The sequence below is a fragment of the Polyangium sorediatum genome (genome assembly GCF_029946465.1).
Taxonomy (GTDB): domain Bacteria; phylum Myxococcota_A; class Polyangia; order Polyangiales; family Polyangiaceae; genus Polyangium; species Polyangium fumosum.
Map to the genome: position 1 here is coordinate 230,686 of NZ_JARZHI010000006.1, position 57,498 is coordinate 288,183.

Annotated in this window: 48 protein-coding genes, 1 other RNA gene and 1 riboswitch (1 of these 50 only partly in view); of the genes, 27 read left to right on the forward strand and 22 right to left on the reverse strand. The window is 68.9% G+C overall.

Going from position 1 to position 57,498, the window contains the following annotated elements:
• Positions 1–690 precede the first annotated feature (690 nt).
• Entirely contained in the window at positions 691–3,408 is a 2,718-nt protein-coding gene (locus QHF89_RS10285) for an HD domain-containing protein (protein ID WP_136965590.1), read from the reverse strand.
• A gap of 164 nt (positions 3,409–3,572) precedes the next feature.
• Positions 3,573–3,824, reverse strand: coding sequence for a hypothetical protein (locus QHF89_RS10290; RefSeq protein ID WP_136965589.1), 252 nt, complete (start codon positions 3,822–3,824; stop codon positions 3,573–3,575).
• Positions 3,825–3,977: 153 nt separating this feature from the next.
• On the opposite strand from QHF89_RS10290, the gene erpA reads away from it, so the two are divergent.
• The 7 genes from erpA to QHF89_RS10325 all read left to right on the forward strand — a co-directional run bounded on the left by erpA (position 3,978) and on the right by QHF89_RS10325 (position 13,321).
• Positions 3,978–4,304: an iron-sulfur cluster insertion protein ErpA gene (gene erpA / locus QHF89_RS10295; protein ID WP_136965588.1), complete on the forward strand. Its 327-nt coding sequence runs from the start codon at positions 3,978–3,980 to the stop codon at positions 4,302–4,304.
• A gap of 398 nt (positions 4,305–4,702) precedes the next feature.
• On the forward strand, positions 4,703–5,554 hold the full coding sequence (locus QHF89_RS10300) for a sigma-70 family RNA polymerase sigma factor (protein ID WP_136931464.1): 852 nt from the start codon (positions 4,703–4,705) through the stop codon (positions 5,552–5,554).
• Positions 5,555–5,901: 347 nt separating this feature from the next.
• Entirely contained in the window at positions 5,902–6,840 is a 939-nt protein-coding gene (locus QHF89_RS10305) for an ArsR/SmtB family transcription factor (RefSeq protein ID WP_284720329.1), read from the forward strand.
• A 1-nt stretch (position 6,841) separates the two neighbouring features.
• Entirely contained in the window at positions 6,842–10,666 is a 3,825-nt protein-coding gene (gene metH / locus QHF89_RS10310) for a methionine synthase (RefSeq protein ID WP_136965587.1), read from the forward strand.
• Positions 10,667–10,811: 145 nt separating this feature from the next.
• Positions 10,812–10,949, forward strand: a complete 138-nt coding sequence (locus tag QHF89_RS10315; protein WP_284720330.1) for a hypothetical protein — start codon at positions 10,812–10,814, stop codon at positions 10,947–10,949.
• A 114-nt stretch (positions 10,950–11,063) separates the two neighbouring features.
• Positions 11,064–11,472: RNase P RNA component class A (gene rnpB, locus QHF89_RS10320), an RNA gene on the forward strand.
• 202 nt (positions 11,473–11,674) lie between these two features.
• A complete protein-coding gene (locus QHF89_RS10325; RefSeq protein WP_284720331.1) occupies positions 11,675–13,321 on the forward strand; it encodes a hybrid sensor histidine kinase/response regulator in 1,647 nt (548 codons plus the stop codon).
• A gap of 69 nt (positions 13,322–13,390) precedes the next feature.
• Here QHF89_RS10325 and QHF89_RS10330 read toward each other — a convergent pair whose 3' ends face one another.
• A complete protein-coding gene (locus tag QHF89_RS10330; RefSeq protein ID WP_136931459.1) occupies positions 13,391–13,885 on the reverse strand; it encodes a hypothetical protein in 495 nt (164 codons plus the stop codon).
• A 128-nt stretch (positions 13,886–14,013) separates the two neighbouring features.
• Complete coding sequence (locus tag QHF89_RS10335) at positions 14,014–14,685, reverse strand: hypothetical protein (RefSeq protein WP_211365435.1); 672 nt, start codon at positions 14,683–14,685, stop codon at positions 14,014–14,016.
• Positions 14,686–15,260: 575 nt separating this feature from the next.
• Here QHF89_RS10335 and QHF89_RS10340 point away from each other — a divergent pair.
• The 3 genes from QHF89_RS10340 to QHF89_RS10350 all read left to right on the forward strand — a co-directional run bounded on the left by QHF89_RS10340 (position 15,261) and on the right by QHF89_RS10350 (position 18,165).
• The gene (locus QHF89_RS10340; protein WP_136965585.1) at positions 15,261–15,923 is read left to right on the forward strand and encodes a hypothetical protein; all 663 of its coding nucleotides are present in this window, start codon (positions 15,261–15,263) and stop codon (positions 15,921–15,923) included.
• Between the two features lie 86 nt (positions 15,924–16,009).
• Positions 16,010–17,047, forward strand: a complete 1,038-nt coding sequence (gene ltaE / locus QHF89_RS10345) for a low-specificity L-threonine aldolase (RefSeq protein ID WP_136965584.1) — start codon at positions 16,010–16,012, stop codon at positions 17,045–17,047.
• Positions 17,044–18,165, forward strand: coding sequence for a tetratricopeptide repeat protein (locus QHF89_RS10350; protein WP_136965583.1), 1,122 nt, complete (start codon positions 17,044–17,046; stop codon positions 18,163–18,165). The genes ltaE and QHF89_RS10350 overlap by 4 nt, the downstream gene beginning before the upstream one ends.
• Positions 18,166–18,174: 9 nt before the next feature.
• On the opposite strand, the gene QHF89_RS10355 is transcribed toward QHF89_RS10350, so the two are convergent.
• Positions 18,175–18,567, reverse strand: coding sequence for a hypothetical protein (locus tag QHF89_RS10355; protein WP_284720332.1), 393 nt, complete (start codon positions 18,565–18,567; stop codon positions 18,175–18,177).
• Positions 18,568–18,848: 281 nt separating this feature from the next.
• Between QHF89_RS10355 and QHF89_RS10360 the strand changes: the two genes are divergently transcribed.
• From QHF89_RS10360 to QHF89_RS10390, 7 genes are all read left to right on the forward strand, one after another.
• Positions 18,849–19,532 carry a hypothetical protein gene (locus tag QHF89_RS10360; RefSeq protein WP_136931455.1) on the forward strand — a complete coding sequence of 228 codons (684 nt, stop codon included), beginning with the start codon at positions 18,849–18,851 and terminating at the stop codon, positions 19,530–19,532.
• A gap of 621 nt (positions 19,533–20,153) precedes the next feature.
• Positions 20,154–21,284 (forward strand): FHA domain-containing protein, encoded by a 1,131-nt coding sequence (locus QHF89_RS10365; protein WP_136965582.1) that lies wholly within the window; start codon positions 20,154–20,156, stop codon positions 21,282–21,284.
• Between the two features lie 7 nt (positions 21,285–21,291).
• Positions 21,292–22,569, forward strand: coding sequence for a Stp1/IreP family PP2C-type Ser/Thr phosphatase (locus QHF89_RS10370; protein WP_136931453.1), 1,278 nt, complete (start codon positions 21,292–21,294; stop codon positions 22,567–22,569).
• A gap of 54 nt (positions 22,570–22,623) precedes the next feature.
• Positions 22,624–23,652: a trypsin-like serine peptidase gene (locus QHF89_RS10375; RefSeq protein WP_136965581.1), complete on the forward strand. Its 1,029-nt coding sequence runs from the start codon at positions 22,624–22,626 to the stop codon at positions 23,650–23,652.
• Positions 23,649–25,094 (forward strand): FHA domain-containing protein, encoded by a 1,446-nt coding sequence (locus QHF89_RS10380; protein WP_136965580.1) that lies wholly within the window; start codon positions 23,649–23,651, stop codon positions 25,092–25,094. The genes QHF89_RS10375 and QHF89_RS10380 overlap by 4 nt, the downstream gene beginning before the upstream one ends.
• A 5-nt stretch (positions 25,095–25,099) precedes the next feature.
• Complete coding sequence (locus QHF89_RS10385) at positions 25,100–26,623, forward strand: ABC transporter permease (protein ID WP_136965579.1); 1,524 nt, start codon at positions 25,100–25,102, stop codon at positions 26,621–26,623.
• Positions 26,620–27,663 (forward strand): ABC transporter permease, encoded by a 1,044-nt coding sequence (locus tag QHF89_RS10390; RefSeq protein WP_136965578.1) that lies wholly within the window; start codon positions 26,620–26,622, stop codon positions 27,661–27,663. Before QHF89_RS10385 ends, QHF89_RS10390 begins: the two co-directional genes overlap by 4 nt.
• 180 nt (positions 27,664–27,843) lie before the next feature.
• Here QHF89_RS10390 and QHF89_RS10395 read toward each other — a convergent pair whose 3' ends face one another.
• Genes QHF89_RS10395 through QHF89_RS10420 form a run of 6 tightly spaced genes read right to left on the reverse strand, consistent with a single transcriptional unit; the run spans position 27,844 to position 33,935 of the window.
• Positions 27,844–28,224, reverse strand: a complete 381-nt coding sequence (locus QHF89_RS10395; protein WP_136931448.1) for a hypothetical protein — start codon at positions 28,222–28,224, stop codon at positions 27,844–27,846.
• Entirely contained in the window at positions 28,221–28,715 is a 495-nt protein-coding gene (locus tag QHF89_RS10400; protein ID WP_136965577.1) for a hypothetical protein, read from the reverse strand. The genes QHF89_RS10395 and QHF89_RS10400 overlap by 4 nt, the downstream gene beginning before the upstream one ends.
• Positions 28,716–28,771: 56 nt before the next feature.
• Positions 28,772–30,565 (reverse strand): PP2C family protein-serine/threonine phosphatase, encoded by a 1,794-nt coding sequence (locus tag QHF89_RS10405; protein WP_136965576.1) that lies wholly within the window; start codon positions 30,563–30,565, stop codon positions 28,772–28,774.
• Positions 30,562–31,848, reverse strand: a complete 1,287-nt coding sequence (locus tag QHF89_RS10410; protein WP_284720348.1) for a multiheme c-type cytochrome — start codon at positions 31,846–31,848, stop codon at positions 30,562–30,564. Before QHF89_RS10410 ends, QHF89_RS10405 begins: the two co-directional genes overlap by 4 nt.
• The gene (locus QHF89_RS10415; RefSeq protein ID WP_136965574.1) at positions 31,758–32,456 is read right to left on the reverse strand and encodes a plastocyanin/azurin family copper-binding protein; all 699 of its coding nucleotides are present in this window, start codon (positions 32,454–32,456) and stop codon (positions 31,758–31,760) included. The genes QHF89_RS10410 and QHF89_RS10415 overlap by 91 nt, the downstream gene beginning before the upstream one ends.
• 21 nt (positions 32,457–32,477) lie before the next feature.
• Positions 32,478–33,935: a cell division protein ZapB gene (locus tag QHF89_RS10420; RefSeq protein ID WP_136965573.1), complete on the reverse strand. Its 1,458-nt coding sequence runs from the start codon at positions 33,933–33,935 to the stop codon at positions 32,478–32,480.
• Positions 33,936–34,096: 161 nt separating this feature from the next.
• On the opposite strand from QHF89_RS10420, the gene QHF89_RS10425 reads away from it, so the two are divergent.
• A complete protein-coding gene (locus QHF89_RS10425; RefSeq protein ID WP_284720333.1) occupies positions 34,097–35,593 on the forward strand; it encodes an ATP-binding protein in 1,497 nt (498 codons plus the stop codon).
• 148 nt (positions 35,594–35,741) lie between these two features.
• Complete coding sequence (locus tag QHF89_RS10430; protein ID WP_284720334.1) at positions 35,742–36,425, forward strand: response regulator; 684 nt, start codon at positions 35,742–35,744, stop codon at positions 36,423–36,425.
• A 135-nt stretch (positions 36,426–36,560) separates the two neighbouring features.
• Here the strand turns inward: QHF89_RS10430 and QHF89_RS10435 are convergent, their stop codons facing one another.
• The 4 genes from QHF89_RS10435 to QHF89_RS10450 all read right to left on the reverse strand — a co-directional run bounded on the left by QHF89_RS10435 (position 36,561) and on the right by QHF89_RS10450 (position 40,849).
• On the reverse strand, positions 36,561–36,959 hold the full coding sequence (locus QHF89_RS10435; RefSeq protein WP_136965571.1) for a hypothetical protein: 399 nt from the start codon (positions 36,957–36,959) through the stop codon (positions 36,561–36,563).
• 474 nt (positions 36,960–37,433) lie between these two features.
• Entirely contained in the window at positions 37,434–38,213 is a 780-nt protein-coding gene (locus QHF89_RS10440; RefSeq protein WP_136965570.1) for a glycerophosphodiester phosphodiesterase family protein, read from the reverse strand.
• A gap of 5 nt (positions 38,214–38,218) precedes the next feature.
• On the reverse strand, positions 38,219–40,228 hold the full coding sequence (locus QHF89_RS10445) for a lysyl oxidase family protein (RefSeq protein ID WP_136965569.1): 2,010 nt from the start codon (positions 40,226–40,228) through the stop codon (positions 38,219–38,221).
• Positions 40,229–40,363: 135 nt separating this feature from the next.
• On the reverse strand, positions 40,364–40,849 hold the full coding sequence (locus QHF89_RS10450; protein ID WP_136965568.1) for a nuclear transport factor 2 family protein: 486 nt from the start codon (positions 40,847–40,849) through the stop codon (positions 40,364–40,366).
• Positions 40,850–40,962: 113 nt separating this feature from the next.
• A riboswitch (TPP riboswitch) is annotated at positions 40,963–41,076 on the forward strand.
• On the opposite strand from QHF89_RS10450, the gene thiC reads away from it, so the two are divergent.
• Positions 41,065–42,945 carry a phosphomethylpyrimidine synthase ThiC gene (thiC, locus tag QHF89_RS10455; RefSeq protein ID WP_136965567.1) on the forward strand — a complete coding sequence of 627 codons (1,881 nt, stop codon included), beginning with the start codon at positions 41,065–41,067 and terminating at the stop codon, positions 42,943–42,945. It overlaps the preceding riboswitch by 12 nt.
• Positions 42,946–42,972: 27 nt before the next feature.
• Here thiC and QHF89_RS10460 read toward each other — a convergent pair whose 3' ends face one another.
• Positions 42,973–43,203 carry a hypothetical protein gene (locus QHF89_RS10460; RefSeq protein WP_136965566.1) on the reverse strand — a complete coding sequence of 77 codons (231 nt, stop codon included), beginning with the start codon at positions 43,201–43,203 and terminating at the stop codon, positions 42,973–42,975.
• Positions 43,204–43,497: 294 nt separating this feature from the next.
• Between QHF89_RS10460 and QHF89_RS10465 the strand changes: the two genes are divergently transcribed.
• From QHF89_RS10465 to QHF89_RS10475, 3 genes are all read left to right on the forward strand, one after another.
• Positions 43,498–44,793: a hypothetical protein gene (locus QHF89_RS10465; protein ID WP_136965565.1), complete on the forward strand. Its 1,296-nt coding sequence runs from the start codon at positions 43,498–43,500 to the stop codon at positions 44,791–44,793.
• Positions 44,790–45,074 carry a hypothetical protein gene (locus tag QHF89_RS10470; protein ID WP_136965564.1) on the forward strand — a complete coding sequence of 95 codons (285 nt, stop codon included), beginning with the start codon at positions 44,790–44,792 and terminating at the stop codon, positions 45,072–45,074. Before QHF89_RS10465 ends, QHF89_RS10470 begins: the two co-directional genes overlap by 4 nt.
• 64 nt (positions 45,075–45,138) lie before the next feature.
• The gene (locus QHF89_RS10475) at positions 45,139–45,372 is read left to right on the forward strand and encodes a DUF2251 domain-containing protein (RefSeq protein ID WP_284720335.1); all 234 of its coding nucleotides are present in this window, start codon (positions 45,139–45,141) and stop codon (positions 45,370–45,372) included.
• 372 nt (positions 45,373–45,744) lie between these two features.
• Here QHF89_RS10475 and QHF89_RS10480 read toward each other — a convergent pair whose 3' ends face one another.
• Positions 45,745–46,338 carry a TetR/AcrR family transcriptional regulator gene (locus tag QHF89_RS10480; RefSeq protein ID WP_136965562.1) on the reverse strand — a complete coding sequence of 198 codons (594 nt, stop codon included), beginning with the start codon at positions 46,336–46,338 and terminating at the stop codon, positions 45,745–45,747.
• Between the two features lie 152 nt (positions 46,339–46,490).
• Here QHF89_RS10480 and QHF89_RS10485 point away from each other — a divergent pair, with 152 nt between their 5' ends.
• The 3 genes from QHF89_RS10485 (at position 46,491) to QHF89_RS10495 (ending at position 51,471) form a co-directional block, all read left to right on the forward strand.
• Entirely contained in the window at positions 46,491–47,690 is a 1,200-nt protein-coding gene (locus QHF89_RS10485) for a cytochrome P450 (RefSeq protein ID WP_136965561.1), read from the forward strand.
• A 74-nt stretch (positions 47,691–47,764) separates the two neighbouring features.
• Positions 47,765–49,309: a flavin-containing monooxygenase gene (locus tag QHF89_RS10490; protein WP_284720336.1), complete on the forward strand. Its 1,545-nt coding sequence runs from the start codon at positions 47,765–47,767 to the stop codon at positions 49,307–49,309.
• Positions 49,261–51,471 (forward strand): cyclic nucleotide-binding domain-containing protein, encoded by a 2,211-nt coding sequence (locus tag QHF89_RS10495; protein WP_136965559.1) that lies wholly within the window; start codon positions 49,261–49,263, stop codon positions 51,469–51,471. The genes QHF89_RS10490 and QHF89_RS10495 overlap by 49 nt, the downstream gene beginning before the upstream one ends.
• Before the next feature lie 48 nt (positions 51,472–51,519).
• Here QHF89_RS10495 and QHF89_RS10500 read toward each other — a convergent pair whose 3' ends face one another.
• From QHF89_RS10500 to QHF89_RS10510, 3 genes are all read right to left on the reverse strand, one after another.
• On the reverse strand, positions 51,520–51,882 hold the full coding sequence (locus tag QHF89_RS10500; RefSeq protein ID WP_136965558.1) for a hypothetical protein: 363 nt from the start codon (positions 51,880–51,882) through the stop codon (positions 51,520–51,522).
• Between the two features lie 185 nt (positions 51,883–52,067).
• The gene (locus QHF89_RS10505) at positions 52,068–53,573 is read right to left on the reverse strand and encodes a serine/threonine-protein kinase (protein ID WP_136965557.1); all 1,506 of its coding nucleotides are present in this window, start codon (positions 53,571–53,573) and stop codon (positions 52,068–52,070) included.
• A 31-nt stretch (positions 53,574–53,604) separates the two neighbouring features.
• On the reverse strand, positions 53,605–54,498 hold the full coding sequence (locus tag QHF89_RS10510; protein WP_136965556.1) for a serine/threonine-protein kinase: 894 nt from the start codon (positions 54,496–54,498) through the stop codon (positions 53,605–53,607).
• A 105-nt stretch (positions 54,499–54,603) separates the two neighbouring features.
• Between QHF89_RS10510 and QHF89_RS10515 the strand changes: the two genes are divergently transcribed.
• Entirely contained in the window at positions 54,604–56,841 is a 2,238-nt protein-coding gene (locus QHF89_RS10515) for a S9 family peptidase (protein WP_136965555.1), read from the forward strand.
• Positions 56,842–56,859: 18 nt separating this feature from the next.
• Here QHF89_RS10515 and QHF89_RS10520 read toward each other — a convergent pair whose 3' ends face one another.
• Together QHF89_RS10520 and QHF89_RS10525 are read right to left on the reverse strand one after the other, a co-directional pair.
• The gene (locus tag QHF89_RS10520; RefSeq protein ID WP_136965554.1) at positions 56,860–57,420 is read right to left on the reverse strand and encodes a DNA/RNA non-specific endonuclease; all 561 of its coding nucleotides are present in this window, start codon (positions 57,418–57,420) and stop codon (positions 56,860–56,862) included.
• 16 nt (positions 57,421–57,436) lie between these two features.
• Positions 57,437–57,498: the 3' end of a PAS domain S-box protein gene (locus QHF89_RS10525; protein ID WP_136965553.1), read on the reverse strand. 847 nt of this gene lie beyond the right edge of the window; only the last 62 of its 909 coding nucleotides appear in the window; its start codon lies beyond the right edge, outside the window; the stop codon is at positions 57,437–57,439.

Consider the following 57,498-nt stretch of genomic DNA (forward strand, 5'->3'; position numbering starts at 1 on the left):
CCGCTCCGCGGCGCGCTCGCGTCGGCGCAGATCGTGGCAACCACCGGCCCGCCCGGCCCGTGCGCGCGGGCAAAAGGACGCGTGCCACCTGCGAGGCGTGCCTTGCATGCACGCAAAACGACGCGTGCCCTTTGCGAGGCGTGCCTTGCGTGCGCGCAAAACGACGCGTGCCCCTTGCGAGGCGTGCCATGCACGCGTGCAACGGCGGCCAACGACGTTCGAGCCCCGTGGTTGCACGGGGGCAACGCTCCGCCATCCCACGCCACATCGCTGCTTGCGCACGTGCAAACACCGCCGTCACGGGGGCGGGAGGCTCCTTGCACCGGTGCAACCGCTCCTGTGCAGCGGCGAAGGACCGTCTTGCATGGAGCAACCACCGTCGCTGACGCTCGACGGGGCGATTTTCCGTGCGTGCAAGGCACGCCATGCAACGGCAAGCCGACCCGTTGCACCGGGGATCTCCTCACCCCCACCTCGGCACGCCCGGCTTTGCGCGAACGCTCCCGCCCGTCCCCCCTCCCCACCCCTCTTTTCCCAGACGTCGCGGGAGTCCAGCGCGGAACGAGGTGGGGGTTGGGACGACGAACAAGGGGCGTGGGTGGGGGGTCCTGTTGTTTGAGGGCCCGCAGGGCCCGAGTTCGGGGGGACCACCCACGCCCCTTGTTCGTCGACCCGGCCCCCGCCGCTCCCTCAACCCGGCCGCTTCACCACATCCACAAAGCTCTCCACGCTCCGCCCATCCGCCACCCCGATCACCCGTGACTCCCGCGACGGCCCCGTCGATCGCACCACCTCGTCGAGCGGCACGCCCCACGCGCGCGCCAGCGCCTCCAGCACTGCGCCCGCCAGCGTCCGCAACACCGCGAGCCACGGCTCACCGCTCGGCGCTTCTTCGCTCGGCCACAGCGTCGGATCCCGCGCATCCAGGATCGCCGGCAGGTGCATCCGCACCACCAGCACGTTCGGCGCGAGCGTGATCTTCGCGCGCCACCACGGACCACGCCCGCGCTGGTGATCCCGCACGAGCAGCACCTCGTCCGGCACCACGTCCCACGCCGCGATCGCCTGCTCCGACAGCCATCCCTTGGCGCTCTCCGCGATCGGCAGCGCGCCGAGACGACCGCCGCACGCCCGCACGATCTGCGCGCACGCCATCTGCTCCGCCGGCTCCTTCACGAGCGCCGACAAGAGCGCCGCTTGCTCCGACGCCCACCGCGCGAGCTCCTGCCGCTCCACCACGGGCACCGCCGTCGCCTCTCGCGTCGCCCCGGGACGACCCACGAGCACGCCCGAGATCCCTCGCATCGAACACGCGCGCAGCCCGCCCACGGCCACCACGCCGGCGTACGTCGGGTGGATGCACGCGCGGCCCACCGTATCGCCCGACGACGTCACGAGCGGCCGCAGGTTCTGCGCCATCTCCGGGATCTCGCGCGGCCAGAGCCTCTCGAACGGCTCGGGCTCCGGGCTCCACGTCCGGCCGAGCAGCTCGTAGCCGTCGATCGTCATCCAGTCCGACGCCGGCACCACGCGCGTGCGCTTGCCGTGTGCGTCCTCCACGTCGAGGTGCACGTCGAGCGCCGGGCAGAGCCACGCGCAGAGCTCCTCCAGCGTCCAGCAGCGATCGTGCCCGCGCCGGTAGAAGATCCCGTCCGGCGCGTCCGGCGGCGCGCGCAGCCACACCCGCACGCGTGTCCCCGCGTCGCTCATCACCTCCGCGTCCGCGGCCGCGCGCAGGATCGGGCGCGTCGTCCCGCCTGCGTAGAGCTCGAGCACGCTCGTCTCCTTCCGCCCCCGATCGGACGTGCGTGTCGTGACCCGGGCCCTTTGACCCCAAAGGAACACCGCGAACGGCCCGAGCCCGCCGCCTCCGCGGCGGAAGCCCTTCGCCAGGAGCCCCGGCGGATCCCGGCGCAGGAGCAGCGACGACCAGTACTCGCTCGCCGTGTCGCGCAGCGGCGCCGACAGCGCCTCCGCGGGCATCCCCGTGCCCGTGTCCTCGATCTCCAGCCAGTGCCCTTCCTCGTCCTCACCGAGCCGCACCGTGATCGTGCCCCAGTCGCTCGGCCACTCCTCCAGCATGCGCCGCGCGCGCACCGCGCTCGCCGCGTTCTGCACGAGCTCCCGCAGCGGCATCGACGCGTCGCTCTCGTCGAGCCGCGTCGCGCCGAGCCGCTCCACGAGCGACGGGATGTCCGTCACGTGCACCCGCGTGTCCACCGGCGTCCATCCTTCGACGGGGAGGAAATCCGCGAGCCGGCTCGGGTCCTCCACGCCTGCCACGCCGCGCGCCACGAGCCTCGGCCGACCTGCCTCCGCGAGCAGCGTGTCCACGATCCGCAGCTCGCGATCCACCGCGACCAGCGTGTCCATCCCGAGCCAGAACGCGGGCGCCTCTTCCACCGTGAAGGGGCTGTCGGCGAGGAAGATCAGCCGGCTGTTCGCGACGTACGGCTCGCGCAGCTTCTCCTGGAAGATCCAGTGCTCCCGCCGCGCCCCCGCGGGCCTGCGCGCCGCGCGCCAGAAGTGCGGCGCGCGCGAAAAATCGATCCGCGCCACGTCCGCGACACGCAAGAGGCAGGCGAGCTTGAACGCGTCCACCGTCCAGCCCGAGGGCATCCCGGCGAGCGGCGCGATCGTCTCGTGAAAGTGCTCCGGCAGCTCCGTCGCGAGCCACAGGTGGCTCCGCGCGACGCGGCCGATCGTCGACCCGTAGGCCTGCCGGAGCTCCACCGGCTCGACCAGGTGGTGCTCTTGCCCGTGCGCGTCCCCGTACGGCGCGAGCGCGAGCCGCTCGGCGTGCCTGGCGTAGAGCATGCGCAGCGCCTCTGCGATCGCCTCTTCTTCGATGTCGGCCGGCGGCTGCTGCAGCTCGGCCGTCGTCGGCGCGCGCCCGAGCTTGCGCACCAGCATGCCCACGACCGCGTCGAGCCACGTGCGCTCGCCCTTCAGCGCGTCCGTCCCGCCGTGCATCGTCGCCAGCGCGAGCGCGAGATCGTGCACGACGAGCGACGACGCGAGCACGAACGCCTCGGGCGGCGTCAGCGAGAAGCTCGGCCCCGCCACCGTGTCTGCGCTGATCCACAGATCGTCGGTGTGCAAAAGGTCTGCGAGGCTCGGCTCGTCGGTGCGCGCTGCGACCATCTCGTTCGCGATGGCCGTGGCGCGCCCGCGGATGCGCGAAAGCGCGTCGCGCAAGGTCGCGCGAGGCCCCGCTGCGTCGTCGGCCCCGCGGGGCGCGAGCGTGCTTTCCCAGAGCGTGGTCGTCTCGAGCTGCGCCATCTTCCGAGGGTAGTCCGACTCGGCCCGCGAGGGGGAGAGGGAAGGGGACGGGGTGACCGTGCCCTTCTTCTCGATGTTGCCCGACGCTTCGAGCAGCGGCATCAGCACGGCGACGCCGGCCCTCATCGCGTCTGCGACTGTGCTTCGAGCGCGCTGTCGAGCCCTGCCGCGATGGCCTGCGCGAGGAACGTGTTGTGCACGGTCTTCCGCAGAGAACGTCCGAGCGCGTCGAGGAACCACGCCTCGGCTGGCTCGCCGCGCCGCGCGGGCTCATCGAGCGCCTCGTCCCATCACTCGCCGAGCGTGACCACAAGGAACGCCACCTCGCGCGCGCCTCGGAACCGCTCCGCGAGCACGGCCGAACGCAAGAGCCTGGGCGGCGTCCCCTGCGTGACCACCTCGTCCTCGTGGATCTCCACGCCCTCCGCCGTTCGAAACACGCCCTCGAACGAGGCCATCCTGAGCGCACGAGCGAGCGCGAGCGTGATCGCCTCGCGCACCCCGCGCTCGTTGATGTCCGCGCTCCGTGTCGCGAGCCGCATGCCCTTTTGTTCCGTAGCGTCATCTACCACTGGCAAGTGGCTAGGAGGTTGCCTATCTTAGGGAGCGTCTGGGAGCCGCCGACCTCAGCGCGGCCTCTGCGACGCACACCATCCGCGTCCATGGCTTCTCCGGACGAGGCGACGAGGAGAACTATGTCTATCAGCATCACGCCTAAGGCAGCCGAGAAGGTCGTCGAGATTGCGACGGCCGAGGATCTCACGGGGCAGGGCCTGCGTCTGCGTGTCATCGGCGGCGGTTGTGCCGGCTTCTCCTACGATCTCTACTTCGAGGACAAGCCGACCGACCTCGACGAGACCTTCGAGGACAAGGGCATCAAGCTCTACGTCGACCCGTTGAGCTATCAGTACCTCGACGGGACGGAGATCGATTACGTGGAAGGCCTCCACGGCTCGGGGTTCAAGTTCTCGAACCCGAACACGAAGAGCACCTGCGGCTGCGGCTCTTCGTTCTCCGCCTAGCACGCTCTCTCACGCCCGCCCGCGGCGCTCGTCCGCGCCGCGCCGCCCGCTCCCCCGCGGACGGCAAACACCTCGAAAATCCCCACGCACTTCCGGCTTTCTGCGTTCTTCGGGCCTTCCCGAAGTGTGCGTTTTCCGGCCGTTCCGGTCGCACAGCGTGCAGCCACGCCGCACCCCGGGGCCTTTCTCTCTGGGGCCATGTCACCCCGTGAGCCAGGGGCGTGCCACACGCGGGCCAGGTCCGAACCATTCGCGGGCGGCGTGAGTCATGCAGGGAGTCGGTCCGTCGGGGCCGACGTCCTCGAAGGCCCCTCGAAACGGCGTCCACGGCGGGTATGCCGAGCGACCACGCGGTGCATCCCACGGGGATCGCACCTTTCATGAGAATGAGGGAAGACGTGCAGACCTCTCGAGACCAAAGCAGCGCGGTTTCTCGATATATCGCGCATGTTCGGCAAATTCCGGAGCTCTCGCGCGAGGAGGAGGTCGAGCTCGCCCGTGCTTTCCGGGATCGGGGAGACGAGCGCGCGGCCGCCCGGCTGGCGCTCGCCAACCTGCGGCATGTCGTGTCCATCGCGATCAGCTACCGGCGTTATGGCATTCCTCTCGCCGATCTCATCGCCGAGGGGAACTTCGGGATCGTGCACGCGATCCGCAAGTACGACCCGGATCGCGGCAATCGGTTCGTCACGTATGCGGCATACTGGATCCGTGCGTACATCCTGAACCACGTGATTCATTCATGGAGCCTCGTCGGCGTCGGATCCGGCCCGCTCCGGTCGAAGATGTTCTTCCGTCTCCGCCGAGAGCGCGCGCGTATCGCGGGGCTCGTGGGCGAAGGCGAAGCGGGGGACAAGCTCCTCGCCGAGAAGTTTGGCGCGCCCGCGGAGAAGGTCGTCGAGATGGCCCGGCGGCTCGAAGCCCGGGACGTCTCGCTCGATACGAAGGTGTTCGAGGACGGCGCGCGTTCGCTCGTCGATACCCTCGTCGCCGAGGACCAGGATCAAGAGGAGCGATTCTCGCGCGCCGAGGAGGGAGCGCTCCTGCGCGAGCGCCTCGAGCAGGCCGTGCAGAACCTCGACCCGCGCGAGCGATACATCGTCGAGACGCGCATGATGGCCGATCCGGAGGAGGAGCTCTCGCTCGCCGAGATTGGCAGGCGCCTCGGCGTCTCACGCGAGCGCGCGCGCCAGCTCGAGGCCCGCGCCAAGCGCAAGCTGCGCGACCGGCTGCACCCGCTCGCGGCTTGATTCGCTGCGCGCGACTCCGCGCGGTGCGGGGCTTCGCCTCGCAGCCTTTCACCTTCCTCCGCGCACGGTCCGAGGGACGGGGTCCCCGGTCGGGGATTCGGAGGAAACAATGCTCCGGCCCAATCATGCAGTTTTCTCGCGAACAGCCCTCGCTGATTCGGAGGGTCTGGATCTGTCGACGAACCAGGCTCCCTTGCCCAGCGCCGCCCTGTGCAACCTCATGAACGCCGTACCGGTCTCGTGAGGGCCGCTCGCGGGTCTCCGTGTTGTGAAGACGGCGCGCGCCGGAGCTTTGCGGTGAGGTGAGCGACGCGCCTTGCGACGCCCGAACGCATCTGCTTATGTAGATGAGCACATACATGGACCTCGCTGGGACCGTCGGCACGCTCAACATCCTCGGTGACGAGAGCCGTCTCCGCTTGTGTGCCTTGCTCCTCGAGCGGGAGCTCAGCGTCACGGATCTCGTGAAGATCACCGGCATCTCGCAGTCGCGGGTGTCCACGCATCTGGCGCGCCTTCGCGAGGGCGGCATCGTCCGCGACCGGCGGGACGGGCAGCGCTCCTTCTACGTGCTCGCGAAGGAGTCCTTGTCCAGCACCGCGAAGACCGTCCTCGACGCGGCTACGAGATCAGGCGATCCGACGCTCGAGCGCGACAAGCGCCGGCTGTCGTTTCTCGATGACGAGCGCTGCGGAGCGCTCCCGGATTCGTTCGTCGGCGAGATGGAGCGTCACTACTCGCCAGGCCGCACGTGGCAGTCGCTGTCCGTGGGGATCGCCGCGCTGCTCGACCTCGGGGAGGTGCTCGATGTCGGGTCGGGGGACGGCGCTGCGGCCGGCTATCTCGCTCCGTACTGCGCGTCGCTCACGTGCATCGACACGAACGCCCGGATGATCGAGGCCGCGACGAAGCGCCTCGCTCGTCACAAGAACGTGCGCGCAGAGGTCGCCGACATGCACGAGCTCCCGTTCCGCGCGGCGTCCTTCGACGCGATCGTCCTCTTTCACACGCTGACCTATGCGGAGAGGCCGCAGCGAGCGCTCGAGGAGTGCGCGCGCGTGCTGCGCCCGAACGGCCGTCTGGTGGCGCTCACGCTCGACGCGCACGAGCATCGGACGATCACCGCGGCCTACGGCGAGCGCCACCCCGGCTTCGCTCCTCGAACCCTGAAGCGGATGCTCTCCCGAGCCGGCCTCACCGTCACGTTCGCCGACGTCACGTGCCGCGAACCCAAGAAGCCCCATTTCGAAGTCGTCCTCGCCATCGCCACCAAGCCGAACGCCTGACATGAGCACCAACGACATCCATCCCCTCGTCTCCTTGCTCCAGAAGCGCATCGCCATCATCGACGGCGCGATGGGGACGACCATCCGCTCCTACGCGATGACGGAGGCGGACATCCGCGGCGACAGGTTCCGGGATTCGAAGAAGGATCTCCTCAACAACGGAGATCTCTTCACGCTGACGCAGCCCAAGATGATCGGCGACATCCATCGCCGCTTCCTCGAGGCCGGCGCCGACATCATCGAGACGAACACGTTCAGCGCCACCAGCATCGGGCAGAGCGAGTTCTTCGTCGACGATCCGCGCGAGCACGGCGGCAAGAAGGACCCCGCGTTCTACCAGAAGATCCTCGAGGACAAGTTCCTCGACGAGCTCGCGTGGGAGATCAACGAGCAGTCCGCGCGCCAGTGCCGCGAATGGGCCGACCGCATCGGCTCGGCAGACGGCAAACCGCGCTTCGTCGCCGGAGCCATCGGACCGCTCACCGTCTCGCTCTCCAACTCGCCCGACGCCGACAACGCCGGCTTCCGCGTGGTCACGTTCGATCAGGTCAAGGCGGCCTACGTTCGCCAGATCCGGGCGCTCATCGCGGGCGGCTCGGACGTGCTCCTCGTCGAGACCATCTTCGACTCCCTCAACGCCAAGGCCGCGATCGTCGCGATCCAGGAGGTCTTCGCCGAGGACGGCAAGGTCCTCCCGGTGATGATCTCCGCTGCCGTCGGCCGCGGCGGCGAGACGATGATCTCCGCGCAGACCGTGGAGGCGCTCTGGACGGCGGTGAAGCACGTAAAGCCGCTCTCCATCGGGCTCAATTGCTCGCTCGGCCCCGACCTCATGTACCCGTTCCTCGCGGAGCTCTCGGAGAAGGCGGACGCCGCGATCTCCTGCTATCCGAACGCCGGCTTGCCCAACCCGCTCGCCCCGACGGGCTTCGATCTCGAGCCGCCCGACATGGGGCGCTTCCTCGCGGAGTTCGCGAACGCGGGCCTCGTCAACATCGCGGGCGGCTGTTGCGGCAACACGCCGGAGCACATCGCGGCGATCGCGAAGGCGCTCGAGGACAAGCCGCCGCGCCCGCTCCGGCCGCCCGTCGCCGCCGAGGGCCCCCTGCGCCTCTCCGGCTCTCAGCCGTTCACCCAGCAGCCCGGCGTCTACATGATGATCGGCGAACGGACGAACGTCGCCGGTTCACCCAGGTTCGCCAAGCTCATCAAGGAGGGGAACTACGAGACCGCGGTGAGCGTCGCGCGCCAGCAGGTCGAGAGCGGGGCCAACGTCATCGACATCTGCATGGACGAGGGGATGATCGACGGCGTCCTTGCCATGACCCGGTTCCTCCTTCTCCTGGGGAGCGAGCCGGAGGTCGCGAAGGTGCCGTTCATGGTCGACTCCTCCAAGTGGGAGGTCATCGAGGCTGGCCTGAAGTGCCTGCAGGGCAAGGGCATCGTGAACTCCATCTCGCTCAAGGAGGGCGAGGCGAAGTTCCTCGAGAACGCGCGAAAGATCCGACAGTACGGCGCGGCGGTCGTCGTCATGGCGTTCGACGAGCAGGGGCAGGCCGCGACGTACGAGGACAAGATCCGCATCTGCGAGCGCGCGTATCGTCTCCTCGTCGACGCCGTCGCATTCCCGCCGGAGGACATCATCTTCGACCCGAACATCCTCACCGTCGCGACCGGCATCGAGGAGCACAACAACTACGCCGTCGACTTCATCAACGCGACGCGCTGGATCAAGGAGAACCTGCCCGGGGCGAAGGTCAGCGGAGGCGTCTCCAACGTGTCGTTCAGCTTCCGCGGGAACAACCAGGTCCGGGAGGCGATGCACTCGGCGTTCCTCTTTCATGCCATCCGAGCCGGGATGGACATGGGCATCGTGAACGCCGGCATGCTCGAGGTGTACGAGGAGATCGAGCCCGAGCTCCGCGAGCTCGTCGAGGACGTGCTCCTCAATCGTCGGCCCGACGCGACCGAGCGCCTCGTCGACTTCGGCGAGCAGCTGAAGGCCAAGAACGCGGGCGCCGCCGCAACGAAGAAGGGGGAGGAGGAGTGGCGCAAGGGCACGATCGAAGAGCGGCTCTCGCACGCGCTCGTGAAGGGCATCGACACGTTCATCGACGCCGACACCGAGGAGGCGCGATTGAAGCTCGGTCGGCCCCTCGCCGTGATCGAGGGCCCGCTCATGGACGGCATGAGCGTGGTCGGCGACCTCTTCGGCGCGGGCAAGATGTTCCTTCCCCAGGTCGTGAAGTCTGCGCGCGTGATGAAGAAGGCCGTCGCATACCTCACGCCATTCATGGAGCAGGAGAAGCTCGAGATGGCGGCGCGCGGCGAGGAGGTCCGCACGCAGGGCAAGATCGTGCTCGCGACGGTGAAAGGCGACGTCCACGACATCGGCAAGAACATCGTCGGCGTCGTGCTCGCCTGCAACAACTACGAGGTCGTCGACATGGGCGTGATGGTGCCTTGCGACAAGATCCTCGAACGCGCGAAGGCCGAGAACGCGGACCTCATCGGCCTCAGCGGTCTCATCACCCCATCGCTCGACGAGATGGCGCACGTGGCTCGCGAGATGGAGCGCCAGGGCTTCAAGCTGCCGCTCCTCATCGGCGGCGCGACCACGAGCCGGGCGCACACCGCGATCAAGATCGCGCCATGCTACAGCGAGCCGGTGGTGCACGTGCTCGACGCGAGCCGCGCCGTTCCGGTCACCACGAGCCTGCTCAGCGAGGACGGCCGGGCCGCCTTCGTGGAGCAGCATCGGAGCGAATACGAAAAGCTGCGCCGGCTGCACACAGGGACGAGGCAGAAGCTCATGACCCTCGAGGCCGCCCGGGCGAACCGCACGCCCATCACGTGGCGTCCCGAGGACATCGCAGCGCCGCGTCGGATCGGCACGCGCGTGCTCCCCGACGTCCCGCTCACCACGCTTCGCGACTACATCGACTGGACGCCGTTCTTCCACACGTGGGAGCTCAAGGGCGTCTATCCCCGGATCCTCTCGCACGAGAAGTACGGGGCAGAGGCCAAGAAGCTGTTCGCAGAAGCGAACGTGCTGCTCGACGAGATCATCGCCAAGAAGCTGCTCACGGCGCGCGGCGTATACGGCATCTTCCCCGCCGAGGCGGTGGGCGACGACGTGCAGCTGTACACCGACGCGTCACGCAAGACCCGGCTCGCCACGTTCCACTTCCTCCGCCAGCAAGGCGTCACCGAGAAGGGCGGCTCGTGCCGCTCCCTCTCGGACTTCATCGCGCCGGAAGGCTGTGGCCTCCGCGATCATCTCGGCGCGTTCGCGGTGACGACGGGGATCGGGCTGCACGAGCTCTGCGACTCCTTCCGCAAACAGCACGACGACTACAGCGCGATCATGGCCGAGGCGCTCGCCGACAGGCTCGCCGAGGCCTTCGCCGAATATCTGCACAAAGAAGCGCGGATCGAATGGGGCTTCGGCGAGGACGAGGACCTCTCGCCCGAGCAGCTCATCGCGGAGAAGTACCGCGGCATCCGTCCTGCCGCAGGCTACCCCGCCTGTCCCGATCACACGGAGAAGGGCACGCTGTGGGCGTTGCTCGACGTCGAGCGGAACACGGGGATGCGCATCACCGAGTCGTTCGCGATGTGGCCGGGCTCGAGCGTGAGTGGTCTCTACTTCGCCCACCCGGAGGCGCGCTATTTCACGCTCGGCAAGATCGATCGTGATCAGGTCGCGGACTACAAAGTCCGCAAAGGCATGACGACAGAGGAAGTCGAGCGATGGCTCAGCCCCAATCTCGGCTACGACCCGGCGAGCACGGACGAGGCGACCTCGTTGCCTCGTTCGGCTTGATGCCCGGGAGCGGGCGGTGCGCGTCATCATTGGCCTCGAGCGCAATCGGCACGCGCCCCCTGCGTCCAGCATTGCGACCCGTACCCGTGTAGAATCCGAGACAGGGACGTGGCCGCGTTCTATCGCAACGAGCTCGTGCCCCCCTGTGGAGATCGAGACGCTGGACCTCCTCGACGGGATCATCGTGAGCCTCGCGCGGACGGCGCGCGAGGCGGCCGAGGCCGCGGCGCGGGAGCTCGGCGAGCCCGCCGTCGCGACGGCGTTCGAGCTCTCGGCGCTGTAAAAACGGCGCGGCAAGAAGAAGGCGGACGAGATGAACGTGAGCCGTGGGCCGCAGGGCCGCTAGAACGGCGACATCTCGACTTCCGGATCGGGGGGCGTTATCTTCCGCCTCGTCGCAGCGGAGCAGGTGATCGCCGGCGGGTTTCCGCGGGAGGAAAGTCCGAGCTCCGCAGGGCAGGGTGCCGGGTAACGCCCGGTGAGGGTGACCTCGAGGAGAGTGCAACAGAGAACCAGACCGCCGGCTTGAAGGTGCCCTCGTGGTGCTCGTCCAGTCGGTAAGGGTGAAACGGTGGGGTAAGAGCCCACCGCATCTCCGGTAACGGGGGTGGCATGGCAAACCCCACCCGGTGCAAGGCCGCGTAGGGAGGCGATGGGATCGAGAGGTCCCGAGAGGACGGCCCGTCCGATGCCTCCGGGTTGGCTGCTGGAGGCACGCAGCAATGCGTGCCCTAGAGGAATGATCGCCGACGCTCCGGGGGTGACCTCGGGGCGAGACAGAACTCGGCTTATGAGCCGCTGCGACCGAGAGGCTCCGATCGAAAGATCGGGGCCTTTCGCTTTTTACCGCTCGCGCGTCGAATGCGTGGACGACCGAGCGACGTCGGCCGCCGAAGCGGGCTCTGCCATAAGGGTTTTTCCGGGCGATGCCGGGCACGTCCTCGCCTCGTATGGCGTGGCCTCGGTCGTATGTTACGTTGTGGCAACCCGTCCGTCGTCCCTTCACCGATGGAGCAAACCATCCCCTCCGAAGTGCCCGCGCGCTCCACATTTGCCGTGATCTGGCCCTGGCTGCTCGCGATTTCCGTCGCGATGGCCTCGATTGCGACGGCCCTCCTGCTGGTCCGGCCGCTCGACGGCCTGTTCCTGGTGGTGCCGATCGGGATCCTCGCGCTTTTGGCGCTCGTCGTGGGGTTTTTTCCGAGCCTGGTTTCGCTCGTCCTCTCCACGGTCGGCTTCGGGTGGTACTGGTTTGCGGGGTCGTCGGGGGACGAGCCTCCGGGGGTTGTCTTTCCCTACGTATTCCGGCTCGTCACGTTTTTCGTGACCGGCGCGATTGTGATCCTCGTCATGAGCTCGGAGCGCCGGGCGCGGCGGCGCGCGCAGGCCGAGCGTTGGCTCGCCGAGCAAACGCGGCTGGAGGCCGAACGAGCCGCCATGGCCGCGCGGGCCTCGCTCGCGGCGCTGCACGAGAGCGAAGAGCGCCATCGCGCCCTCGCCGAGGCGCTCTCGGAGGCCGATCGTCGCAAAGACGAGTTTCTGGCCATTCTCTCGCACGAGCTCCGAAACCCATTGGCTCCGGTTCGCAACAGCCTCTACGTGCTCGGCCGCGCGGCGCCGGGCAGCGAGCAGGCGAAGCGCGCCGAGCGCGTGATCGAGCGGCAGATCGTTCACATGACGCGGCTCATCGACGACCTGCTCGACGTGACGCGTATCTCGCGCGGCAAGATCCACCTCCAGCACGGGCCGATCGAGCTTTGCGAGCTCGTGCATCGCGCCGTCGAGGATCTCCGCTCGGTCTTCGAACAGGGCGGGGTGACGCTCAGCGTGGAGCTGCCCGACGGGCCCGTGTGGGTGAACGGCGACGGGACGCGGCTCGCGCAGATCGTCGGCAATTTGCTGCACAATGCGGCCAAATTCACGGATCGCGGCGGGCGGGTGCAGGTCGTGGTGTCGCTCGCGGAGGGAGGGCGAACCTGCATTCGCGTGAGCGATACCGGGATGGGCATTGCGCCGGAGCTCTTGCCGCATCTTTTTCGTCCCTTCACGCAGGCCGACAGGACGCTGACGCGGAGCCGCGGGGGGCTCGGCCTCGGCCTCTCGCTGGTCAAGGGCCTGGTCGCGCTGCACGGCGGTGACGTGCGCGCCGAGAGCGAGGGCCCGGGCCGGGGCGCCACCTTCACGATCGAGCTGCCCGTGCGGGAGCCCGCGGCCCCGAACGGCGCGGCGAGCGTGGGCCGCGAGGAGCATCGCTGCGGCCGGATCCTGGTCATCGAGGACAATGCGGACGCGGCTGCGAGCCTTGCCGAGGCGCTCGCGGTCGGGCGGCGCAACGTGCACGTGGAGGTCGCCCATTCCGGCCCCGAGGGGATCGAGAAGGCGGGCAGCTTCGATCCCGAGGTGATCCTGTGTGATCTCGGTTTGCCCGGGATGAACGGTTATGAGGTCGCGCAGGCGCTCCGCGCGGATCCGACGCACCGGGACAGGATCCTGATCGCGCTCACGGGGTATGCCTCGCCCGAGGATCGGAAGCTCTCGCGGGCGGCCGGCTTCGATCGGCACCTCGCGAAGCCATTGGACCTCAAAACGCTGGATCGGCTGCTCGCGGAGCTCTGTGATTCCGCGCGGCCGGCCGGGCGGGCGTCCGCGGCGTGATGTAGCTGGAAATCTTTTCGAAGGGATTGCCGACGTCGACGTTCATGGTCGGCGCATCTACGGACGTTGTCATTCGCAGCCCATACCGTCGGGGGCGGGCAGGCCGCAGGTCGAGAGCCAGTCGAGCAGGAGTTGTTTGTCGGCCTCGGGGATCGTGGCCATGAGGGGCATGAAGCCGCTCTCGACGACCTCGGCCATACGCACGAAACGGGGCTTCGTGGTCACGCCGTGGAGCTCGCGCGTATCCTCGTACGTGAGCAGCGAGTAAGGCGCGCCCGAGAGCGGCGGCGATTGATGACAGCCGTGGCAGTGCGTCTGGAGGACGGCAAAGACGTCGCACGGGAAATCGCCGGTGGCCGGTGTGTCGTCGCAGGTCGGGCCTGCGTCGCCGCCGCCGCCGCCGCCCGCGCCGCTCGTCGGCAGGGGAGGGATCGGGGGGCTGCCCGGCGGGACACATTGCCCACCGAGGCAACCTTCTTCGAGATCCGCGGTGCACGCGAAGCCGAGGGCGGCGAGGAGAGAGAACAAGGCGATCGGCGCGAGGCGACGGAAAAGGAGAGGCATTGCGGAAGAATAGCGCAACCCGGCGGGCGTGGCGTGGCGGCTCTTTCGGGGAAACAACCCGAGCCCCGCGAACGGCGCGGGGCTCGGGAGAGGCGTGGACCTCGCGCGAGGAGCGAGGTCGGTCGCTCTCACTTGCAGGTGTCGGACATCGCGATCGTGTGCGGGCAATGCGTCGCCGCGGCCGTCTCGTCGCTCGCCGCCACCGAGAGGTGGTAGAGGCGGCACTCGGTCGTATTGCCGGCCGTGAAGTTCGCCGCGTTGTACGTCATGTTCGCGGCGGTCCAGGCCATGCATGACGTCATGCATTCGCCTTCCTGCGGCCACTGGGTGGGGCACGTCTCCACCGCGAGCGAGCAGAAGGCCTGGCAGAGCGAGCCGCACGTCGCGCCGCCGCTCGGGCCGCCGTGCTGGCAGTGCGTCGCCGGATCCCCCGTCGCCGCGCTCGTGTGATAGATGCGACACTGCATCGTGTTGCCGGCCGCGTCGCCGTCTTTGCCGTCGGCCGGGAGGCCCGCGCAGCTCCCCATGCAGCTCGTCTTATCGGCATACTGCTGATTTTCACCCGTGCAGTTCGCCGCGATGTCCGTGCAGTACTTGTCGCAGTCGACCGCGGCGCTGCCGCCCGAGCCGCCCGAGCCGCCCATGCCGCCGGTGCCGCCCATGCCGCCGGACGCACCCGCGCCGCCCGAACCACCCGAACCACCCGAACCGCCGCTGTTCTCATCGCCGCAGCCCGTCGCCGCGATGAGAGAGGTGGAAGCGAGCAAAGCACCCAGGAAAACAAGTCCATGTTTGGTCATGTAAAGCACTCTCTCCGTTGTCCGACCAGAACGTCAACCTTCAGGCGTCCCCCGTGCGAAATTCGCTCGCAAAGGGGAGCACGCCCAGGGCGAGAGGGGTCGGAGTCCATGCATACGCGCGGCGTCGCGCGGCAGTTCCATGGGTCGATGTCCGCGATCCGCGCGGGAATCTTTGGTGGCAGTGATTTTGCTCACGCTTCTCGCGGGCCGCGATTTCCTGCTCTCGTCGCGGCATAAGGTGGACACCGGACGCGCGTCGATTCCGGGGACGGTTTGTTTACCCACGAATCAAGAGCAGTCGGTAGAATGTGAAAAAAATGGAGCGTGCCGCGAAGGGCGGCTCCATTCCGACGCGGGAGCCGCGACGGCGCACTGGCTCGACCGTGTCCGCGCCGCACACCGGGGGCCGGCTCACGCGCTCCCGAAATGCAATCGCCGAAGCCCGCATGGCAAGAGCTGCTCGCCCGTCCGCTCTCCAGTCCGTCCAGGGTTCCTGTTTTTCGTCCTGGCTGAACGTTTGACGACCATGGCGGAGTCCCGTCGTCTGGCCCGGCGATTGCTCCTGTTCGCGCGACATGTCGACGCGACCCTTGCTCAGAAACGTTCTTGCCGCGAAGAGCGAAAGCACGAGCGACGTGGCGCCCGTCTCGTCGAACCGGGGCAGTGGCATCCGTCGCGCCGTCCTGCCCGAGCCCCTGCCCCCGCCGAGCGACGCGCTCGCCGCAGCGCTGACGTTCCTTGAGGGCGTGGCCTCGCGGCGGATGTGCCGGGAGGAGCTGCGCTCCTGGATCGACCGGAACCTCGTGCAGTCCGGTTACATGGCTCGTCCCTGGCGGATTCAGGAGCCGCTCTTCGGTGCGGTGCCTGCCGACAAGCACTGCAGCTCGTTCCTGCCCGAGATTCCGCCGACGGACGAGACGGCCGCGATCCTGGTCCGCACGCGCGCGCGTGTCGTCGGCCACCTGCGCGGGCTGCTCCAGTCCCCGGCCGACGACCGCTTCCTCTCGGCCGCGATCTTCGCCGGCCGCGTTCGCAGGGTCGTCGTGGGCGATACGATGCAATGGGTGCCGCGCCCCCGGAGCCACGATATCCTGAGCGACATCGTGACGAGCCTGTTCGTATCGGACATCCTCGGCCGGCGGGAGTTTTACGCGCAAAACCTGTGCGTCTGCGATACCTGCGGTCGCGTGCGCTTCGACCCGGAGCCGCCGCAGCGCAACAAGTGCTTCTTCTGCTAGGGCATCGAGGCGTCGTTCGCGCCTGACGTTCCCCGCCCGCGAACAAGGCGTTGCCAAGCGCGCTTCTTCGTGGGTGAAGTAGGGGCATGATTGATCTGCGCTCGGATACCGTGACGCGGCCCACCGCCGCGATGCGGGAGGCCATGGCCCGGGCCGAGGTGGGCGACGACGTCTACGGGGAAGACCCGACGGTCGCGCGCCTGGAGAAGCTCACCGCCGAGATCACCGGCAAAGCGGCGGCGTTGTTCGTGCCGAGCGGGACGATGAGCAACCAGATCGCCCTGCTCTGCCACACGCAGCGCGGCGACGAGGTGATCATCGGCGAAGGCGCGCACTGCGCGTTCTACGAGTCGGGCGCGGGCGCGGCCTGGTCCGGGGTGCAGTTCGAGGTCGCCGGGCGCGGAGGGCTCTTCGGGCCGGAGGAGCTGCAAGTGGTCATCAAGCCGCCGGCCGACTACCACCCGCGGACGCGGGTCGTTGCGCTGGAGAACACGCACAACCGAGCGGGCGGTCGGGTGTTCCCGCAGCGCGACGTGATCGCGATCGCGGAGGTCGCGCGGGCGCACGGGCTCGCGATGCACCTCGACGGCGCGCGCGTGTGGAACGCCTCGGTCGCGTCGGGGCTCTCGGTCGCGGAGCTGTGTGCGCCGTTCGACACGGTGAGTGTTTGCTTCTCAAAGGGTCTCGGCGCGCCGGTGGGATCGGCGATCTGCGGCGACGCGGCGACGATCGTACGAGCGCGTAGGTTCCGGAAGATGCTCGGCGGTGGCATGCGGCAGGTCGGCGTGCTCGCGGCGGGCGCGCTGTACGCGCTCGAGCATCACCGCGCGCGGCTCGCGGAGGATCACACCGCGGCGCGTGTGATCGGCGCGGCGATCCGCGAGGTGCCCGGGGCGAACGTGCGCGAGGTCGAGACGAACCTCGTGCAGGTGGATCTGCCCGTGGCGGCCGACGAGCTCGTCGCGGCGGCGCGCGCGCGTGGCGTGCTCGTCAGCGCATCGGGCGCGCGGCGCGTGCGCGTGGTGACGCACCTCGATCTGCCGGCGGCGCGCGTCGCCGAGGCCGCGGCTGCGCTCGCGGAAGCGACACGCGAGGTCGTCACGCGAAAGGCGACGCCCGCGTGAGCACGAAGCGCGTCGCCGGGTTCGTCCTCGCGTGGTGGCTCGTGGGGTGCGGGCCGAGCCTCGGCGACGCGTACGAGCGCTCGTTCGCCGCGGGACAGCGCGCGCATCACGCGGGGCGCTACGAGGAGGCCGCGGAGAGCTACGACGAGGCCGCGCGTGTCGCCGAGCGCGTGAAGGATCGCGACGAGGCCCTCTTCCTCGTGGCGCGTATGCACGAGCGGCGCGGCGCGCACGTCGAGGCGAAGGCCGCGCTCCAGAAGCTCGCCGAGACGTCGCCCGATGGGCCACGCGCAGGCCGCGCCGCGTTCGAGCTCGCCGATCTCGAGATCACGCACGGCGACGCGGAGCGCGGGTACGGGATGCTCTTCGACGCGACGGCGAGGCACACGAAGCACGGCCTCGCGCGCAGAGCGGTGAAGCGGATCGTGGAGCACGAGCGCGAGCGCGGCGGCGACGAGGCGGTGCTCGCGTGGGCGAAGGGGCCGGCGCGGATCCTGCGGAACACGGACCTCGAAGAGAACGTCGACTACGAAGCGGCGCTCGCGCTCGAGCGGCTCGGGCGGCTCGCGGAGGCACGCGACGCGCTCGTCGCGCTCTCCGTCGCGCACCCGTATCCGTACGGGACGCTGACGGACGACGCGCTCTGGCACGCGTCGTTGATCGAGGAGAAGCTCGGGCGTTACGAGGCGGCGATCACGCACCTGCGCACGCTGCTCGCGGCGCGCGAGTCCTCGCACCTCACGGGCAGCTACGAGCGACCGCGATACTCACCGGCGCAGATGCGCATCGCGGCGCTCTACCGCGATCGGCTGCACGACCATCGCGCCGCGCGCCGCGAGATGCACAAGCTCTACGCCGATCATCCGACGTCCGACCTGCGTGACGACGCGCTCTGGGCCGAGGCGCGCCTCGCGCACGAGGACGGCGACAAGGACGAGGCTTGCGACCTCGTCACGCGTCTGCGCAAGGATTTTTCCGACTCGCGGTACGCGCGCTGCGCGCACCTCGTCTGCGACGAAATGAGGCCCGCGCCGAACGAAAAGCCGTGCGCGGGCTACATCGAGCAAGAAGTGAGCGGACGGAAGGACGAGGATCCTGCGGATCCCGCGGCCGACTGACGGCGGACGTCAGTCCTCGTCGTCGTTCTCTTCCTCGAGCTCCTCGTCGTCTTCGTCATCGAGGTCGTCGTCGTCGTCGTCGAGGTCGTCGTCGTCCTCGACTTCTTCCTCGTCCTCTTCTTCACGCTGCTCGTACTTGAGATCGATACCCATCTCGCCGAGCTGCGTTTCAAGAAGTTCGAAGAGCTCGTCGACGTCGTCGCCGCTCCACTCGTCGAGGACGTCGGTCAAGAATTCGAAGAAGTCACCGCTGTCGAGCCGTCGCTCGATTTCTTCGACCTGCTCCTCGCTGAACGCCTCGAGGACGTCCTCGCGCAGGGCCTCCGTATCGCCTTCGTCGATCGCGTCCGCAGCGGAGAGGCGGATCTGCTTAACCGCACGCTTGTCGAGGTGGATCTCCATGAGCGTGGCTCCGTTTAGGCGACCAACCATGGCGACGTCAAGCGCGCCGATGATCGGCGAAGAGGTTTCCGAGACGTTGGCGCAGGCGCGCGCCGCGTCAAGCTGCGAGCTCCCGGAGAGCTCGGTGACCAGGACCCGCCCGCCCCACGCGTCGGGCCGCGCCTTCCCGGGCCTCGCCCGGAGCGGAAAGGGGAAGGGACGAGGAGCCCCGCCCGCGCTCCGCGAGAGGCACGCGCGCGGCGGGTTGCGGGCTCGGGCCCAGGCGCGTAGCGTGAGCGCCGGTGAGCGCGCGACGGCCCTTCGGTCTGCTCCTCTGCGCCTCTCTGCTCGCCGCCTCCGGTCCGGCGCGTGGTGAGCCGAGCGCCGCGCTGCCTCCCGCGAATGCGCCTCTTCGTGTCCTCGGGGGCGTCCGTCCACCGCCGCTGCACGTTGAGTACATCCAATACGGGGTGGCCATCGTGGCGGAGACGAACCTCGACGCGGGCGCGGTCTGCGCACCCCAAGGTGGAAAGACCGCGCCGTGCATCCTGGGCGGAGCCGGCGGGCTCGCGATCCGCGGCGGGTATCGGTCCGCCGGGCCGTGGTACATCGGCGGGGCCTACCAGTTCGCGAAGATGGACTCGAGCAACCTCTACCGGCTCGGGATCTTCCAGCAGCTCCGCTTCGAGATGCGCTACCTGCCGGACTTCGGCACCCGCGCCGCGCCTTACGCTTCCTGGGGGATCGGCGCGCTCGCGTATGGAAATGAGTGGGGCGTCGAGACGGGCGGCGGGCTGCTCTTCGGCGGCCTCGGCGTCGAAATCGAGCTCTCCCGGGTAGCGATCCTGGGCTTCGGGCTGGTGTACCGGCCGATGCTCATCGCCGGATGGACCGACACGGCGGGGGCCGTCCGGGCCACGGGCGTGGCGCACTTTTTGGGCGCCGAGTTCCAGTTCGAGATCCGCAGTGAGATCGGGCGCAGGTAGCGCGGAGCGGCCCGCGGGGCGCCCTTTTCGTGTCGGACTTGCGCTCGGGCACTTGACTCGAAAGCGCCTCCGCGGTCCTCTCGCGCTGTGATCTGCGACGTCTGCGGTCGTGAAAACGCCGACAACCTGACGTTTTGCCTGGATTGCGGCAGGCGCCTCCGGACCCAGGGGCGCGGCGTGCCGCCCACACCGCCCCACGGCATCGAACGCGTCGAGCGCGCCGCCGTCCCCGAGGTCCGAAGCACGGACGACGCGCCGAGCTCCACGCCCGCGATCGCCTCGAACCCCGCTCCCTCGGCGAACCCGACATCCGGGAACCCGACATCCGGGAGCCCGACGTCCGGGAGCCCGACGTCCGGGAGTCCGACATCCGGGAGTCCAACCTCCGGCAGTCCGACGTCCGGGAGTCCGACCTCCGGCGGCTCGGCTTCGTCGCCCAAACCCTCGGCGCCGCGCTCTCGGCCCGAGGCCCCCGCGCTCCAGTTCACCGTCTCGTTCGGCGCGGATGCGATCACGACCTGTCCGAGCTGTCGCTCGTCGAATCCGCCCGGATACCGCTTCTGCGTGACGTGTGGCGCTTCGCTTGGTCGTCCCCCGGCGGCTTCGAACGAATCCGCCGTCGTGCGTCGCGCGCCGGAGTCCGAGCCCGAGCCCGTGGCCGCGCCGCCTCCGCCTCCTTCACCTCTGCCTGCGGAGCCTCCCGCGGCGGCTCTCGCCCCCGCGCCGATCACGCAGACACCGGCGGCCCGGCCCGTGGTTCCGCGTTCCGTGGTCGCGCCGAACCTGGAGAGCACGCCGGCCACGATCCCCGACGATACGGGGGACAAGATCATCGGCGCGCCCGTCGTTGGGATCGCGACGGCCCGGACCGGCCCTCCACGGCTCGTCCGTTGTGCGCGTTGCCACGGTCATTCCGCCGAGGGCATGCGCTTCTGCAAGTACTGCGGCGCGCCGCTCGACGAGGGGGAGAAGGCCGCTGCCCGCGCGGAGGCCGAGCCCACGTTCGCCGAGCCCGTGACCGCGGGGCGCCGGGACGAGAGGCTCGTGTCGGCGTTCGTCGCCCCCGCGCCCGCGCCGTCCATCACGCCGAGCGGGCGCCTGCAGACCGGCCGGCTGGTCGTGATCGTGGAGGACGGCAGCGAAGGCAAGTCGTTTCCGCTCGTGGATCGCCAGGTCGACGTCGGCCGGTCCGAGGGGGACATCCTCCTCTCGGACGATCTGTACGTCTCCCCGCGGCATGCGCGCCTCTTGCCCCAGGGGGGTCGGTGGATCCTCCGGAATCTGCATTCCACGAACGGGGTCTACCGGCGCATCCGGGAACCGCACGCGCTGAAAGACGGCGACTTGCTCCTCCTGGGCCTCGAAGTGTTACAGTTCGAAACCGTGAACGACGCGGAGCGAGGGCTCGGGCATGCAACCCAGCATGGGACCCTGTTGTTCGGGTCTCCCTCGACCCCACGGCGCGCACGGCTCTGTCAGCGGACGGTCGAGGGCGTGACCCGCGACGTGTACCATCTGTTCCGGGATGAAACGGTGATCGGTCGAGAGGTGGGAGACATCGTTTTCACGGCCGACCCGTTCCTGTCGAGGCGGCACGCCGTCCTGCGCAGGAGCCCGATGAGCGGGGAGTTCACGATCGCGGATCTGGATTCCTCCAACGGCACCTACGTCGCGATCCGCGCGGACGTCACCCTCGACAACGGCGACTACCTACGCATCGGCCAGCACCTGTTCCGGGTGGACCTCTCGTAGTGAGCCCATGAGCGAACAAGCCTCCCGAGAGACGCAGCCCGACTCGAACCGCCCCGCGGAAAGCGCCGAGGGTCTGCCCAGCGAGCGCAAGCCGAAGAAGTCCGCTCCGATCAAGCTGCGCTTGTTCGGTCGAACGGACGTGGGTCAGGTGCGCGAGCACAACGAGGACAACTTCATCGTCGCGGACCTGACGAAGGCGAGCCGCGGCTTGATGGAGACCGATCGCAACCAGCTCGTCGGCGAGCGCGGCGTGCTGCTCGGCGTCTGCGACGGCATGGGCGGCGCGGCCGCCGGCGAGGTCGCAAGCCAGCTCGCGGTCGACATCATCTTCCAGAAGATGATCTCGGGCGAGTCGCCGAAGGATCACGACGAGCTCGCGGCGCGGCTCGTGCACGCGATCGAGTCGGCGGGCCTGCGCATCTTCAGCGAGGCGAAGCTCGATCGCACGCGGCGCGGGATGGGCACGACGTCCACCGTGTCGGCGCTCGTCGACGATCACCTCTTCATCGGCCAGGTCGGCGACAGCCGCGCGTACATCCTGCGCGGCGATCGGCTCGTGCAGGTGACGCGTGATCAGTCGCTCGTGAACCAGCTCATCGAGGCCGGTCAGCTCACCGAGGAGGAGGCCGAGACCTTCGAGCACAACAACATCATCCTGCAGGCGCTCGGCACCTCCGACAGCGTGCAGGTGGACCTCACGTTCGTCGAGCTCAAGCGCGGCGACACGCTCCTGCTTTGCTCGGACGGCCTCTCGGGCATGGTGCGCAACGAGGAGATCCGCGAGGTCCTGCGCACGATCGATGATCCGCTCGAGGTCTGCAAGACGCTCACCGATCGGGCCAACCAGGCGGGCGGTCACGACAACATCACGGTCGTCGTGTCGAAGTTCGAGGGCGAGGCGCTGCCCGAGCCGACGGAAGAGGACATCACGGGGCTGCGCTACCGCAAGTACCAGCTCCCCGAGCCCATGCCGCCGAGCTCGCTCAACGCCCCCGATCCGAGCCGCCGTGTCAAGGAGCTCGATCAGCCGAAGATTTCGGTGCCGCTCACGCCGCTGCCCTCGTCGACCTCGTCCGAAGGGAACCGCCGCGAGAGCGACTCCGAGCGACGGGAAGACGCCTCCAAGGACGGAGAGGGTCCATCTTCGTACGGGCCGCGTTCGCACGGCCCTGACGATCCGATCCACATCCCGACCGACGGCGCGCCGCAGTGGCTCATCGTCATGATGATCGCGAGTGCGCTCGCGTGTATCACGATCGCCGGCTACTACCTGCTCAAGCCCTAGCGTTCGCCCTCGCAAGCGCTGGCGAAGCCCGCCCGCCAAAAATATACTCGCGGGATGCCGAGCGAGGTGCCGCGCGAGGCGATGGACGCGGACGGTCGTGTGGACGTCGCGACCGCGCAGCGCATCGTGGAGAACGCGGTCGCGCGCGCGACGAGCGGGCCTGACAAGAGCGCGAGCATCATCGAGGCGAAGGTCGCGGAGGCGACGCGGCGAGGCGCGCGGCTGAACGCGCTGCTCGCGTTTGGCGTGGCCGTGACGCTGGTCGCGCTCGGGGTGGCGGCCTTCGTCGTGTATCGATCGCAGCGCGCAGCGGCGATCCTGACGACCGAGGCGGGGCTCGGCGCGCGTCCGGTGGCGGCGCCCGTGGGCACGTTGCCGACGAAGGTGCTCTCGGGGCGCGAGATCTACGAGCAGAACAAGGGCGCGCTTTACGTCCTCGCGTACAAGCAGAACCGCCTCATCAGCGGCTGCTGCAGCGCCTTCGCGATCGACAAGAACCAGCTCGTGACGAACGCCCACTGCGTCACGTCGTGCGGAGCCCGCGGCGGAAAGCCCGTGGTCGTGCAGAACGAGTCGGCGGGGAAGGTCGAGCTCGAGGTCGTCGCGCAGCGCGCGCACCCGACCTACAGCACCTCGTCGAAGCGCGCGGACACACCCGACGTGGCGCTGCTGCGTGTGAAGGGGACGTTGCCCGGGGCCGTCACGCTGGCGAGCGACGCGGAGCTGCGCGCGCTCGGGCCGGGCGATGACGTGTACGTGCTCGGCTTCCCTGGGCGGGTGATGGATCCGGTGAGCCCGTCGGCGACGTTCTTGAGCGGGCACCTCGGCCGGCTGATGGGCTTCGACGAGCAGGCCACGTCGGCGGACAAGGCCGCGGTGATCTTGCACGACGCGGTCACGCGCGGCGGCAACAGCGGCAGCCCGATCTTCAACCAGTACGGCCACGTCGTCGGCGTTCACGCGGCCCACGTGGACGACGAGGAAAACATCTCCATCGACGGGCAGAAGACGACGATCGTGCAAGCCTCTCCCTACCGCATCGGCATGCGGATCGATCTCGTCCGCGGGGTGCCCACGCCGTGAACCTTCGGATCGTGCACATCGCAGGGCAAAGAGCGGGGACGTCGCAGATCTTCGAACGTGACGTCGTGCGGCTCGGCCGCGCGCCGGACAACGACGTCGTCTTCGACGCGAACCACGATCGCGAGGCGAGCGGCCATCACGCGGAGCTGCGTCGCGAAGGCGGCGCGTGGTACGTCGTGGATCTCGGCAGCCGCAACGGGACGTTCGCCGGCGGGCAGCGGGTCCATCAGCGGCACCCGCTCGCCTCGGGGACCGAGGTGAGCTTCGGCGCGAAGGGCCCGCGGATCCTGATCGAGCTCGTGCCCGCCGCGCCGCCGATGGCGCCTCTCCCACCGATGCCGCCGATGCAGCCGCCGCCGCTGGGCATCGCGCCCGCCGCGGCGCCGCCGCGCATGCAGATCGCGCAGGCCGTGCAGCCGGCGCCGCCGGCGGGCGCGCGCGTCGGGCAACGGACGATCGCGATGATGATCTCGCAGGCCGTGGCCGTGGCGAGCGGGCGCCAGAAGTTCGGGCGGACGGCGGAGCTCAACGCGATCGTCGAGGAGAAGGTCACGGCGGCGACGGCGTCGCAACGCAGGACGGCGTACGTGCTCGGCGCGCTCCTCGTGGTCGCGCTGCTCGCGCTCGGCGGGCTCATCTTCTGGAGCACACGCTCGCAGGACGAGATCCAGCACCTGCGCGAGGAGCTCGCGCAGATGCCGCCCGAGGATCCGCGCCGCAAGGAGATCGAGGGGCGGCTCGGCAACCTCCACCCGTCGAACGCGAGCTTCGGCCGAAACCTCTACGACCGATCGAAGAAGGGCATCTTCATGCTCGCCTCGAAGGGCGAGGGCTTCTGCACGGCGTTCGCCGTCCGGCCCTCGATGCTCGCGACGAGCGCGCACTGCATCCAGGAGGCGAAGGCGAAGGGCTCGGTGGTCGCGCTGGAGAACGAGGGGCGCGGGCAGGCGCGCTTCGACGTGATCGAGATGCGCACGCACCCGAGCTATCGCCCGACCGATCAGGAGAGCATCACGCCCGACGTCGGCGTCGTGACCATCCGGGGCCGCTCGGCCGTCGTGCTGGAGATCGCGACGAAGCAAGAGCTCTCGGGGATGGGCGCAGGCGACGACGTCTACCTCATCGGCTTTCCCGGCCGCTTGATGGACACGACGAACCCCGCCGCGACGTTCCTCGCCGCGCACATCGGCCGCGTCACGAGCGCGTCCGGCCGTCCCGCGGCATACCAGGACGCCTGGCTCGTGCAGCACGACGCCGCGACGACACGCGGCTCGAACGGAAGCCCCGTCTGGAGCGGCCAGGGCAAGGTGATCGCGGTGAACTCGGGCGGCTACCTCGAAGAGGGCGAGGAGAAGATCGCAGGTCGGAAGACGGAGGTCGTGAAGGCCTCGCCGTACAAGTTCGGCATGCGGATCGATCTCGTCGAGGCGCTGCTCAAGTAGGCACGATGCTCAGGCTGGCGATCCGCAGGCTGCTCCTCATTCTTCCGACGTTGATCGGGGTCTCGATCGTCACGTTCCTGTTCCTCTCGTACGTCCCCGATCCGACGGACGATCCGGCGCTCGCCGTCACGCCCTCCGAGCGGGCGCGCCTTCGCCGCGAGCGATTCCTCGACCTGCCGCGCTTCGTGAACCTCGGGACCCGCGACGTCCGCGCGCGCGCCGCCGAGGCGATGCGCGCGATCGTCGACGGCGACGTCGCGCAAAAAGCGCAGGGGCAGGAGGAGCTCGCGCGTCTGGGCGGCGCGGCGCTGCCACACGTGCTTCCCGCGCTCGACTCGCTCGCGCCCGGGCCACGCGCCGAGGTCGCGCTCGCGCTCGCGCCGATCGGCGAGCGGATGGGCTTCACGGGCGAGCGGCTCTCGGATCCGACGCGCGCGGTGGCGTTCTGGACACGCTTCTGGGACGACCGCGGCATCGAGTTCCGCCGCGCGTCCGTGCGCAGCGCGGTCCGCAGGCTCTCGCGGTACGGCAGCACGACGCGCGCGGCCGAGCTCCGCGAGCTCGACACGTTCGTGCTGGAGGACGTCCTCGGCGCGCTCGAGCACCCGACCGACGCCGCTTCGTTCGAGCGGGCGCGGGTCCTCGTCGACATCGCCGCGCACGTCACGGGCCGCGACGATCGCATCACGCCCGGCGACGACTACGCCACGGCCCTTGCCACCGTCGAGCGGTGGGGCTCGTTCTGGATGGTCTACAAGAACGACTTCGTGACGCTCGACGGCCCCTCGCGGTTCGCGGCCATCGTGCTCGAAACGCGCTACGGCAAGTGGGCGCTCGGCGCCGTCACGCGTCGGCTCGGCGTGGGCTTCGACGGCAAGCCCGTCCTCGACGGCCTCACGCGGCGCGCGCCGATCACGCTCACGCTCGTGTTCGGCGCGATCGCGCTGGCGTATGCGGCGGCTTTGCCGATCGGGCTCCTCGGCGCCGCGTCGCGCGGGCGGCGTCGCGACGGGATCACGGCGGCCATCGTGCTCGTGTTTTACGCGATCCCGACGGCGGTTTTCGCGATCCTGGCGGCGCGGGGATCCCATGGGCACGGGCTCTTCTTGCCCACGGTCGTGCTCGCGCTTGGCCTCGTGGCCGCGCCGGCGCGCCAGGCGCGCGCGGGCCTCGCGTCGGCGTTCGCGCAGGACCACGTGCGCGCCTCGCTCGCGCGGGGGGCGAGCCGCGCGCGTGCGCTTTTCGTTCACGCGCTCCCCGGCGCGCTCCTCCCGGTCGTCACGCTCGCCACGCTTGAAGCACCGATGGCGCTCGGCGGCGCCTTCGTCGTCGAGCGCGTCTTTGGCCTCGAAGGCCTCGGCGCGGCCACGATCGTCGCCGTGCAGTCGCGCGACACGAGCTGGCTCATGGCCGTCTCGATCTTCATGGCCGCGACTGCGACGATCGGGGTCATCATGACGGACCTCGTGTACACCACGCTCGATCCGCGGCTCGCGCAGAGCATCCTGCGCCAGAGGCCGCGCACATGAGCCACCGCACGCTCGTCCTTCGGCGTGTCGCCCACAGCCGCCGCGCGGGCCTCGGCGCCGTGCTGCTCGGCTTGCTCGTGCTCGTCGGCGTCTTCGCCGAACTCCTCGCTGCGCCTGCGCCGCTCTTTGCGGTTGGGCCGCGAGGCGTCGAGTTCCTCCCCGCGATCGTTCACGCCGAGCGCTACGAGCAGCTCTCCGAAGACGAGATCACGCGCTCGTATGCGGACGCCTTCGCCGTCTGGCCCCTCGTGCGATCTGGCCCGAAGGCGTCGAGCGTGGCGGGCCCCCTCGCGCCCTCGTCCCGCGCGCACCCGCTCGGCACCGACGAGAAGGGCCGTGACCTCTTCGCGCGCCTCGTCTACGGCGCGCGCACTGCGCTCGGCCTCTCGCTCGTCGCCGTCCTCGTGAGCGCGGTCCTCGGCGTCCTCCTCGGCGGCCTCTCGGGCATCCGCGGCGGCACCTCGCGTGACGTCCTCGTGCGCCTCGTCGAGACCATCGACACCTTCCCGGCCATCCTCGTCGTCGCGCTCGTGCGCGCCATCGAGCACGAGCCCTCGGCGCTCTCGCTCGTGCTCGCCGTGGCCTTCGTGCGTTGGGCCGAGGTCGCGCGCCTCGTGCACGCGGAGACCTTGCGCGGCGCCACCGAGGATTACGCCCTCGCCGCGCGCGCCCTCGGCGCCTCTCGCGCGCGCATCTTCCTCCGCCACGTGCTCCCGAACGCGCTCGGCCCCGTCACCGTCAGCTCGGTGTTCGGCGTGGCGTCCGTCGTGCTCCTGGAAGCCGCGATCTCGTTCCTGGAGATGGGCGCGCCGACATCGGCGGCGTCCTGGGGCGAGACGCTCGCGCAGGGCGCGCGAAACCCCGCGGCGCTTCGTTTGCTCGTCCTGCCGGCCCTCTTGCTGCTCGTGACCGTGGGCGGCTCGTACCTCGTCGCCGATGCGCTGCGCGACGCGATGGACCCGCGCGCGGCCCGAAAGCGACGGGACGAAACGTACGGTTCGTTCGGTCGTTCCGCGGACGAGCCACACGTATCCCGATGACGATACGTCACCATCCGTGATGGGCTTGCAACGCGTCGCGCACCCGACGTACTTTGAAAAAAGCCCGGTCTCCTTGGAAGGCTTGGGCTCGGCCCGGCGTGCTGACCAACCTCGCCGGGCCTCTTTTCATTTCAGCCCCAAGGATCGATCACGCCGGGGGAGGCGAGGACGCGCGCGGCGTCACGACTCGACGGAGATGAGATCCACCGCGAAGCATCGGAGCGCGTGCAGGCTGCGGCGCTGCCAGTGCATCTCCGGGTTCGACAAGAGCCGGATCTTGTACTCCTTGCTCCGCTCGAGATCGCCGATCTCGCTGATCCAAGTCACGAAGCTCTTGAAGCAGGACGAGTTCATGAACTCGAGGTTGCGGAAATCCACCTGCACCTCGGTGGCGCTGATCCGCTGCGCCTCGGCGTGCACGCGCGGCAGCAGCGTATCCAGGCTGTCTTTGGCGGCCATGTCCGCGTTGCCCGAGAGGCGCAGGACGAGCGAGCGGCCCTCCGCGCGCACGTTCGCCGAGAAGTCGCGGAGCGCGACCGAGAGATCCGACGCCGCGCTCACGAGCGCCTCCGCGCCGTGACGGTCGTCTGCGCCAGGATCGTGACCCTGTCGTCCTCGATGGTGTGGCTCATCGTCATCTCTCCTTCGGCACGCACGCGCACGAGGCCGAGCCCCGAGCCCACCTTCCGCTTGGCGCTGCGCGCCATCGCGATCTGGTAGTGGCCGAAGGGATCGTCGTGCAGGCTCATCTCCCCGAAGATAGTGGCAACCGCGGCGATGTGCTCGGGCTTCGCCCGGTTCATGAGCCGGATGGAGACCGTGCTCGATGCCTCTCCCGGCTCGAACTTGACGGACAAAAACGTCGCGCCGTCGCTCGCGTATTTGACGGCGTTCTCCAGGAGCTCGTGGGTCGCGAGCGCGATGCGCGACACCGTGTCGTGGTCCTCGATCATCCGCTCGTAAAAGTCGGACAGGAACCTACGGACGATGGAGATGAGCTCGACATTGGGCTGGAACGTCAGCTCGAACGCGGTCGGTGTCTCGGTCATCATCTTTCGCGTTCCTGGATTCAGGTCGCGGCTGTGCGGAGCGCGACGCTCAATCTATCTCAGCCTTCGGCGCTCGTCTCGCTCGCCCTGAAGCGCACGACGACGAGCGTCACGTCGTCCTCCTGGACGCGGGCGAAGCGGGCCACGTCGTCGAGGATCACGTCGCGGATTCGCTCCACGGGCTCGCCCGCGAGCGCCTGGATTTGCTGGGTGAGCCGCTCCATCCCGTACATCTCGCCCGACGCGCTCCGCGCCTCCGTCACGCCGTCCGTGTAAAGCACCATCACGTCGCCGTCTTCGAGGACGAGCTCGTCGTCTTGCACCGTCCGCGCGACGTCGCGCATCGCGCCGACCCAGGGGCCGAGCGTGGGGATCATCTCGACCTTCCCGGTGCGCGCGCGCAGGATCAGGATGTCCTCGTGCGCCCCGGCGAACACCACGCGTCCGCTCCGGTGGTAGCGCATCACCGTCAGCGTGACGTGCTCGTCGTTGCGCAGGCGGTTGCGGATGTTGTCGTAGAGCACGAGGTTCAGCACGCGCACGAGGTCCTTCGGCCGCGCCGACGGATCCTCCCGCCCGAGCGCGGCGATCGCGCTTTGCACCATGAGCATCACGAGCCCCGATTGCAGGCCGTGCCCGGCCACGTCGCCGATCGCGAGGATGCCGCCGCCTTCCACGGGGAACACGTCGTAGTAGTCGCCGCCGACCTCGCTCGCCGGGATCATCCGCGCCGCCACGTCGAGCCCTGGCACGTCGAGGCGCCGCGGCAGGATCGACGTCTGGATCCGTGCGCTGATCTCGAGCTCCTTTTCGAGCCGCTCCTTCGCCGCCATCTGCTCGCGTGACTCCGCGAGCTCGCGCGCCATCCGGTTCATCGCCTCGCCGAGCGCGCGGATCTCCGTCGGCCCGGACGTGGTCGCTTGTGTGTCGAGCTTCCCGCGCGCCACGTCGCCCACGAACGCCATGAGCCCGTCGAGCGGGCGCGAGAGCCTGCGCGAGAGCACGATCGCGAGCGCCGCCGCAGCCGCGAGCGCGACGAGCGCGATGAGCGCCACGCGCACCTCGAGCTCGCGGGACGGCACGAGCGCGCGATCGAGCGAACGCGCGAGGTGAACGGTCCGCTTCGCGCCCGGGCCCGTATCCAGCGTCCGCGACGTCGACAGATAGGGCCCGCCCTCGGGCGCGGACGGCGTCGTGAACATCCGGAGCACCTCGCTCGACGCGTCCCTCCCATCTTCGAGCTTCGAATGCGCCACCACCGTGGCCCCATCCGTCACCGCCACGAGGCTCCCCGTCTGGAGACGCACCTCCTCGGCGAGCGCATGGTCGAGCTTGAAGCCGAGCACCAGCACGCCGACCGTCTCGGTCCCGAACGAGAGCCGCCGCGCGACCACCTCGTAGAGCTTCCCCTCGTTCGTCCAGAGCCCGGACCTCTCGCCCTCGCGCAGCGCGCCCGCCACGATCGGATCCTTCGACATGTCGAAGCCCGACGCCTTCGGATCGGCCACGTCCGCGAGCAGGATCCCCGTCCCGTCCGTCATCAGGAAGAGATCACTCTTCACGGCTTTGCAGAGCTCGTCGGCCACGCCGTAGACCGTCTCCGGCGACACGTCCTCCGTCGCCACGACGGCCTTGAGCCGCGGCTCTTCCGCCACCACGTGCGCCTTCGTCGCGTGCGCGCGCAGCCGCTCGGTGCGATGCGATTCGAACACGCGCGCGCTCCGTTCGAGCGCCTCCCCGAGCTCCTCCCTTGCGCGCCGCTCCAGCACGAACGCCGCGCTTCCCGCCGTGGCCACCGTGATCGCCGCGATGAGGAGCACGATCCAGAGCAGCAACGCGCTCCGGAACTTCATGGCCGCGCCACCACCGTCTTCGGCAGGTGCTCGCGCCCCTTGCCGCTTCGTTTTCCGCCGAACGGCATCTCGATCTTCCCCATCGTACGCTCCTCCGCGGGCACGCCGAGCGCCTCCGCGAGCGCGGGCGAGACGGAGCGCCACGCCACCTCGATCACGAGCGAACCCGCCCGCGGCGCGTCGAGCTCGAACGTGAACGTGCGTGACTCGCCCGCGGCGATCCGCTCGTCGCTCTTCTCCGCTCGCGCCGCGTAAAACGGCACCTCGCGCCCTGCTTCATCCACGAGCACCCGCCCGATCGTGCGCTCCTCACGCGCTTGCGCGTGACCCTTCTCGTCGAGCGCCTGCACGCGCACGACGACCTGCCTCCCCGGCAACCCCGACGGCACCGCGTGCCCTGCGCCTTCGTTCTTCAGCACCACGGAGACCACCAGTGTACCTGCTCGATCGGTCGCCGACGCCACGATCCCGAGCGCCTTGCGCACGAGCTCGCCCTTCTCGCCCATGAACCCGTGATGCCCGACGCGCACCTTCCGCTCGCTGCCCGTCGCCGCGTGGGTCACCTCCGGCGGCATGTGGCACTCCTGGCACGCCGTCCCCGACACCGAGAAGCTCGACGCGCGCCACTCGGCGTACTCATTGATGATCGGCAGGCTCTTCCCATCCGCGAGCGGCATCGAGAACGTGTGGCAGCCGCCGCAGACGCGCGCGTCGCGGAACCAGGGCGCGCAGCCCATCCTGTGGAAGTAGTTGTCCTTGCCGTCGCAATACGGCCCGAACTTCCGGTTTCCTTGGAGGTCGAACGAATAACGTGGCTCGGCCGCCGCCTCCCCGACGTCGCGGATCGCGTGGCACGCCTCGCACGTCACGCCCTCGTCGACGGCCCTCTCCGCTGGATCCGTGAGCGTCGCGAGCGGCGCGTGGCACCCCTCGCAACTGGCGTTCTTCGAGCGATCCCGCATCGCGACGTAAAGCGGCGAGCTCCGCGCCCGCGCGTGCCCCGACGTCTTCCACTCCGCGTGGAGCATGCCGTGGCACTCGCCGCATCGATCGGCGGGGAACGCGCGCGGGCGCGGCGGTTCGAGGGCGGGCTTGTCCGGGGACGCGGGCGCTTCGAGGTTCGTTCCCGCGCGCTCGGAGCCTCCCGGCGGCGCGGAGGGATTGCAGGCGAACGTGCAGGCGAGGAGCGCCGTTACTTGTACCGGCCGTATGGCGTCCCGTCCTTTCTCATGTGCCGCTTCGGCGCCGCGCCTTCCGTGATCGTCGGCTTGAACGACGCCGATCCGCCCGCCGTCACCGTCACCTCGCCGCGCACCTCCGGCGCGTGCGCTTGCCACGCCACGACCGGGTAGGTCCCCACGGGCACGTTCTTGATCTGGAACGATCCATCCGCGCCCGTCACGGCGTAGAAGCCGTTGTCGAGCACCTTGATCTTCGTGACCATGTGCGGGTGGATGTTGCAGTAGACGTCCACCACGCCGGCCTCGCGGAACGTGACGGACTTGCTCTCGCCGCTCTTGTAGAGCCCGAGATCGAAGCGCGCCGCCTTCGAGACCGAAAAGACGTTGTGGAAGACCTTGTCGTCGTTCGGGAACTCGACGGTCGTCCCCTTCACGATGACCATCAGCCCCGGCGTGAACGTCAGGTTCTTCTGACGGATCTCGCGCTTGCCGGCCGGGGCGGGCGCGCCGGGCACGTTCTCCAGGTAGAGCACGACGCCCGATCGATCGGCCTTCGGCGCGTCGTCCACGAGGACCGTGACCACGCCCGAGACGTTGCCCACGGCCGGCGCCTCGGCGCGGCTCACGCGCGGGGAGAAGGAGACGGTGAGCGGGAGCGCCACCGCGGAGAGGCTGATCACGAGGCCTAGGAGACGAGAGCCGAGACGCATGCGCCATTCTCCTCGGGAGCTTCAGTATTTCAGGAGCATCGAGCTCGTGAACACGTCGTTCGGAAACTGGGGGGCGCGGCCCAGCTCGCGGTTCAGATTGTACTCGGCCTTCAGGATGAGGTGGGTACCGAGCTCCATCCGCACCCCGGCCGTCGCGCGCAGGACCTGCGACTGGTAGACGAAGCTCACGCCGCTCCGATGTACCGCGTCGCGCACGTCGACCCGCGCATAAGGCGTGAGCCAGTTCAGCACCCGATAGCCCACCTGGACATAAGCTCCGCGGTACCGGAGGCAGGGGGCGAGGCCACATTTCGTGTCCCCCTGCGCGCTCTTCCCATCGACCACGCCCTGCAGGAACTCGGCCGTCACATCGAAATCGTGCCAATCGAGGTGCAGGTCCACGCCGACGTGCGTGTGCATCGCGTCCTCGGCGCTTTGCAGGTCCTGCGCGCCGATCGAGCCCGACAGACCGACCTCGAGCCCCGCGCCGAGCGGCGCGCGCGAGGCGATGCGGCCCGCCACGGTCTTCCAGTCGTTTCGATCGATTTCGCCGTGAAAGGGAAACGTCTCGCTCCCATGGCTGCCGTTCGTCACGGCCACGTTCAGGATCATCGCGCCGTCCCAGAATTTCCCGCGCGCCTTCAGCCCGAGCGGCGATCCGCAGGTGTATCGGCAGAGCAAGGACGGCGTCACGGTGAGCCGGTCGGTCGCCTCGCGGCTGCGGTACTCCCAGCCGAGCACCGAATCGAACTTCCCGGCATAAAGGCTGAGCTCGAAGCGCTCGATCGGGACGAGATACTCGGCGTACGCGAGCTTCACGTCGATGAAATCGCCGAGCGCGCGATCCCCCGGCACCGACACGTCCCGCCCCCGAGGCGCGAAGTCGATCGACGCCGTCAACGTGAGGTCCTCGTGCGGCGCCGCGAAGAGCTGCATGTTCAGCGCGTTCACCGCGAACGACGATTTGCCGCCGCTATCGATCGCGTCGAACGTGAGCGCCCGCGATTCGCCCGTGTCCGCCGGCTCGCCGCGCGCGTTCACCATCGTCGAGAGCGGGTCACCATAAAAGACCCACGACGCCGGGATGTCGCCCTCGTACTCCGGGAAATACCGGTATCCGCGGTCGCTCCGTATGCCCGCGCCCGTCCCTGTCGCCCGGAAAAAACCGAAGTCGAGGTAGCCCCCGAGCCGGCTCGCGATCGGCAGGAGCTTTGCGATCTGCTGATCGAAGAAGCTCGCGTCGTCCTCGAGCTTCGCGACCTTCTCCCGCGTTGCTTCGTTCTGCTTTGCTGCGCGCTCGAGCTCCGCCACGCGCGCGCGCATGCGGCGGTTCTCCTCTTCGAGCGCGTCGAGCCGCTCCATCGCGGTCCGCTCACGCGCCTCCGGCGCGCCCTTTCCATCCCCGTCCGCGGCCCGCGTCGTACGAGGCACGATTCCGACGACGGACAGGAAGAGCACGATCCCGAGCGGCTTCCTCATGACCTCTGCTCCGACGCGCGACCCTACAGGGACCGAACGGCCCCGTCGAGCGCTGATTGCGCTCCCGCTTCGCTCTTTGCTTCGGGTATGATGCCTCCCGTCCAGGGGGCGCATTTGTTGTCCAAACCCGTGAGCGATCCTGCCGTGCGGCGAGAGGCCTTTTGAGCCCGGCCGCGCTTCCCAGCGAGCTGCTCGGCCGTTTCCGCGGCGTGGCGCTCGAACGGCTCGACCGCGTCGAGGGCGATTGGGGCAACTTCATGCACGGCGAGGGCGCGCCCGAGGTCGCCGCCGCGATGCAGCAGGAACTGCACACACTCAAAGGCGAAGCCCGGATGATGCACTTCGGCGGGCTCGCCACGCTCTGTCACGCCCTCGAAGGCCTCGTCGCGGCTGTGGCGCGGCGCGGCCGGCGCGTGCCCGAAGAGGTCGACCTCGTCGTGACCATGGCCATCCGCTTCATGGTCGTGATGCTCCGCCGCAAAGACGCGGCCCCGAGCGCCGGCATGGATGTCGAGGGGTTCGTCCATCAGATCGAGGAGGTCCTCGCCGAGGTCTCGGCCGACGAGCCCGAAAACCCCCCGCGCGTGCCCGGGTCCCGCAGCGCCGTCGTTGATCTCCCCGATCGTGTATCGATGGCCACGCAGCGGCGCCTCGCGGCCCTCGCGGTGCGCGTGTTTTTGGAGCACGTCGCGGCCGGGCGCGCGCGCGGGCGGCTCGGCGACGTCGTCCGCGCGCTCTCCGCGGAGGTCACCTCGCTCTCGGCCGTCACCCTCGCGCCGCGGCTCGCGCCGCACGAGGAGGCGGCGCGTGTCCTCGCGGAGAGCCTCGGCAAGGAGGTCCGCGTCGCCTTTGCCGTGGACGACGTGCGCGTCCGCGCCGAGGTCGCCGAGTCGGTCGAAGTCGTCCTCCTGCATGCGCTCCGCAACGCGGTGGATCACGGCATCGAGCGGCCCGAGGCGCGTAGGGACGCGGGCAAAACGCCCGAAGCGTCGATTTGTGTCTCGGCGCGGCAAAAGGGCGGCGAGATCGAGATTTCGGTCGAGGACGACGGCGCGGGCGTGAACCTCGAAGCCGTGCGGGCGCGGGCGATCGACCTCGGCCTCTCCACGCCGGAGATCGCCCTGCGTGCCGAGGACGACGAGCTCACGGAGCTGCTCTTTCGTCCCGGCCTGTCCACGCGGACCGAGGTCACGGACGTCTCGGGCCGCGGCATCGGCCTCGACGCGGCGCGCGCCGCCATCCAGCGGGTCGGCGGGTGTATCTCCATCACCACGCGCCGCGGCCAGGGCACGACGCTCCGGCTCCGCGTCCCTCAGGCGAGCCATGTGCTCCCCGTCATTTGTTTTCCTGCGCGGGGCGCCGACCTCGTCCTTGCCGTGGCGACCGGGCCCGGCGTTCGTGTCTTGCCGGCCGAGGGAGGGATGCCCGCTCTCGATCCTGTGGAATACTTCGATATGGCGCCACCGGGCGGCGCGCAGAGCGGCGAGGGCGTGCGGATCGAGGTTCGGCGTGGGGAGGAACGCTTCACGCTTCGTGCAGGCGGCGAGCCGTACGCGGCCGTAGCGACGCGCCTCTGCCCGACGGCCGACGATTGCCCTGCCGAGATCGTGACGGTCGACGGGGCCGACGTCCTGCTCGTGCGGCCCGAGGTATTCTGAGCCGTCCATACACCGGTTTTTCCGCCGCGCGCGAATCGTGCCTCGGGGTTACGTCCTTCTTGCCGTGGCAACGGCACCTCGATACGATGGCGTCAATGGCCCGTGCATGACGTGCGGGAGCCATCACCCTCGGTAGCGAGAGGCATTCATGAGCGCGAACACGACGAAGCGACGGATTCTCGTGGTCGACGACAGCGAGATTTGCCGCGAGCTCGTCAAGCTGCTCCTGCAATCTCGTGGCTTCGAGGTGATCACGCTCGACTCGCCGTTCGGCTTCGGCGCGGCCGTGGCGCGTGAGCAGCCGGATCTCGTGCTCGTCGACGTCAACATGCCGGCGCTGCACGGGGGCAAGCTGGTCGAGGTGGCCCTCCAGAAGGGCATCCTTTCGTGCCCCATCGTTTTTCACTCCGACCGGCCGGCGCGGGAGCTTCAGAGCCTCGTGCTCAGCACGGGCGCGTCGGGGTTCATCCCGAAGACGAACGACGGCGACGAGCTCGCCTCGCGCGTCGAAGAGTATCTGAATGGCACGTGGCAGAAGCGGGACCGCGCCCCGGAGAGCATCCGGCCGAGCACGGCGCCGCCCGGCCCGCGCACCGACGTCCCGCCGCGCATGACGCGGCCCTCGGAGGTGCCGCCTCTCTCCGGCTCCTCGTCCCAGTCGCTCCCGCCCTTGTCGGCCTCCGCGCTGCCGGTGTCGCGCCCCTCGGATGCCGCGCCTTTGTCGCAGCGCGGCTTCGACGCGTCGCCTCTCTCGCAACGCTCGCCCGACGCGGCGCCGCACTCGCAGCGGACCGTGACCTCGTCCACGGGCTGGGTGCGAGGGAAATTCTAGAATCGGCGGGGCCAGCAGGTTGTTGAGAAACGCTGCGAGCGCCTCGAAGCTAGGGCGGGCGACGCAGGAATCCTCCTGGATTCCGACGAGCCCGACCGACGATTCGAGGCGCGCAGCAAGTTTATCCGCAGCCTGCTACATGTTGCAGGTGGTGTTGAGGTAGGTCCGCCAGACCTGCTGGGCCGTTCCGATGGGCGTGCCGCGCGAGCTCGTCAGCCGAACGTCGCGCCGGATGAGCTGGGCGCAGCGGTGGTTCTGGAATCGCCGGAGATACTGGGCCCCCGCGTTTTTGCACTCCACGACGGCTTGCCACGAGCAGGTCCGCTCCGGCTCCGGTATCGGGACGATCTCCCCGCTCGACAGCCGTCTGTGGCCCCAGGGCATGGGCGTATACCCCTGCGCGATATCCTCACACGCCTGATTCGCGGCGTCCCAGCCCATCCGGAATGGATTCGAGGTACAGGCGGCGTCGGCGGCCGCGCTCGTGAAGAGGCCCGCGATCAGCAATGCGGCGCCCATCCAGATGCTCTTCATGGTGACTCCCCCCGAGGGGATGCTCTGATCGACCGCCACGGCCGCGCAGGCAGCCCCGTCTGCACGGGGACATGGAGCCCGTCCGTCCGCCGTCAATCGGGGGCGGAACCTGTGTCTGAGCGACGTTGCCGTCGGCGCGAGCGACGTTGCCGTCGGCGCGAGCGACGTTGCCGTCGGCGCGAGCGACGTTGCCGTCGGCGCGAGCGACGTTGCCGTTGGCGCGAGCGACGTTGCCGTCGGCGCGAGCGACGTTGCCGTCGGCGCGAGCGACGTTGCCGTTGGCGCGAGCGACGTTGCCGTTGGCGCGAGCGACGTTGCCGTTGGCGCGAGCGACGTTGCCGTCGGCGCGAGCGACGTTGCCGTCGGCGCGAGCGACGTTGCCGTCGGCGCGAGCGACGTTGCCGTCGGCGCGAGCGACGTTGCCGTCGGCGCGAGCGACTTTGCTGTCGACCCCCGCCGCGAAACCGGCCCGCCTCAGCTCCCCCGACCGAGCACCCGCGCGCCGAGCTCCGGGTCGTCCGTCATGATCCCATCCACGCCCATCGCGAGGAGCGCGCGCATCTCGGCCTCGTCGTTGATCACCCACGCGTGCACCTCCAGCCCGCACGTGTGCGCGACCTCCACGAAATACGGCGTCACGATCGGGATCCCCGCCAGGCTCGTCGGCACCTGCAAGGCAAACCCCCGCGCCACGTAGCCCGGGTTTCCCCCATTGCAGAGAAACGCAAGCGACTCGGGCAAGCTCATCCCCGTCAGCACCCCCGGGATCCGCTGCCGGATCTTCTCCATGAGCGAGCCCGTCTCCGCCGTCAGCAGCACCCGCTCCCGCCCGTCGTGCCGATCGAGCACCCATTTCACCGCGGCGACGAGCGCCTCGTCGTCGACCTTCAGCTCGATGTTGAGCGGCACGTCCGGGAGCGACGTGAGCACTTCGGCGAGCGTCGGGATCCGGATGCCGCGGCCTCGAAAGGGGTGCGCGCCGTCCGGATCCGTGAACGTGTATCCCGCGTCGAGCGCGCGAATCTCCGCGAAACGTCTCTTCGAGGCCGGCCCCGCGCCGTCCGTCGTGCGCGCCACGTCCTCGTCGTGCAGGACGATCACCTCCTCGTCGGCCGTGAGGTGGACGTCGAGCTCGAGGCGGTCCGCCCCCGCCGCGAGCGCGGCGGCGAAGGCGGGCAGCGTGTTCTCGGGCGCCGCGGCCGAGGCGCCGCGGTGCGCGAACAGGCGGGGGCGGGGGCCGTCCTTGTAATGCATGGGGATTACTGGATCGTCACCGGCACCGTGGCCGTGTTGTTGTCGAGGCTGACCTCCTCGAACTCGCGGCTCGGGTTCAGCTTCACCTGGATGAAGTAATCCCCCGCCGGCACGCCCGTGATGTCGAGCCACTGGCAATCGAGCGTGTTGCCATAAAGATCCGACCAGCCGCGCTGGATGCCTTGATCCTCGCACGTGTAGATCTTGTTGCAGCCCACGTTCGGGCCGAGGGCGATCTGCTGCGTGTCCTCCATGCAATACGCCTGCTTGCGCCCGGTCACGATCTCCTTGCCGTCCTTGTCGAGCAGCGCGTACGTCGCGAACCCGTTGAAGTGGTAATGGCCGTGGCAGGGCGAGAAGAGGAACAGATCCGGCCGCTCCGACGGCGGCGGCACCGTGAGCGTCGCCATGCCCTGGTTCTTCGCCTCCACGCTGAAGCGGAGCAGCTTCCGCAGGCCCGTCCCGCCCACACATTCCTCGATGAACGCGCACGAGTTCGGGCTCACGTCGAGCGTGTCGAAGAGGATCTCCTCGGCGAGCCGCTTCTCGTCGATCACGAGATCCGCCATCGGCTCGTTCGCCGCGTGGCAGCCGCAGTCCGTCCCGCAGAACTCGCCCGCGCCGCAGGGCGGATCACAGACCGGCGTCTCGTTGTTGCAGTCTGCGAAGACCTGGCATTTCGACGACGCCGGCACGCAGAGCGAGCCCTCGGCGCACGTGCCACACGTCCCGCCGCAGCCGTCGTCGCCGCATTGTTTGTCCGCGCAGTCCGGCGTGCACGGGTCGGGCCGGCAGCGCCCCTCGGCCGAGCAGGCGAACCCTGTATCGCACGTCCCGCAGTCGCCGCCGCAGCCGTCGTCCGGGCCGCAATACAGGCCGTCGCAATGCGGGACGCAGCCGTTCGCCGTGAACTTCACCTGCAGGTCGAACGCGCCGTACTGGGACGCGTCGAACCCGTCGACGATGAGGTAATACGTCCCCGGATCGAGCGCCGCGTCCACGCGCGAGCCGTAATCGCCGGGCGGCGACGCGTCGTCGCTGCAACCCACGGTCGCGGCGGGCTTGTCGTCGAGGCATTCGTTTTGGGGCGTCGCCGGGTTCTCCTTCCGGATGTGCAGCACCGTGTCGTAGCCCGAGACGCCCGCCTCGATGCCCATCTTCTCGGTCAACTCGAACTTGTAGACGGCCTCCACCGCCGTGCTCGTCGAGTTGCACGTCGGCACGACCTCGTGCAGGCCGTTCGTCGTGTTCCCCGTGATCTGGTGGACCCCGAGCAGCGCCGTGCCCGCCGGGAGCAGATCGAGCGGCGCCGCGCAGGATCCAGGCTGATTCGCGGGTTTGCACTCGTTCGTCGCGTTCGCGCACGCCTGGCCCGCGGGACAGCTCCCGCAGCTCCCGCCGCAGCCGTTGTCGCCGCAGACCTTGCCCGTGCACTCCGGCGTGCAATCCGAGGTGCAGGACGCGCAGCCCGGCCCGAGCTCGTGCTTGCAGGTGTCCGACGCCTCGTCGCAGCTATCCGTCGTGCATTCGGCGCCGTCGTCGCACGGGTTCGGCCCGCTCACACACTGCCCCGCGACGAGCCGCTCCGCGCCGTTGCAGTAGACGCCGTCGTTACACGTGATCTCGGTCGCGGGCGAGGCGATCGCGCCGAATTTCTCCCCCTCGTACCGCGCGTCGAAGTTCAGCTTGAAGAGCCCCGTGCGCACGGGCGCGGTCAGCTTGCCCTGGAACGTTCCGGTGCCGCCCGGATCCACCTCGCCCGCGAGCGCGAGCGACGCGCTCGTGAAGCCTTGCCCGTCCGGCAGCGCGAGCGTGACCTCGCCGGGCACCCAGGTCGCCTGTCCGCTATTTCGTGCGTCGACCTTGACGTTGACCGCGGCGCCGGGCTTGGCGCGCGCGTCGATCGTGACGACCGCGTCGGCGATCCCGAACTCGGAGACGTCGTCCGAGCAGCCGGGAACGAGCAGGTGGAGGGCCGGGAGAAAGCAGAGCGGGATGAGCCGTCGATATCGCATGCGAAGCCTCGCCGTTGGGGTCCGGAAGGGGCCGCGCGCGCGGCCGTCGGAGCTCGCATGATAAGCGGACCTGCCTCGCGAGCCACGCGCGAAGTGCGGGGGGGGCCGCGGGGATCCTCCCCGGCGGCCGCGGCGTCAGCCCCCGGCGCGCTCGGGGTTCTGCGCCATGTAGTCGGCGAGCCCCTTCCGCGCCTTTTTACGCACCGCGTTCTGGAAGAATGGCGTCCAGCCGAGCACGAGCCCGGGGAGCCCGAGCGCCATGCGGGTCCAGCGCCCGAGGTCGAATCGATCCGTGTGGCGGATGATCTTGCCGTCGCGGAACTCGAACGAGGCGTCGATCACGTTGTGCACCTGCCGGCCCGTCGCCGAGAACGAATACCGGGCCTCCCAGTGCGCGCTGCCCGTGGAATCATCGGCGCGCGCGTCGCTGAATTCGAGCGTGAGGTCTTTCCCTCGCTCGCAGAGCATGCGCCACATTCCGCGCGCTTCGGCAGCGCTCAGACCCACGAAGACCGCGTCCGAGAACGCGACGTCGGGGTGATAACAGGCGATCATTCCCTCGGCGTCCCGTTTCTGGAACGCCCGATAAAATTGTTCGATCAAGGCTTGATTCGGGTGCATGGCGGCCGGGCGAGCGGACCACGGGTCGGCCGAGACGTCAAGGCGCCCGCCGCGCCCGGCCCCTCGCGTGTCGTTCCTCCGTTGACGCCGGGCCCAGGTTCGACCAGACCGACACCTCGACCTAGGGGAGCCTCGGGCTGAGACGGCTTCGCCGCATTCGTGACGGGCCGAACCCTTGGAACCTGAACCGGTTCGTACCGGCGGAGGGAAGTGTCATGAGCACCGTGAAACAACAGCGGGTCGACGAGGCCCGCCTCCAGACCATCACGCGCGGGCCGCTGCCCGGATCGAAGAAGACCTACCTGCCGGGTGTCCTCCACCCGGACCTGCGCGTCCCGCTGCGTGAAATCTCGCAGACGCCCACGCGTGAAGGTCACGGCGACGCCGTGCGCCTCGTGCCGAACCCGCCCGTCGCCGTCTACGACACGAGCGGCCCGTACACCGATCCCGAGGCCGAGATCGACGTCCGCAAGGGCCTCTCGCCGCTGCGCGCCGCGTGGATCCGCTCGCGCGAGGACGTGACGGAGCTGCCGCGCGTGAGCTCGGAGTACGGCCAGAAGCGCCTCGACGATCGTTCGCTCGACGCATTGCGGTTTCACGCGCCGCGCCGGCCGCTGCGCGCCGCGGCCGGGAAAAACGTCACGCAGATGCATTATGCGCGGCGGGGGATCATCACGCCCGAGATGGAGTTCGTCGCGATCCGCGAGCAGCAGCGGGCGGCGGCGCGGATCCGCAAGCAGCACCCGGGGCGTTCCTTCGGCGCGGCGATCCCCGAGCAGATCACGCCCGCGTTCGTCCGCGACGAGGTCGCGCGCGGCCGGGCGATCATCCCGGCGAACGTCAATCACCCCGAGGTCGAGCCGATGATCATCGGCCGGAACTTCCTCGTGAAGATCAACGCGAACATCGGCAACAGCGCGGTCACCTCCTCGATCGAGGAGGAGGTCGAAAAGATGGTGTGGTCCATCCGCTGGGGCGCCGATACCGTGATGGATCTCTCCACGGGTCGGAACATCCACGAGACGCGCGAGTGGATCCTCCGCAATGCGCCCGTCCCGATCGGCACCGTGCCGATTTACCAGGCCCTCGAAAAGGTCGGCGGCAAGGCCGAGGACCTCACCTGGGAGATCTACCGCGACACGCTCATCGAGCAGGCCGAGCAGGGCGTCGATTACTTCACGATTCACGCGGGCGTCCTGCTCCGTTACGTCCCGCTCACGGCGAACCGATTGACGGGCATCGTCTCGCGCGGCGGCTCGATCCTCGCGAAATGGTGCCTCGCGCACCACGAGGAGAACTTCCTCTACACGCATTTCGAGGAGATCTGCGAGATCATGAAGGCCTACGACGTGAGCTTCTCGCTCGGCGACGGCCTCCGGCCCGGCAGCATCGCGGACGCGAACGACGACGCGCAGATGGGCGAACTCGCGACGCTCGGCGAGCTCACGCAGATCGCGTGGAAGCACGACGTGCAGGTCATGATCGAGGGCCCGGGCCACGTGCCGATGCACATGATCGAGCACAACATGACCGAGCAGCTCCGCATCTGCCACGAGGCGCCGTTTTATACGCTCGGGCCGCTCACGACCGACATCGCGCCCGGCTACGACCATTTCACGAGCGGCATCGGCGCCGCCATGATCGGCTGGTTCGGCACGGCGATGCTCTGTTACGTCACGCCGAAGGAGCACCTCGGCTTGCCGAACCGCGACGACGTGAAGGAGGGCGTGATCACCTACAAGATCGCGGCGCACGCGGCCGATCTCGCGAAGGGCCACCCCGGCGCGCAGGCGCGCGACGACGCGATGAGCAAGGCGCGCTTCGAGTTCCGCTGGGAAGACCAGTTCAACCTGGGCCTCGATCCGGAGCGGGCCCGCGCGTTCCACGACGAGACGCTCCCGAGCGAACATGCCAAGGTCGCCCATTTCTGCTCGATGTGCGGCCCCCATTTCTGCTCGATGAAGATCACCGAGGACGTGCGCAAATACGCCGCCGAGAAGGGCGAAGTTTTGCCCGAGAAGGCGCTTGTGCGCGGCATGAAGGAGAAGAGCGCCGAGTTCGTCGAGGGCGGGAGCGAGATTTACCGGAAGGTCTGAGGGTCGAAGGGGGCGGTGGGGGGGTGGTCACGGCTCGACGCCCCCCGCCGCGCCGCTCTCCTTGGCCGCCTTCTTCCCCGGGGTCGCTTGCCACGCCGTGAGCGGGCGCAGGAGCGCGTCCGCGAGCTCCTTCATCGCCGGCTTTTTCCGCTGCGCGGAGCCCAGCACGGCGGCCACGGAATGCCGCAGTGAATCCGTGAGCGTGTCGAGCCGCGGGCGTACGGCCGTGCGCTCCTCCGCGGGCACGGAATGGACCATGTCCGGCAAGGCGCGCGCATTGCCGTTTTCATCCAGCGCCGCGGCTTTCGATCTGCTGCGCGAGGACAACGGCCTGGTTCGCGTCGAGGCGCGGCAGGGCGATCACCGAAGTTGATTCGAGCGTTCGTGTCATGGATGCGGGCGCGACCATCCGTCTGCGCGACACGTCTACGCCATTCCTGCGTCCTCGCTTCCATGGCGTCCCCACACCGCCTTACCGTCCGCCATGGCCCGGAGGGCTGCCCCGCTGATGAGCGGTGAGGGCGGAGCCCTTCCCGGGCGGGAGGAAGGTCCATGCAGAGGGGAATTTGGGGTTATCTCGCCCTGCTCATTGCGCTGTTGCTCGTCTTGTCCGGGTGCGCCTCGTCGCGGGACCGCAGCATGGCCCGCATCTTCGAGGCGCCGAACGTCATCCACGTCTGCGTGCGCCCGCCGAACGTGCCGAACGACAAGCGAATCTGGGCGCTCGACACCAACGGCACGCCCGTCTTCGAGGCCCGGGAGGTGGACCTCGCGAGGGGCGCCGGCCTGGCCGTGTATGTCTTCGATGCGGGGGCGCCTCGCGAGAGCGCGAGGATCCTGCCGATTCCGTACCATCGGCTCGAATGCCCGGCGCCGCCGAAGCCCCGCGTGGCCGCGGCGAAGGTCGAGGCCAGGAAGAAGGAGGAGAGCAAGGAGGCCGAGGCCAAGAAGGCCGAGCAGCCGAAGCCGCTGCCGCAATCGATTCCGCGCGATGCGTCGGCGGTGGAGAGGCACGTCGAGGCGCTGAGGTGCACGGCGTACGAAGAGCCGGGCCAGACGCGAAGGCGCAGCAGCACGGGCGCGCGGACCTGCACGAGGGTCCTCGTCCACCGGGGCCACACGGAGCCCGCCATCGCGGAGAGCCCGCGCGAGGTCGAGCCGCCCGTGCCGGTGAGGTTGTCCGAGGACGCCGCGCGGGAGTATGAGGATTGGGGGCTCAGCCCGGCGGATACCTCCGCGCTTGCGGAGGACCGAGCCCGGGAGTGCCTCCAGGGCCTTTGCCATGCCCGGCATCCGAACTTCGTTCCGAAGTCCAAGAAGAAGCCCGCCGAGACTCACAACGGGCAGTCGTTGTCAAGCGGAGGGAAGGCACCTTCGGCGGGCGGCGGCGCGAAGACGACGACGGTCAAGACCAAGACGCGGATCCTCGGGAAGCCAAACGGCGCGAAGCCGAATGGCGCGGCGGCGGGGCAGGCGTCAGCGGCGGGGAGCGGTAGCGGTGGGACTGCGGCAACACCGAAGCCGGTAGGTGAGAACTCGGGAGCAGGGCCCTACTCACATCTGAAGGATCATCCGAGTGTTGGTCCAGGGAAGGATTACACGAAAAGACAAAAACAAATGTTTTTGGCCGAAAACGAAGCAAGAAATACTGGCACGCTCAAAGATGATCGGACGGGCGAACCTTTGGTTCGACCGCAGAAGCACCAAAAAGGCGTGTCGCCGCCCGAAAATGAAGCTCATGTCGACCACAGGCATCCCAGGTCGAAGGACGGACCCAACAGCGCCGCCAATGCGGACGTCAGGTCGAGAGTAAACAATCTACAAAAAGGGAGCAAGACTGAACCATGAAATGGCCTTTTGCAGATCCTCCCAACGTCGCGGTCTTCACGAGCAAGAGGATATTGTCCGGAGAGGCGTGGATAGCGTATGTCAGCCACGACGAGGACGACGGAGCATGGCAATTCCACGCGTCGAATGGCGCGGCACCCGAGGCAGAAGCAGCGGTGGTGAGCCTTCGGTCGATCGTCGACGCAGACCCGACCCTTGCCTCGCTTGCCGATTTACCACTGGGGTGGTGCGCATGGAGAGACCGCGTGGGTGCGCCATGGAACAGGAAAAAGATTGAGTGACGGAGCCCCGTCGCGGGTCACCCTATGCGAGAGCTGCGCTCGAGCAGCAGGCGATCTTGCGGGCGTGTTCGAGTACGACGGGGAGACGGGCTACTTCTATCTGTACGCCACGGGGGCCGTCGGCGAGGCACGCGTCCTCGATGCCATTCATATTGTATCCGGCGAGACCGATTTCGCGGCTTCAGACGTCACGATCGCGTGGGATCCGGGCGAGATACGCGTCGGCTTGTTCATTTGTGGTCGATTGCGGGCGGCTTTCGACACCGCCAACAGGGCTCATCGCAGAGAGTCGGGATAGCCGGTACCCCGACTCCACCCAACCCCCATCCCCCCGGAACCCCCCCGCCCCGCTCTCGATTGCGTCCCAGATCGCTCCTCCTGGGTCGAGAAACGCAAGGCCGAGCGGTGAAATCCACCCCCGGAGGCCCATCCTCCGCTCCGTGATCCGCGCCTCGGCGCCTCGGAGGTGCCTTCCACCGCTCCCCGTTGCGGCCTCCGAGCCCCACCGAGCCACGATCCGCGCGAGCCGGAGCGTCCCGCGTGCCTGCCCACGCGTCGATCCTCGCAAAGCCGAGCGCTCGACGCGCCTCCCCGGGCGACACTCCTCGCTCGACGAACCGGCGGAAGACCACCCCCCGAAGGGCCCGACGCCCGCTTCGCCTTGCGCCCCCTAGCCTCCGTGGCTCGGGCGTTTGGGGCGGGGGCGGCCGAGCAGGCGCCGGCCCGCGTCGAGCAGGTGCTCGCGCAGCGTGTCGTCGTCGATGCCCGCGTATTCGGGCGCGCCGCCGGCCATTGCGAGCCCCGTGAACACCACGTGCACCGTGATCGCGTCGGCCAGGCTCGGGTCCTCGCCGGCGAGCACCGTCTTCATTCCGGTTTTGACGTCCTCGCCGTGCGGCGCCTGGAGCGTCCTGTTGACGACCCGCTGCATCCCCGGGTCGCGGTTGTACAGGCCGAGCAGCAAGCGCTGGCGAACGATGAGCTCGACGAATCCCGTCAACGCCTGATCGATCTGCGCGCCCCGGCTCCGTTTCTTCCGCGCCTCCTCGGCGATCTGGCCGAGCTCCTGGACCGCGGGCGCGGCGACGGCCTCCGTGATCTCGTCCTTCGTCTTGAAGTGGTAGTAGACGGCGGCCTTCGTGACGCCGAGCTCGTCGGCGATCATCTGCAACGACGTGCCCTCCACCCCGTGCTCACTGAACAGCCTCAGCGCGGTGTCGAGCAGTCGAGATCGGGTGTCGGTGGCGGCGGTGCCGGCAGTCATGCGCTCTCCTCGCGGGCCCCGGACACTACTCCGGCTCCTCGTCGTCCGGCACGCTTTCCGATCGGCACGCTTTCCACGCTCCCCCTCCTAGCCGATCGGCTTGTGCTGTGCTTGCCGGCCGGCTAGCCTGGTCGCCCCAATCGAGGTGAACCATGTCCGCCGATGCCGTTCCCACGCTTCCCGTCACCCGAACCTGCCCGTTCGCGCCGCCCGTGGAGCATCGCAAGCTCCGCGAGGAGGCGCCCCTCTCCAAGGTCAAACTCCCCAATGGAAGGGTCGTGTGGGTCGCCACGAGCCACAAGGACATCCGGACGATCCTGTCCGACCCGCGGTTCAGCTCGAACCGGCGCGACCCCAATTTCCCCTCGCTCGCGTACGAGCGCCCGCCGTCGAGCAACCTCAAGCCCATGCTGCTCGAACTGGACCCGCCCGAGCACGGGCCCGCGCGAAGGGCCGTGCTCGGTGAGTTCACGCTCCAGCGGATGAACGCGCTCGCGCCGCGCATCCAGCAGATCGTGGACCAGCACATCGACGCCATGCTCGCCGGGCCGCGCCCGGTCGACCTCGTGCAGGCGCTCTCCTTGCCGGTGCCTTCGCTCGTCATTTGCGAGCTGCTCGGCGTGCCCTACGCCGATCACGAGTTCTTCCAGACGCATTCGGCGAACGTCGTCAATCAGAAGGCGCCGGCCGAGGTGATCATGGGATCGGTCGTCGCGCTCATGACGTATCTCGGTCAGCTCGTGGGCGCCAAGGTGCAGAACCCTACCGACGATCTGCTCAGCCGCCAGATCCAGAAGCAGCTCGAGAATGGCGCCGTCGACTTCGAGGGCATGGTGAGCATGGCGTTCCTGCTCCTGCTCGCTGGGCACGAGACCACCGCGAACATGATCTCGCTGAGCACGCTGGTGCTGCTGCAGCACCCGGAGAAGCTCGCCGCTCTCCGGGAGGACCCTTCGAAGACCCTCAGCGCTGTCGAGGAGCTCTTGCGGTACTTCACCATTGCGGAGTCCGCGCTCGGTCGCGTCGCGAAGGAGGACGTGGAGATCGGCGGCGTGACCATCAAGGCTGGAGAAGGCGTCTTCGCCCTCGCCAACACGGGCAATCGTGATCCGGAGGTCTTCGAGAACGCCGACGAGCTCGACCTCGCGCGGAACTCCCGGAATCACCTCGCGTTCGGATACGGCCAGCACCAGTGCCTCGGCCAGAACCTCGCGCGGCTGGAGCTGCAGATCGTCATCGACACGCTCTTCAAGCGCATCCCCGAGCTGCGGGCCGCCGTGCCCATGGAGGCGTTGTCGTTCAAGGACAGCTCCTCCGTCTACGGCATGCACGAGTTCCCGGTCACCTGGTGAGCGGGTCGGCGCTCTAGCCCCCGGCCTCCCTTTGCCCTACCATCCGGGTTCTTTCTTCGAGCATGGAGGGGCGTATGGCATCGGTGGGGATCATCGGGGGCGGATTGAGCGGGCTCGTGGCTGCGAAGACGTTCCTGCGGGGCGGCTTCGACGTCACGGTGTTCGAAAAAGAGGACGAGGTCGGCGGCGTCTGGGCGCGCTCGCGCCGCTACCCCGGCCTCCAGACGCAAAACGCCCGCGACACCTACGCATTCTCCGATTTTCCCATGCCCAGCCACTTCCCCGAGTGGCCCGCGGGCGCCCAGGTTCAAGCCTATCTTTCGAGTTACGCCGACCATTTCGGCGTGACCCCGCGCGTCCGCCTGCGCACCCAGGTCGATCAGGTTCGCCAGCGCGACGGAGGCGGGTTCGCCGTGGACACGCGGCCTGTCGGCGCGCCCGAATCCGAGCGGAAGACCCACGCTTTCGATCAGGTGATCCTTTCGAGCGGCCTCTTCAGCCTGCCGCACATCCCCGAGGCCCCCGGGCGCGAGGCGTTCGAGGCGAACGGGGGCGTCGTGCTGCACACGACGGCGTTTCACGACACGAGTTTCCTCCGGGGCAAACGTGTGGTCGTCGTGGGGTTCTCGAAGTCGGCGTGCGACGTGGCCGCCCTCTCGGTGGAGCCCGCCCGCGAGGTGACGCTCGTCCACCGGAGCGTCGGCTGGAAGGCGCCGCGGTTCCTCTTCGGGGTCGTGCCCACGAAGTACCTGCTCCTGAACCGCTTCACCGAGATGTTTTTTCCGTACCCGGGCGCCGAGGGTTTTGAGCGCGCGCTCCACGAGAGGGCCAGCGGGTTCGTCGCCCAGTACTGGGGCGGGGTCATGGCCGCCCTCGACATGGACCTCGGGCTCAGCAAGAGCGGCCTCCGGCCCGAGATGCCGCTGAGCGGCGTCGGTTGCTCGCTGAACATGACGCCCCCGGGTTTTTACGAGGCCGCGCAGCGCGGGACGTTGAAGCTCGCGCGGGGCGAGATCGCTCGGTTTCACGAAGGCGCCGTGGAGACCTCGCAGGGAAAGCGCATCCCGGCCGACGTCGTGATCTTTGGGACGGGCTTCCGCCAGGAGTTCCCTTTCCTCGACCCTTCGCTCCGGCGCGTCGTGCAGGACGAGGACGGAACGTTCCGGCTTTATCGTGGCCTCTATCATCCCGACGTCCCGGGACTCGGCTTTTGCGGCTTCGTGAACAGCCTCTACAGCCAGCTCACCTCGGAGGTCGGGGCGCGGTGGCTCTGCGAGCTCTTCCTGGGCCGGATGAAGCTGCCGCCGCGGGAGGAGGTGATCGCGCGCATCGACGAGTGGATCGCCTACCGCAAGCGCGAGCGGCCGGACGCGTTCACGGCCGGCGCGTGCGTCGTGCCCTGGAACTTCCACTACATCGACGACCTTTGCCGGGACATGGGAGCGCGGACGCGGAGGCTGCCGCAAAATCCCTTCCGCGAGTTCCTCCTTCCGGTGGATCCTTCGCTCTACGCGGACCTCGAGGAGGAGCTCGATACGCGCGCCCGGCAGGCGCGTGATCGCGACGAAGCATGCACAACCCCCGAGACTTCAAGAAGCTCTTCAAACGCCTTCTCCTGAGCCCCGTCGCGGGGATGTCCTGGGAGGACAAACTCGCGTTCGTGCGGGCGTACATGCGCGAGCTCGAGTCGCGCAAGGACCCGATGGAGGAGTCCGCCGAGCTCGAGCCGGCGATCGATATCGTCCCGTTCGAGGCCGGCCGAAGGCCCCTGGACGAGGCGCTCGGCCCCGGGCTCGGCGCGAGCGAGCACGCCGGCCTCGTGTCGACCGCGGCCGACGGCGCGCCCACCGACGACCTCTGCCTGCTCTACCAGGTGAAGGACCTCTACGCGTACGTCGCGCCGTTCCATCGAACGTTCGAGGTCCGCATGTCGGTCGCGTTTCTGCCCCACGTCGAGGGCCACGGCGCGCCTTGCCCCGTCCCGGGGCTCCAGGGCGTCGTCCTCGAACCGAAGGTCGTCTCCGCGGCCGCGTACCCGTTCCCCGCGATCGCGGACGCGTCGTGGGCCGAGTTCTACAAGACCGTCTACGCGGCGATGTTGCGCCCCGAGGGCCTCCTGCCGCGCCGCGAAGGCAGCCCCGAGGGGCGCGGCTACGACTGGTCCGAGGTCGACGCGTCCCTGCGCGCGCGTACGCCCGACGGCGCCGATCCCTTCACCTTCGCGAACCTCTTCCACCAGAAGATCCGCGTCACGCTGGCCCTGCACACGGACGGCAGCAAGTACGTCTCCGAAGACACGATCGAGGCCGAGATCTACGACACGGGCCGCTTCGGCTCGCTCTACGCGCGGCTGCTCGAACGGCTCATCCCGGCCGACACCAAGCTGCAAGCCGACGCGCTGGACATTCCGGATCTGCACGTCGGCTACCACCCGTGGTTCCCGGTCCTCACGATCGGGACCGACAAGGCGATGCTCTACCTGCACGCCATCCGGCAGGACCTCGGCGAGCAGCGGCGAAACCTCCCCGATCCCGCGTGGCTCTTGCGGGTGGGCCTCTACCTGGAGCTGCTCACGTGCCTCGGCATCTTCGAGGCGGTGCGGGCCGAGCACCCGGATCTGCTCTCGCCGGCCGAGCGCCAGGTGTTCGAAAAGAGCCCTGTCTTCGCGAAGATCCGCGAGCGGATCGACGTCGCGGCGTGGAGGCGGGTCTGGGCCACGCGCGAGATCGTCCCGCGCACGTCGGACCTGCTCGCCGCGGGGCCCGTGAGCTTCGCGAACCTGCTGCGCAAGCAGAAGGCGACGCTCGCGTTCCTGCACGCGCACCACGAGGACCTCAAGCACGCCATCGCCCTCGCCGGCCCGAACGTCGAGAACGCGCAGGAGACCTGGCACCGCGTCTTCCGCGACGCCGAGCGCGCGGTGCTCAAGAACGGCCTCGCCGCGTTCCCCGAGCTCGGGTGGCTGGACAAACGCACGCGCGACTTCGCCATGTGGCACCAGCGCGGCGTCTTCGGCAGCTACGCGTTGCCCGAGTCGGTGACGGGCGCCTTCGGTGATCAGGACGGCGTTTTCCCGTCAGCGTGCCGGCAGTACCGCCAGTCGATGAATGAGGTCGCGCGGTTCGCCCGCGAGCGTGGGCTCATGGATCACACGGGCGACGCGTGCATCCCGCGCACCGCGAGCCTCTTCGAGGCGTACATGCGCGGCGACAGCGCCCTCGTCGACGCCCTGCAGCGGCGCGACGGCTACGGCGGCGGGCTCGACGCGGCCGAGCCGCTCTCCCTCGGCCCCGAGCCCACGCACGCCGACATCGCGGCGCTCCTCCGGCGCGTGCCGGTCTTCAAGCCGCTGACGGATCGCGAGGTGGAGCGGCTCGCGCAGAAGACACGTCCCGTCGTCTACGGCCCGCACGATCGCGTGGTGCGCGAGGGGGACCGGGGTTCGTCGCTCTTCGTGCTGGCCGCGGGCACGGTCGAGGTCCTCGTGCGCCAGCAGAGCGGCCAGGACGTCGCCGTCGCCACGCTGGAGCGCGGCGCGGTCTTCGGCGAGGTCGCGCTGCTCACGGGCAGCGAGCGCATCGCGACCGTGCGCACGACGTGCGAGTCGACGCTCTATGAGATCAGCAAGCAGGCGCTCGCGCCGATCATCGAGTCACGCCCGCAGCTCGTGGTCGAGCTCGGCCTGCTCATCGCCGCGCGGCAGCTCGATCGCGAGGGCCGCATGCGGCAGGTGGGCACGGAGGGGGTCGCGGGTCGGATCCGGAAGTTTCTGCTGGGGTAAACCCCCTCTCCGACGGGCGGAGAGGGGGTGTTTTCGGGCGGGGTGCGATCAGACGCAGAAATCGGGTTCGCCCGCGGGCATCGCCACGCATGCATGGGCGCACAACTGGGTGCTGACGAGCTTGCCTCGATGGCACCGGTAGAGCTTCTTGGGATTTCCACAGGGGTACATGTTGCAGCCGCAATAAGCGCCATCTTCGAGCCAGGCGCAGGGGCCACTCCCCCCGCCGCCCCAGGCGACCGCGCGGCGACCCCGCCGTTGTTCCTGCCCTGCCGAGGCGGTGTCCTCCCCACCCCCGGCCTGGATTCCGTCTTCCGTGGGGTCTTCCATCGTCGCCATGCAGCCGGCGCCGAGGAGCATGGCCCCAGCCGAGAGGAACAGCACCGCGGCCAACCCTTGTAGCTTCTTCATAGGATCCCCCTCCCGGAGGACCCGTGCCGCGCCTCGCCGACAGGGAAAACGGCCCTCTCCTCGAAGCGCTTCAACCACGAGCCCTCCTTACGCGAATACGTAAGGGACGGCGGGCGAACGTCCACTCTCGACCGTGGCCTCGTTTCGTGTGCGTAGGAACGGCGAGAACGCCCGTCGGCGTCGCCTCACGTGCCGTCGAGGAGCCACCGTAGGGCCTCGGCCTCGTCCTGAAAAAACGCGAACGAGGCCAGGCCTTGCTCGGCCGACATGCGGGCGAGCTGCATCTTCGTGAGCGTGCTCGACACGATGTTCGCGGCCCGTACGCAGCCGTTTTTCTGGGCGACCTCCATCGTCCGCTCCACGTACGCGCTCACGTCGGGCTTCTGGGCCGCGAACTCCGCGGTGTTCGCGAGGACGCGCCAGCGTTTGCCCCAGAGCGGCTGCGTCACGCGCGCAAACTCCTCGTAATAGGCCCGCGCCTGATCGACCGTCCAGAAGCCCCACACTTCGAGCCGCACGAGCCTGCGCTCGCGCTCCACGCGGACCACGTGGCCGCTCCGCGGACGCGAGACCGACGATTTCACCCGGTCCGGCGAGCTCGGCGGCGTCGAGTGCCGGCCCGTCCGCGACGGCGTCGGGTGCTTCGCGGGGTCGCTCGCCGGTGGCGTCGAAGGGCGGGAGCTGCGGGCCGCGGGGATCGGCGTCGAGTCGTACGACACCGAAATGTAGGGCTCGCGGGGAGGGGGCGTGGTCTGGCGCGCGGCCGTGGCGTCCCCGGGGAAGAGGGCGTCGGAGAGGGCGACGATCGCGGCGGAGGCGCTCGGGAACCGATCCTCGGGGTTTCGCGCGACGCACTGCACGAACCAAGCGTCGAGCGCCGCGGGCAGCTCCACGCCGTGGCGCCGCCGCGCCCGCGCCGAGGTGGCCTCGGGCAGCGGGCTGTCGAGGCAACGCGCGAGCGTGATGATCGACGGCGCTTTCTCGAACTCCTCGGCCCAGTACGGACCCCCGGCGAGCAGCATGAACGCGGTGTGCCCGAATGCGTAGACGTCGACGGCGGGGCCGATGGGCTGGTCCATGAAGATCTGCTCGGGCGCCATGAAGTAGGGGCTGCCGAGGATGGTCTTCGTCTGCATCCCGATGCCGAGGTGGCCGTCGGCCTTGGCGATGCCGAAGTCGAGCAGCTTGAGGCACGGCGAGCCGTCGTCGCGGTGCGTGAGGAAGAGGTTGTCGGGCTTGATGTCGCGGTGGACGATGCCCGCGGCGTGGGTCTTGTCGAGCGCGAACGCGGCCTGCGCGAGGTAGGTGCGCACCTCGCCCGGGGGCAGGGCGCCGCGCTCGGCGACGATCATGCCGAGATCACGCCCGCGCAGGAGCTCCATCACGAGGAACGGCAGCCCCGTGGGCGCGTCCACGCCGGCGTCGATGACCCGCACGATGTGGTCGCTCTCGAGCTCCCCGAGGATGCGCGCCTCGCGTTCGAAGCGCGCTTTGAAGTCCGTGTGTTCGTCGAGCAGGGTCGCGTGGATGATCTTCAGGGCGCGGCGGCCGGCCGTGCGCTCATCCATGGCCTCGTAGACCGCGCCCATCCCGCCTGTGCGGATCGTGCGTACGATGCGGTACCGCTCGTGGAAGAGCTGCGCTGGGGCGAGAAGGAAGATCGGGACTGCGTTCGCGCCGGGGCCCGACATGCCGGGAGCGTAAAGGCAGACAAACGGCGATTCAAGGCGCGCCGAGGTCGTCGTCTTCCATCTCCGCGGGGCGCCCGAGCGCCTTGCAGAGCTCGATCCACGCCTCCTGCATCGACGGGTAGCGATGCGCAGGCTGGCTCGCGAGCACCCGCGCGACCCACGGATCCACGGCCTCCGGCAGATCGGGGCGGAGCGCGCGCAGGCTCGGGCGCGGGTCGGTCGAGACCGCGCGGAGCAGCTCCACCATCTTGCGCGCCGGGAACGGGAGCCTGCCGCCGATCATGCGGAAGACGACGGCGCCGAACGAGTAGACGTCGGCGCGATGGTCGAGGTCCTTGGGTTTGCCGGCCCAGATCTCGGGCGCCATGTACGTCGGGGAACCGGCGATGGTGCCGTCGCGCGTGACCGTGAAGCCTCCGACCTCCTTGGCGAGGCCAAAATCGAGCAGCCGCACGCGTCCCCGCGCGCGCGTCCGCAAGACGAAGATGTTCGCGGGTTTGACGTCGCGGTGCACGATGCCGCGCGCGTGCGCGGCGGAGAGCGTCTCGGCGACGGGCCGCATGATCTCGAGCGCGCTGTCGATCGGCATGGGCGCGCCTTTCGCCTCGACGCCGCGCACGTAGGCTTCGAGATCCTTGCCTTCGAGCAGCTCCATCACGATGTAGAGCGTGCCGTTGTCCGAGCGGTTGAAGGCGAGGATCTGCGTCGCGGCCGTGCCGCTGAGCAGGCCCATGGCGCGGGCCTCGCGGGCGATGCGCGTCGTGAAGATCGGCTCGCTCGTGATGTTCGGCAAGAGGCACTTCACGGCGACGGGCGCGCTGAGGTCCATGTCCTCGGCGCGGAACACGTAGCCGTGGCCGCCGCTGCCGATGAGGTCGAGGAGCCTGTACCGACCGTCGATGACATCACCCGCTCGATACGACATGGTGCTCCTCGTCTGGCCGCGTCGTCCGCCGCGGCAGGCCCGTACGATACCGAAGGGGCCCCGAGGGCTGCAACGGGCTGGCGAACCTGGGCTATGGTTGCCACGATGATCCGCCGAACGCCGTTCGTTTTTGCGCTCCTCGCCGTCCTCGGCTGCTCGGGTGAGGGCTTGCCTCCGGCGCCCGCGCCGACCACGAGCCCGCCGTCCGCCCCGCCTCCGGCCGCGACGAGCGCCGCCGCGGAAACGCCGGCGCCGAAGGGCCCTGTCGCGCCGATCGCCAAGAAGGAGCCGCACGTCACCAAGATCCACGGCGTGGAGCTCGTCGACGACTATGCGTGGCTGCGCAAGAAGGACACGCCCGAGGTGCTCGCGTACCTGCGCGCGGAGAACGCGTACACGGAGGCCATGACGGCCGGGCTCGCGCCGGCGAAGGAGCGCATCTACGGCGAGATGCTCAGCCGGCTGAAGGAGTCCGACGAAGAGGTCCCTTTCCGGGAGGGCGCATATGTGTATTACACGCGCACCGAAAAAGGGAAACAATACCCCTTTTACTGTCGCAAGCCCGTGAAGGGCGGGGACAAGGCGCCCGAGGAGATCTTGATCGATTTGAACGAGATCGCGAAGACCGAGAAATTCGTGGGTCTCGGCCCGCTGGCCGTCTCCGAGGACGGCCATCTCCTCGCGTACGGCCTCGATACCACCGGCTTCCGGCAATTCGTGCTGCACGTGCGCGACCTCCGGACGGGCAAGGATCTCGCGGATCGGATCGAGCGCGTCACGTCGGTCGTGTTCGCCAAGGATGGCAAGACGCTCCTTTCTACGGTCGAGGATCCGGTCACGAAGCGCTCGTACAAGGTGTTCCGGCACAACCTCGGCGATGACGCGGCCAAGGACGTGTTGCTCTACGAGGAGAAGGACGAGCGGTTCCGCCTGTTTGCAAAGCGCTCCAGCAGCAAGAAGCTCATCTTCGTCGAGTCGAACAGCATGACGACGAGCGAGGTCCGTTTCCTGCCTGCGGACAAACCCCAAGCGCCGCTCACGCTCGTGGAGCCGCGGGCGCAGGACCACGAGTACGACGTGGACCATCACGGCGACGAGCTCGTGATCCGCACGAACAGCCCTGCGAAGCCGGGCGAAGCGAAATCGACGAACTTCCGGCTCGTGGTGGCGAAGGTCTCGTCCCCGGGGCGCGCCTCGTGGAAGGAGACGATCCCGCACCGCAAGGACGTGATGATCGAGTCGATCCAGCTCTTCTCGACGTTCGCGGTCGCCTTCGAGCGCGAGGACGGCTTGCGCCAGATCCGGGTGCTCGACCCGAAGAAGCTCGCGCTCGACGGATCCCACCGGATCGCGCTGCCCGAGCCGATTTTCACGCTGCGGCAAGGGGAGAACCGTGAATTCGACGCGTCGTTTTATCGATTCCGCTTCGAATCGCCGACGACGCCCTCCACGGTCTACGACTACGAGCCCAAGAAACGCGCGCTCGTGTTGAAGAAGCGCACGGAGGTCCCGAACTACGATTCCAGCCGGTACGAATCGAAGCGGGTGCACGCGACGGCCAAGGACGGCACGAAGATCCCGGTCTCGCTGCTTTTCAAGAAGGGGACGAACCCGGACGGGAAAAACCCGCTGTTCTTGTACGGGTACGGCTCGTATGGTGCCCCGCTCTTCCCGATGTTCTCGGCCCCGACGTTTTCGCTCGTGGATCGCGGCGTGGTCTGCGCGATCGCGCATATCCGCGGCGGCGGCGAGCTCGGCGAGACCTGGCACGAGGCCGGGCGCATGAAGACGAAGATGAACACGTTCACCGATTTCGTGGACGTGACCGAGGGGCTCGTGCAAATGGGCTGGGCCGCGAAGGATCGTATCGCGATCCAGGGCGGGAGCGCGGGCGGGCTGCTCATGGGCGCGGTCCTGAACATGCGCCCGGACCTCTATCGCGCGGCGATCGCCGACGTGCCTTTCGTCGACGTGATCAACACGATGCTCGACGAATCTCTCCCGCTCACGGTGGAAGAATTCGAGGAGTGGGGGAACCCGAAGAAGAAGGACGAATTCGAGTACATCCTCCGCTACAGCCCTTATGAAAATGTCGCGAAGAAGGCGTATCCGTCGATCCTCGTGAACACGTCGTACAACGACAGCCAGGTGATGTACTGGGAGCCCGCGAAATGGGTGGCCAAGCTGCGCGCGATGAAGACGGACACGAACCCGCTCCTCCTGCGCATTCACCTCGACCCGGCCGGCCACGGGGGCAAATCTGGGCGTTACGAGCGGATGCAGGAGATGGCGTTCAAGTACGCGTGGCTCCTCGACAGGCTCGGCGTGACGGACGGGACGTAGACGTGGCGGCGCGCGTGGTCAGCCGCGCGCGATGTCCGCGTTCAGCTCGACGGCGAGCGCATTTGCGTCGGGGCGCCGCGGATCGTTCGGGTTCGGCAGGTGCGGGTTCGCATTGAAGATCTGCCAGAACTTCGTGGTCCCGTTCGGATCCTTCGCCTCGACGTGAAATGCGATCGGCCGAAGCGGCTCGGCGCTGTGGTAGCGCACGGTGACCTTCATCCACCCCGTCCGCGGCAGCCCCGGGCGATGTGCGCCGCTCGCGTCGAGCATCCGCGCGATCTCGACCTCCATCGCGTACCAGGGCCCGCCGTTCATGTTCACGAGCCCGTGCATGGCCACGAGGTTGACCGAGCTGTTTGGCCCGCCGAACCGCTCGGCGATGAGGTGGCCACGATGATCAAAGGGCGAACGCGCCGAGACGCCGAACGCCTGCTTGCGGGGCAGATCCACGTTGCGCACGGGCCCTTCGATCGAGAGCGTCCGCGCCTTGCGCGCCGGCAGCCGCTCCACCTGCGCGCGGAACGTGAACCCGAGCGTCGCGTCGAGCCCCTGCCGTTTCACCCAGACGATCGTGCCCATGGCTCCCTCGCAATGTTCACCGCGATCGAGACCGTGGGGCCACCTTGCGGCTCTTGCCGCGCTCCTGCATGGCCCACG

Bases quoted from the DNA above. Each gene is read 5' to 3' on its own strand.
- QHF89_RS10285 (WP_136965590.1), bottom strand. From the start codon at position 3,408: ATGAGGGCCGGCGTCGCCGTGCTGATGCCGCTGCTCGAAGCGTCGGGC.
- QHF89_RS10290 (WP_136965589.1), bottom strand. From the start codon at position 3,824: ATGCGGCTCGCGACACGGAGCGCGGACATCAACGAGCGCGGGGTGCGC.
- erpA (WP_136965588.1), top strand. From the start codon at position 3,978: ATGTCTATCAGCATCACGCCTAAGGCAGCCGAGAAGGTCGTCGAGATT.
- QHF89_RS10305 (WP_284720329.1), top strand. From the start codon at position 5,902: ATGAGCACATACATGGACCTCGCTGGGACCGTCGGCACGCTCAACATC.
- metH (WP_136965587.1), top strand. From the start codon at position 6,842: ATGAGCACCAACGACATCCATCCCCTCGTCTCCTTGCTCCAGAAGCGC.
- QHF89_RS10325 (WP_284720331.1), top strand. From the start codon at position 11,675: ATGGAGCAAACCATCCCCTCCGAAGTGCCCGCGCGCTCCACATTTGCC.
- QHF89_RS10330 (WP_136931459.1), bottom strand. From the start codon at position 13,885: ATGCCTCTCCTTTTCCGTCGCCTCGCGCCGATCGCCTTGTTCTCTCTC.
- QHF89_RS10335 (WP_211365435.1), bottom strand. From the start codon at position 14,685: ATGACCAAACATGGACTTGTTTTCCTGGGTGCTTTGCTCGCTTCCACC.
- QHF89_RS10340 (WP_136965585.1), top strand. From the start codon at position 15,261: ATGTCGACGCGACCCTTGCTCAGAAACGTTCTTGCCGCGAAGAGCGAA.
- ltaE (WP_136965584.1), top strand. From the start codon at position 16,010: ATGATTGATCTGCGCTCGGATACCGTGACGCGGCCCACCGCCGCGATG.
- QHF89_RS10355 (WP_284720332.1), bottom strand. From the start codon at position 18,567: ATGGAGATCCACCTCGACAAGCGTGCGGTTAAGCAGATCCGCCTCTCC.
- QHF89_RS10370 (WP_136931453.1), top strand. From the start codon at position 21,292: ATGAGCGAACAAGCCTCCCGAGAGACGCAGCCCGACTCGAACCGCCCC.
- QHF89_RS10375 (WP_136965581.1), top strand. From the start codon at position 22,624: ATGCCGAGCGAGGTGCCGCGCGAGGCGATGGACGCGGACGGTCGTGTG.
- QHF89_RS10385 (WP_136965579.1), top strand. From the start codon at position 25,100: ATGCTCAGGCTGGCGATCCGCAGGCTGCTCCTCATTCTTCCGACGTTG.
- QHF89_RS10390 (WP_136965578.1), top strand. From the start codon at position 26,620: ATGAGCCACCGCACGCTCGTCCTTCGGCGTGTCGCCCACAGCCGCCGC.
- QHF89_RS10400 (WP_136965577.1), bottom strand. From the start codon at position 28,715: ATGATGACCGAGACACCGACCGCGTTCGAGCTGACGTTCCAGCCCAAT.
- QHF89_RS10405 (WP_136965576.1), bottom strand. From the start codon at position 30,565: ATGAAGTTCCGGAGCGCGTTGCTGCTCTGGATCGTGCTCCTCATCGCG.
- QHF89_RS10415 (WP_136965574.1), bottom strand. From the start codon at position 32,456: ATGCGTCTCGGCTCTCGTCTCCTAGGCCTCGTGATCAGCCTCTCCGCG.
- QHF89_RS10420 (WP_136965573.1), bottom strand. From the start codon at position 33,935: ATGAGGAAGCCGCTCGGGATCGTGCTCTTCCTGTCCGTCGTCGGAATC.
- QHF89_RS10430 (WP_284720334.1), top strand. From the start codon at position 35,742: ATGAGCGCGAACACGACGAAGCGACGGATTCTCGTGGTCGACGACAGC.
- QHF89_RS10435 (WP_136965571.1), bottom strand. From the start codon at position 36,959: ATGAAGAGCATCTGGATGGGCGCCGCATTGCTGATCGCGGGCCTCTTC.
- QHF89_RS10440 (WP_136965570.1), bottom strand. From the start codon at position 38,213: ATGCATTACAAGGACGGCCCCCGCCCCCGCCTGTTCGCGCACCGCGGC.
- QHF89_RS10445 (WP_136965569.1), bottom strand. From the start codon at position 40,228: ATGCGATATCGACGGCTCATCCCGCTCTGCTTTCTCCCGGCCCTCCAC.
- QHF89_RS10450 (WP_136965568.1), bottom strand. From the start codon at position 40,849: ATGCACCCGAATCAAGCCTTGATCGAACAATTTTATCGGGCGTTCCAG.
- thiC (WP_136965567.1), top strand. From the start codon at position 41,065: ATGAGCACCGTGAAACAACAGCGGGTCGACGAGGCCCGCCTCCAGACC.
- QHF89_RS10460 (WP_136965566.1), bottom strand. From the start codon at position 43,203: ATGGTCCATTCCGTGCCCGCGGAGGAGCGCACGGCCGTACGCCCGCGG.
- QHF89_RS10465 (WP_136965565.1), top strand. From the start codon at position 43,498: ATGCAGAGGGGAATTTGGGGTTATCTCGCCCTGCTCATTGCGCTGTTG.
- QHF89_RS10470 (WP_136965564.1), top strand. From the start codon at position 44,790: ATGAAATGGCCTTTTGCAGATCCTCCCAACGTCGCGGTCTTCACGAGC.
- QHF89_RS10480 (WP_136965562.1), bottom strand. From the start codon at position 46,338: ATGACTGCCGGCACCGCCGCCACCGACACCCGATCTCGACTGCTCGAC.
- QHF89_RS10485 (WP_136965561.1), top strand. From the start codon at position 46,491: ATGTCCGCCGATGCCGTTCCCACGCTTCCCGTCACCCGAACCTGCCCG.
- QHF89_RS10490 (WP_284720336.1), top strand. From the start codon at position 47,765: ATGGCATCGGTGGGGATCATCGGGGGCGGATTGAGCGGGCTCGTGGCT.
- QHF89_RS10495 (WP_136965559.1), top strand. From the start codon at position 49,261: ATGCACAACCCCCGAGACTTCAAGAAGCTCTTCAAACGCCTTCTCCTG.
- QHF89_RS10500 (WP_136965558.1), bottom strand. From the start codon at position 51,882: ATGAAGAAGCTACAAGGGTTGGCCGCGGTGCTGTTCCTCTCGGCTGGG.
- QHF89_RS10505 (WP_136965557.1), bottom strand. From the start codon at position 53,573: ATGTCGGGCCCCGGCGCGAACGCAGTCCCGATCTTCCTTCTCGCCCCA.
- QHF89_RS10510 (WP_136965556.1), bottom strand. From the start codon at position 54,498: ATGTCGTATCGAGCGGGTGATGTCATCGACGGTCGGTACAGGCTCCTC.
- QHF89_RS10515 (WP_136965555.1), top strand. From the start codon at position 54,604: ATGATCCGCCGAACGCCGTTCGTTTTTGCGCTCCTCGCCGTCCTCGGC.
- QHF89_RS10520 (WP_136965554.1), bottom strand. From the start codon at position 57,420: ATGGGCACGATCGTCTGGGTGAAACGGCAGGGGCTCGACGCGACGCTC.